We start from the raw sequence: 46,130 nt of genomic DNA, 5'->3' as shown, positions 1-46,130 counted from the left end.
TGGAACCGAGAAGCCTGGCAGGCCGTCACTTACACCGCACTGTACGAAACCTTTCCTCTGAATAGCGTCCAGCGTCGGACCTGCGACCGCTGCACTCCCCACTCCAAAAAAGGAAGTAACGGTTATTGCGACCACGGCGATTTTTGATACTTTCATTGGAATACCTCAAGTTTGTACATATTGTTTTTTTTATCAGATGCTTGAGTGACACCGACTATTGTCTGGCGTTCGGCGAATTAATACGTGCGGATTTATCCGAGCGTTATTTATTTGAAGAGCAATTATGGAAGTGCATCCAAAGAGAAACTTCAAGCCGCATACACTGATTCGAAATCAGTGAAACCTTTTATCTCGATAGGATTTCCGGCAGGGTCCATAAAAAACATAGTTGCTTGTTCACCAGGCTCGGCTGGAAAACGAATGTTCGGCGAGAGCACAAATTTGACTTCAGCGTTGATTAAACGGTCTTTCAAAACAATCCAGTCCGACATATTCAGTATCACTCCAAAATGGGGCATTGGCACCCTGTGCTCTCCTACCTTTCCCGTACGACTCACCGGAAATGGTTCGCCCAAATGCAATGACAACTGATGCCCGAAAAAATTGAAATCGACCCAGGTATCAGTGCTACGCCCTTCCTCACCGCCCAGTAAATCACCATAAAACTGGCGTGACGACTCCAGATCGCGGACGTGAAGGGCAAGATGAAAAATCGACTGCATAGGTGGCTCCTGAAGATCGCCGGAGGATGGAAACGAGTGAACGAGTTGAAGCTTGTGCGGTTTTCACCGAAAGAGATAGCATGTAATTTCTGTGCTACCGAAAGTATTTCTTATGGACACACGCTATTTGAAAAGCCTTATCACAGTCGTGGAATGTGGCTCCATAGCACATGCCGCGCGCGTGGAAGGGTTGACGGCAGCAGCGGTCAGTCAGCGAATTCTCGCGCTCGAACGGCAACTCGGCTTCGAACTGCTTTCTCGCGTCGGACACGCAGCCAAGCCGAGTCAAGCCTGTCTTGCATTACTGCCCAGGGCTAAACGCATCGTTCGCGAGATCGCATTACTGGCGGGAGACGCCGACGTGGGGGGGCTTACGGGACAGTTGAGAATAGGCGCCATTTCAACCGTTCTGACGGGTCTTCTACCCGAAGCATTGCGAGCACTCACCGAGTTGGCGCCGGGGATCACGCCGGTGATAGTGCCCGGAACATCGCGTTCGTTGTATGAAGCGCTTCTCTCAGGGGAAGTGGACGCTGCCGTGTTGGTCGTTCCTCCGTTTGAATTGCCAAAAGCCTTGCAGGTGGTTTCACTTCGCAAGGAACCTCTGGTTTTTCTGTCGAAGGAAAAGTCCTCGGACAGCATCCCTGCTCAACTGATTAGCCGACCCTACATCCGGTACGATCCTGACTCGTGGGGCGGGCGGCATGCTGAGGATTATCTGGCGGACCATGAATTGGTGCCGACGCCGTTGGTCGATCTTGATGCACTGGAGACAATTGCCATGCTGGTGACTGAAGGTCTTGGCGTGAGCCTTGTGCCCTATTGGTCTGGCTTTGAACACTGGGGCCATAAATGCGCTGTGAACCGGGTCGGCAACAATCGGTATGACAGAGAGATTGCGCTGATCAGCCATGTTCAGACTGACCGGCCCAACATGATGAGCGCCTTGTGCAAAGTACTTCAGCAAAAGCCTGACCAGGTTTACTCCGGCCTGGATTCGGAATGATCTTTTTCAGGGCCGTCGGATTTCGGCGGCCCACTCTCACTGCGAATCTGCGCATGGCTGATCAGCGCGAAGATGAAGCTGCCGCCGATGATGTTCCCCGCCAGCGTCGGCCCGGCGAACACCAGCCAGAAATCCTTCCACGGCAACTCGCCGGCGAACACCAGATACGAGACCTCGGCGGAACCGACCACGATGTGGGTGAAATCCCCCAGCGCCATGAGGTACGTGATGAGGATGATGATCCACATCTTGGCGCTCTCCATGGACGGAATCATCCAGACCATGGTGGCGATCATCCAGCCCGACACAATGCCTTTGGCGAACATCTGGCTGGCACTGTTCTCCATGATCTTGCGCCCGATATCGAGGAAGGCCAGGTCGGTCTTGCTGTCGAAAATCGGCAGATGCAGCATCACATACGCCACCAGCAACGTGCCGCAAAGGTTGCCCACCAGCACCACCGACCACAGACGTAGCAACCGACCGAAATTGTTCAGTGTGGGTTTGGTCATAATCGGCAGCACAGCCGTCAAAGTGTTCTCGGTGAACAATTGCTGACGGGCGAGAATAACCGCAAGAAACCCTGCGCAGTAACCAAAACTGGCGATCACCTTGAAGCCTTCGCCGTCCGGCAGACGGGAGTTGAGCAGCCCCATGGCCATCAGCGACAGGCCCATGGTCAGGCCGGCCGCCAGCGCCGACCACCACAAGGCGGCGACGCTGCGCTCAAGCTCCTGATCGCCCTGGGTGCGGATGATTTCGTGCAGCACCGCCGCCCGTGGCGGCTGGCTCTTGTCGACGTCATGCTGCTCTTCAGGCGAGAGGTTCGGGGTCTTGCCGTCTTTTTGCGTGTGCATATAGCTTCGGAACCAGTGGGGTGTCATGTAGGTACGACACGCGCGGTTCGGAGCTGTTCACTGACCACCGAAACGATACCGGTTCTGTAGGAGCGAGCGGTGCGGCGTTCCGACTTGCCCGCGAAGGGTTCGCCTCGGTTTTGGCGGTGACGCAAATGACGCCTTCGCCAGCAAGCTCGGCTCCTACAGGGCTCGCATTACTCGCTGATGCCATCATCCTTGAACTGGTCTTTGACGTACAAGATCTCGGTCCGGCCGTGCGGTGCAGGCAAGCCGTCTTCACCCAGATTGACGAAGACAATCTTCTCTACCGTCAGGATGCTTTTGCGGGTGATCTTGTTACGCACTTCGCACTTCAGGGTGATTGAGGTGCGACCGAACTCGGTGGCGGTGATGCCCAGTTCGATGATGTCGCCCTGGCGCGAGGCGCTGACGAAGTTGATCTCTGAAATGTACTTGGTCACCACACGCTGATTGCCCAACTGGACGATGGCGTAGATCGCCGCTTCTTCGTCGAGCCAGCGCAACAGGCTGCCGCCGAACAGCGTGCCGTTGGGGTTGAGGTCTTCGGGTTTTACCCATTTGCGGGTGTGGAAATTCATATTCACTCCTGAGCGTCTTGCCGAATGATGACGGGCATCATGGCAGAGCCCGACCCAGGGCTCTATCAAGCATCGACTATGGTCTCGATTACCGTTCAGACATTGACCAACAGAAACGCTTTGGAAGTATCGCTCACACGGCTATAATCGCCACCGTTTCAAAACGGTAACGTTCCATTGCTACCGTTTTCCCGCCACCTGTCCGAGGGGCGCTGCAGCAGGTTCGACCTGTCAGGCTCGGATGGGGCGTTGCTTGACCGTTATCGGTCAGACACTAAACGCACAACGGCGCCCATTCGCATACATTACGAATGGAGGCTCATCATGAGCGCTGTTATCACGCCTGCAGATTTTAACGATTACAAAGTGGCCGACATGTCCCTGGCTGCCTGGGGCCGTCGCGAAACCATCATCGCCGAATCCGAAATGCCAGCCCTGATGGGGCTGCGCCGCAAGTACGCCGGTGAGCTGCCACTCAAAGGCGCCAAGATCCTCGGCTGCATCCACATGACCATTCAGACCGCTGTGCTGATCGAAACCCTGGTTGCCCTGGGTGCCGAAGTGCGTTGGTCGTCCTGCAACATTTTCTCGACTCAGGACCAGGCCGCTGCCGCTATCGCCGCTGCCGGCATCGCGGTTTACGCCTGGAAAGGCGAGACCGAAGAAGAGTACGAGTGGTGCCTTGAGCAAACCATCCTCAAAGATGGCGCGCCTTGGGATGCCAACATGATCCTCGACGACGGCGGCGACCTGACCGAGCTGCTGCACAAGAAATACCCGGCGATCCTGGACCGCGTCCACGGCGTCACCGAAGAAACCACCACTGGCGTTCACCGCCTGCTGGACATGCTGGCCAAGGGCGAGCTGAAAATCCCGGCCATCAACGTCAACGACTCGGTGACCAAGAGCAAGAACGACAACAAATACGGCTGCCGTCACAGCCTGAACGACGCCATCAAGCGCGGCACCGACCACTTGCTGTCCGGCAAGCAAGCGCTGGTCATCGGTTACGGTGACGTGGGCAAGGGTTCGGCCCAGTCCCTGCGACAGGAAGGCATGATCGTTAAAGTCTCCGAAGTCGACCCGATCTGCGCCATGCAAGCCTGCATGGACGGTTACGAGCTGGTTTCGCCGTTCATCGACGGTATCAACAACGGTACTGAAGCAAGCATCGACAAAGCGCTGCTGGGCAAGATCGACCTGATCGTGACCACCACCGGCAACGTCAATGTTTGCGACGCGAACATGCTCAAAGCTCTGAAAAAGCGCGCTGTTGTCTGCAACATCGGCCACTTCGACAACGAAATCGACACTGCTTTCATGCGCAAGAACTGGGCATGGGAAGAAGTGAAGCCACAGGTTCACAAGATTCACCGTACCGGTCCTGGCACATTTGACGCTCAGAACGACGACTACCTGATCCTGCTGGCCGAAGGCCGTCTGGTTAACCTGGGTAACGCCACTGGCCACCCAAGCCGCATCATGGACGGTTCGTTCGCCAACCAGGTTCTGGCGCAAATCTTCCTGTTCGGCCAGAAGTACGCCGACCTGTCGCCAGCCCAGAAAGCCGAGCGTCTGACCGTTGAAGTACTGCCGAAAAAACTCGACGAAGAAGTGGCCCTGGAAATGGTCCGCGGTTTCGGCGGCGTAGTGACTCAACTGACCAAGACTCAGGCCGACTACATCGGCGTGACCGTCGAAGGTCCGTTCAAGCCACACGCTTACCGCTACTGATTGGACCTGCTGTCCGCTTCCCATGGGAGCGGACTTGTGCAGAATCCACGCTCTCCTGTAGGAGCGAAGCTTGCTCGCGAACGCATCACCGCGCTGCTCCTGAAGCACCGCGTCGTTGCTTTCGCGAGCAAGCTTCGCTCCTACAGTAAGCGCGGCGACTGCAAGGCTTACGTGCTTCCAAGGATATGACCATGTCCCAAGACCGTCGCTACAGCTTTGAGTTCTTCCCTACGAAGACCGATGCTGGGCATGAAAAACTGCTCGCCACTGCCCGTCAGCTGGCCACGTACAACCCCGATTTCTTCTCCTGCACCTATGGCGCTGGCGGTTCGACGCGTGATCGCACCCTCACCACCGTGTTGCAGCTTGAAAGCGAAGTCAAAGTCCCTGCCGCACCGCATTTGTCTTGCGTTGGCGACAGCAAGGACGACTTGCGTGGCCTGCTGACCCAATACAGGGCCGCCGGCATCACGCGTATCGTTGCCCTGCGTGGTGACCTGCCTTCGGGCATGGGCATGGCCAGTGGCGAAATGCGCCACGCCAATGACCTGGTTGAATTCATTCGTGAAGAAACCGGCGATCACTTCCACATCGAAGTCGCCGCTTACCCGGAAATGCATCCGCAAGCGCGCAATTTCGAAGACGATCTGGCCAACTTCGTGCGCAAGGCCAACGCAGGCGCCGACAGTGCGATCACCCAGTACTTCTTTAACGCCGACAGCTACTTCTACTTCGTCGAGCGTGTACGGGCGATGGGGGTGAACATCCCGATCGTTCCTGGGATCATGCCGATCACCAACTACAGCAAGCTGGCGCGCTTCTCCGATGCCTGCGGTGCGGAAATCCCGCGCTGGATCCGCAAGCAGCTGGAAGCCTACGGCGATGACACCCAGAGCATTCAAGGCTTTGGTGAGCAAGTCATCACCCAGATGTGCGAACGCTTGCTGCAGGGTGGCGCTCCAGGGCTGCACTTCTACACGCTGAACCAGGCCGAACCGAGCCTGGCGGTGTGGAGCAATCTGAAGTTGCCACGCTAATAGTCGTTACCAGCAAGATCAAAAGATCGCAGCCTTCGGCAGCGCCTACGTTGGGTATGTTTACTCTCTGTAGGAACTGCCGAAGCCTGCGATTTTTTGCTTTTTACACCCGAACCAGAGCTTCTGGATCCCGTTTCTGGCTCTTTCCGGTTTCTCGTCGTAATCTCAAGCCATGCCTTTGATCACGCAGTTACTGACCGTGTTTCTTTTTACTTGCCTGAGCTTCGCCGCTCGGGGCGAGAAGCTGCGCATTGTCACCGAGCCGTGGGCGCCTTACGTGTATGAGGAGGACGGCAAATCCCTGGGACTGGACTACGAAACCACTGCGATTGTCTTCAAGCGCTTGGAGATCGAGGTCGAGTGGCAGTTTCTGCCGTGGAAACGCTGCCTGTCGATGCTCGAAACAGGCCAGGCGGATGGCGCGCTGGATATTTTTCACAGCGCCGAACGCGACGCGGCCCTGCTCTACCCGACCGAACCGCTCTCGGAAGTCGAATTCGTGATGTTTTACGCCAATGAGCGCCCGCATCCGTTTCACACTCTGGACGATCTGAAAGGCCTGACCATTGGCACCTCACCGGGCTATCTGTACAGCCCGGACTTCCGCGAATCGACGCTGTTCACCCGTGAGCCGGCACCGACCCATGAAGCCAACTTCGGCAAACTGGTGCGCGGGCGGATCGACCTGCTGATCACGGACCGCCGGGTGGGTCAGCACTTGCTCGACAAATTGGGCATCCGCGACAAGATTACCGAGAACCCGACCGTCATCAGCCACCAGAGCCAGTTCCTGGCGGTGCGCCGCAACGCGGGCATGGACTTGTTGGTGCAGCGCTTCGGCGCCGAGCTCAAACGCTTCAAGCGCGAGCCTGCGTACGCAGAATTGAGCGCCCGTTATGGTGCCAATCGGGCAGCCGAGGTAAAAACCACCCGAGCCACCGCCGCCAGCGGAAAAACCGTTGAGCAGCAGGAAAGCGGCGCGCAGTGATTGCTCTGTTATACTCCGGCCTTCCCGCCAGGCTCACGCCCGGACGCTCGGACTTGTTCAAGGCATCTCGACACCGCTACAGCGCAGCTTTTCAGCCCGCGCGAGCACTCCAGACGAGCTTTCAAGGCCCAGCAGGACCGGACGGGATTGCGTTCTTCTTAAACGCCATTCGCGCCAGGCAAGACTCCCATTGGGCCAAGCCCTAACTAAAACAGGATTACTCATGTCCTTTGCTTCCCTCGGTCTCTCCGAGGCTTTAGTCCGCGCCATCGAGGCAGCGGGCTATACCGAGCCTACTCCGGTGCAACAGCGGGCCATTCCCGCCGTGTTGCAAGGTCGCGACCTGATGGTCGCGGCTCAGACAGGTACTGGTAAAACCGGCGGCTTCGCCCTTCCGATTCTGGAGCGGTTGTTCCCCAACGGTCACCCGGACAAATCCCAGCGTCACGGCCCGCGCCAACCGCGCGTACTGGTCCTGACCCCTACTCGCGAACTCGCGGCTCAAGTACACGAGAGCTTCAAGGTTTATGCCCGTGACCTGAAGTTCGTCAGCGCTTGCATTTTCGGCGGCGTCGGCATGAACCCGCAGGTTCAGGCCATGTCCCGCGGGGTTGACGTGCTGGTGGCCTGCCCTGGCCGCCTGCTTGACCTCGCTGGCCAAGGCAGCGTCGATTTGTCCCACGTGGAAATCCTCGTGCTGGACGAAGCCGACCGCATGCTCGACATGGGCTTCGTCCATGACGTGAAAAAGGTCCTCGCCCGTCTGCCGAGCAAACGCCAGAACCTGCTGTTCTCGGCCACCTTCTCCAAAGACATCACCGACCTCGCCGGCAAGCTGCTGCACAACCCGGAACGCATCGAAGTCACGCCGCCGAACACCACGGTCGAGCGCATCGAACAGCGCGTATTCCGCCTGGCCGCCAGCCACAAGCGCTCGTTGCTCGCGCACTTGATCACCGCTGGCGCCTGGGAACAGGTTCTGGTGTTCACCCGCACCAAGCACGGCGCCAACCGTCTGGCCGAGTACCTGGACAAACACGGCCTGAGCGCCGTCGCGATCCACGGTAACAAGAGCCAGAACGCTCGCACCAAAGCCCTGGCCGACTTCAAGGCCGGCGAAGTGCGCATCCTGGTCGCCACCGACATCGCCGCTCGCGGCCTCGACATCGATCAGTTGCCACACGTGGTCAACTTCGAACTGCCGAACGTCGATGAAGACTACGTGCACCGTATCGGCCGTACTGGCCGTGCCGGTCGTTCGGGCGAGGCGATCTCGCTGGTGGCTCCGGACGAAGAAAAGCTGCTGAAAAGCATCGAGCGCATGACCAGGCAGAAAATTGCCGACGGCAATCTGATGGGCTTCGATTCCAGCGCTGTAGAAGCCGAGAAACCAGAAGTTCGCGAGCGTCCGGATGTGCGTAACCCGCGCAACCCACGTGGCCCGCGCGGCGACGGTCCGAACGGCACTGGTGGTGGCGGCGGTCGTAAAGACAAAGGCAAGGACAAGGGCGGCAAGGAAAAACCTGCTGCCACTGGCCGTGGTGATCGCCCGGCGCGTGAACACAAGCCACGCGAAGGCACCCCGGCTCGCGAGCAACAGCGCCCGGCACCTCGCGCCGCCGCTGATCGTGCACCGGACGAGTTCCTCGACGACGATGTCGATAACTTCGGTAACCGCGCCGACTACGTGCCGCAGGCCAAGCCTGCTCAAGGCCGTGGTCGCCGTCCGAGTGCTCCGGCACAAGGCTCGGCCGCAGGCGCAGGCGCAGGCGCTCCGCGCACCGGCGGCAAGCCTCAGGGTCGCCAAAGCGGCCCGCGCAGCAGCGACGGCGCCACCACTGGCACGCCGCCGGCCAAGCGCAGCGGCCCACGCAACGGTGCTCCACGTGACGGTCAGGCCCGTCGCGAAGAGTCCCGCGACCGCCGCCCGGCTGGCACCGACGATCAGCCACGTGCGGAACCGGCCGTGCAAAACCCGCGCGGTCCGGCACCGAAGATCATCCATAAAGAGTCGAAAACCGATCGGTTCCCGACTCCTGAGCAACTGGATCAACTGCCAGGCCGTCCTCGCGGTGAGAAACCAGCCTTGCTGACCCGCAATCGCTGATTTAACGCCGCCATAAAAAATGCCCCTGATCGCGAGATCAGGGGCATTTTTGTTTTAGCGGCGAAAATTACTTCGCTTTGACACCTTCAAACGAAACATACAACTCTACCGCGTCTGACTGTGGGCCCAGGTCTTTCTGCTTGCCGAAATCAGAGCGCTTGATGCTGGTGGTGCCTTCGAAGCCGGCACGGTAGCCACCCCATGGATCCTTGCCCTCGCCCAGGAACGTGGCCTTGACCACGATTGGCTTGGTCACGCCCAACAGGGTCAGGTCGCCGGTTACATCGGCAGTGTCTTTGCCAGCGGCGTTTTTGCCGGTGGATTTGACGCGGGTGGAAACGAACTTGGCGTCCGCGAATTTGCCCACGTTCAGGAAGTCACCGCTGGCGATGTGCTTGTCACGTTCAGCGTGGTTGGTGAACACGCTGGCGGTTTTGACATTGAACTCGATCTTGCTGTCTTCAGGCTTGGCAGCGTCGAAGCTGAACTTGCCGTCGATATCCTTGAAGGTACCGGTGATGAAGCTATAGCCCAGGTGGCTGATCTTGAAGTCAACGAAGGCGTGCTGTCCTTCCTTGTCGACGACGTAGTCAGCTGCCATCACGTTAGCGGACAGCAGAGCAGAACCGATGGCCAGAGCAGCGAGGGTCTTTTTCAACATGCTTTCTATTCCTTGGGAGTCGAGGTTGAACTTCATGCTTTGCGGCCCAGCATTCGCGTCAGGGTCGCATCACGATCGATAAAGTGGTGTTTCAGTGCTGCCAACGCATGGAGGCCAGAAAAAATTACCAGCGCCCACGCCAGATATAGATGAATCACACCAGCGGTGTCTGCCTGGTCCGGTAGTCCGGAAACCAATGCAGGGACTTCAAACAGGCCAAACACCGGAATCCCGGCACCTTCTGCGGTGGAAATCAGGTAACCGGCAATCATCACAGCGAACAGACTGAGATACAAAAACGAGTGACCGAACTTGGCGCCAAGGCGCGTCATGCGGCTATAGCTTTGCAGTGCTGGTGGTGGCGGGCTGATCAAGCGCCACAAAACCCGTAGAGCCATGACAGCTAACAGCACCAGACCAATACTTTTGTGCAAGTCCGGCGCGTCTTTGCGCCAGCTGCTGTAGTAATCGAGACCGACCATCCACAAGCCCAACGCAAACAAACCGAAAACTGCCAGCGTCACACCCCAGTGCACAAAGATGCTGACCCAACCGTAGCGGGAAGAAGAGTTACGTAGCTGCATTGCCCAATTCCTGTGAAAACTGCGAACCAAGACTATCGAGTTATCTATCGATTTAAAGCGGAAAATTTTGCTTTGAAATATCGAGAAATACGATCAAGAGTCTGAAATGGATGAGTTAAGGAAAGATTAAAGACCCCTGTGTAAAAAAACGAAGTCCAACTAAAGAACACCTCCGCCATAGGGTTTATTTGAATCTTGATATTGGTTTTCTTCAGGCAAAAAAACGCGGCATTTCTGCCGCGTTTCTTTAATCCCAAAGCTTACTGCGCTTTGGTATCTGTTGCCGGGGTCGCAGCGGGCTTGGCCGCAGGCTTCTTAGCCGGTTCGGCTTTCTTCGCCGGAGCTTTTGCCGGAGCCTTTTTGGCCTCGGTTTTGGCTGCAGGCTTTTTCGCCGGGGCTTTTTTCGCCGGCTCGGCTTTCACCGGTGCCGCTGGTTTCGGTGCTTCGACCGGAGCTGGCGCAGGGGTCGGGGCTGGCGTTGGAGCCGGTGCAGGAGCAACCGGAGCCACTGGCTCTGGCACCTTGACCGGTTCCGGTTTGTCGTCAGAACCACCAAACAGGTTGGTGAAGAAGTTACCTTTCTTCGCCGCCGCTGCGCCAGCCACCGCTGCGGTCGCTGCTGGAACAATCTTCACAGGTTCAAACGACTTGCCAGCCGCCAGGTCTTCTACCTGACTGGCTGCACGCTGACCGGTGCGAAGTGCGCCTTCCAGCGTGCCTGGGTACAACGTATCAGTGTGTTCGCCGGCAAAGGCTACACGCTGAATCGGACGTTCCCACAGCCGCCAGTACTTGCTGATCTGGCCAGGACCGAAGGCCAGGTAAGCGCCGCCCATGGATGGGTCGGTGCTGTAGCGGCGGATTTCATAACCGGTGAACGAACCGCGAGCCTGTGGATAAAAGGCGTGCAGACGGATCAGCACCTGATCGACCATCTGCTTGTCGCCGAAGGCCTGCATCACGCGCGCGTTGTCGCCGGACAGGTTGATCACCACATTGGCGCCGCCCTTCAAAGCCGGCTCAACCCACAACATGCCCAGACCGGTGTTGCTGTAAATCTCACCGGTCATGCGCGCCTTGCTTTCCCATACCGGAGTCTTGAACTTCAGCATGATCTGGTCGCGCCAACCGTAGTTGGTGCCCTTGATCGCGCCCATGTGCTGGGCATCCAGCGACGGGGTCATCTGAATCTTGTTCAGTGCGCGCAACGGCACGGCCACGACGACGTAGTCCGCCTGATAGCCAACGCTGCCGACTTTGACGGTGACGCCGTCCTTGTCCTGCGTGATAGCCGAGACCGGGGAGCTGGTCTTGATGGTTTTCAGCTGTTTGACGAAGGCCTGGGCCAACACCGGGCTACCACCAAGCAGACGCGAAGCGCGCAGGTCACGGTCGGCAACGCCACGATAAACGCGGCTTTGCTGTGCGAAGTACAGCAGCGACAGGCGCGAAGGTTCGTCATAACGGGTACGAATCTGCTGATTCACCAACTGACGTGCCGTGGCCGGCAGGTTCAGACGGTCGAGCCAGTTGGCCACGTTGATCTGGTCCAGCGCGAACAGCGTGCTGTTGGCGGCCGGGTTCTGCGGGTCTTCGATCGAACGCGCCAGATCATCCAGGGTCTTTTCGTAGCGCTTGAGCGCCTCGCTGGTGGCCGGTTGCTTGGTTGCCAGATCGGCGGCAGTGAAATACTCACCGTCAATCAGATAGCCCGGGGTCCGCACGAACTCAGGGGCCGGCGTGGTGCTCAGCTTGAAGGTCGAGACGTACTTGTTCAGAACCGGTTGGGTCTTATCGTTGCCGATCCACTCACTGGTGGCCATGCCGGAGCGACCGCCCATGCTCGGTTTGGCTTCCAGCAGGGTCACCTGCCAGCCTTTGTTTTGCAGTTCGTAAGCAGCGGTGAGGCCAGACAGCCCTCCCCCGATCACGATCGCCGTTTTATCCTTGGCCAGCGCAGACACGCTGAACAGCCCTAACATCACCAGCGCACAGGCGCGCAGCCAACCAGCAGACATTCAGCGAACTCCGGAAATACACGTAGGGAAAAGCGGTTTTGCGAGCCAGACGACTCAAAGAACCGCGAAGAATACGTCAGCCATCAAAAGGCCGCCAGCGACGTCGACCGACCTATACAAAGTAGCTCAATCCACGCAATGGGTTGTCCCCACGCCGCGCATTGCATAGGCTTGCGCGATTGTTTGCCCGCGCACCCAGCGAGCCGCCTCGAGGAGACTGAAAATGGGCCTGAATAATCAGTGGATGCAACGCGATCTCGCGGTGTTGTGGCATCCCTGCACCCAGATGAAAGACCACGAACAGCTGCCGCTGATCCCGATCAAGCGCGGTGAAGGCGTGTGGCTGGAAGACTTCGAAGGCAAACGCTACCTCGACGCCGTCAGCTCCTGGTGGGTCAATGTATTCGGCCACGCCAACCCGCGGATCAACCAGCGCATCAAGGACCAGGTCGATCAACTGGAACACGTGATTCTCGCTGGTTTCAGCCATCAGCCAGTGATCGAGTTGTCCGAGCGCCTGGTGAAAATGACGCCGGAAGGCCTGACCCGGTGTTTCTACGCCGATAACGGTTCGTCCTGCATCGAAGTCGCGCTGAAAATGAGCTTTCACTATTGGCTCAACCGCGGCCAGCCGAACAAGAAGCGTTTTGTCACCCTGACCAACAGCTACCACGGCGAGACCATGGCAGCGATGTCGGTGGGCGACGTGCCGCTGTTCACCGAAACCTACAAGGCCCTGCTGCTGGACACCATCAAGGTGCCGAGCCCCGATTGCTACCTGCGCCCGCAAGGCATGAGCTGGGAAGAACACTCGCGCAACCTGTTCGCCGCCATGGAACAGACCTTGGCCGAGCACCACGACACCGTGGCCGCGGTCATCGTCGAGCCGCTGATCCAGGGCGCAGGCGGCATGCGCATGTACCACCCGGTGTATCTCAAACTGCTGCGCGAAGCCTGCGACCGGTACGGCGTGCACTTGATCCACGACGAAATTGCCGTCGGCTTCGGCCGCACCGGGACGATGTTCGCCTGCGAACAGGCCGGCATCCGCCCGGACTTCCTCTGCCTGTCCAAGGCCTTGACCGGCGGTTACTTGCCGTTGGCGGCCTGTGTGACGACCGAAGATGTCTACAGCGCGTTCTACGACGACTACCCGACCCTGCGCGCCTTCCTGCATTCCCACAGCTACACCGGCAATCCTCTGGCGTGCGCGGCAGCCCTGGCGACGCTGGATATCTTCGAAGAAGACAACGTCATCGAGAACAACAAGGCCCTGGCCCAGCGCATGGCCAGCGCCACCGCACACCTGGCCGATCACCCGAACGTTTCGGAAGTGCGTCAGACCGGCATGGTGCTCGCCATCGAGATGGTCAAGGACAAGGCCAGCAAAGAAGCTTATCCGTGGCAAGAACGTCGCGGCTTGAAAGTGTTCCAGCATGCGTTGGAGCGTGGTGCTTTACTTCGACCGCTGGGCAGCGTGGTGTACTTCCTGCCGCCGTACGTGATCACGCCTGAGCAGATCGACTTTCTGGCCGAAGTGGCCAGCGAAGGCATCGACATCGCGACTCGCGATAGCGTCAGCGTATCGGTGCCAAAAGACTTTCATCCGGGCTTCCGCGATCCGGGCTGATTGAACGACGCTCGTTCCCACGCTCTGCGTGGGAATGCAGCCAGGGACGCTCTGCGTCCCAAAAAGCGGACGCGGAGCGTCCGGTGAGGCATTCCCACGCAGAGCGTGGGAACGATCAAATTAAAGAGAATCCGCATGAGACTGTCCCGCTTCTTTATCGACGCCCCCTTGAGCACTGGCGAACACGAGTTGCCCGAGGCCCAGGCCCATTACATCAGCCGCGTGCTGCGCATGGCCGAGGGCGATGCGCTGCAACTGTTCGACGGTTCGGGCCATGAGTTTCGCGCCACGCTGGTGGAGGTCGGCAAGAAGCGTGTGGTCGTGCAGATCGATGAAAGCTTCGCCGGGCAGGTCGAGTCGCCCTTGCAGATCCATCTCGGCCAAGGCTTGTCCCGTGGCGAGCGGATGGATTGGGCGATTCAGAAAGCCACCGAACTGGGCGTCACAGAAATCACCCCGATCTTCAGCGACCGCTGCGAAGTCCGGCTGAAGGACGAGCGCGCCGACAAACGCCTGATGCACTGGCGCCAAGTGGCGATCAGCGCTTGCGAGCAATGCGGGCGTTCACGGGTGCCGGTGATTCATCCACCGCTGCTGCTGGCGGACTGGTTGAAGCAGACTCAAGCAGAATTGAAGTTGGTGCTGCACCCGGTGGCCGAGCCACTGGTGAGCCATGCCAAGCCTGGGACCTTGGCTTTTTTGATCGGGCCGGAGGGTGGATTGTCGGAGGCTGAAGTGGATCAGGCCAAGGTCGGCGGTTTTCACGCCGCCCGCCTTGGGCCGCGCGTTTTGCGGACTGAAACCGCGCCGGTTGTTGCATTAGCGGTTGCCCAACAGCTTTGGGGTGACTTCTAGGGCCCTATCGCGAGCAAGCTCGCTCGCGATGGCCGCGCCTCGGTCTACAGCACATAAAACAGGATCGCCACGAAGTGCAGCAAACTCCCGGCGATCACGAACAGGTGCCAGATCCCGTGGGCATGGCGCAGTCGATGATCGAGGGCAAAAAAGACAATCCCCACGGTGTACAACACGCCGCCCGACGCCAGCCAGGCGAAACCTGTACGGCCCAACGCCGTCAGTAACGGTTTGACCGCCACCAGCACGATCCAGCCCATCACCGCGTAGATCACGATCGACAGAATCCGCGCTTCCGAACGCGGTTTGATCTCTTGCAGGATGCCGATCAGCGCCAATCCCCAGACAATCCCGAACAACGTCCAACCCCACGGCCCGCGTAGCGTCACCAGGCAGAACGGCGTGTAGCTGCCGGCAATCAGCAGGTAGATCGAAAAATGATCGACCTTCTGCATGATCGCTTTCTTGCGCCCACGCACGCTGTGGTAAACGGTCGAGGCGCTGTAGAGCACCATCAAGGTGAAACCATAAATCGCCACGCTGACGATCTTCCACGGGCTGCCGTCCAGGCTGGCAATCACCAGCATCCACACCACCCCGACACACGCCGCCACTGCCCCAACCAAATGCGTCCAGGCGTTCAATCTTTCCCCGTGATACATGTGTTGCTCACCTCGAAATCCAATACAACAATGCGCAAGGCTCAGGCTTGAAGGTTAAAAGTGCAATGTTCCCTAGGCAATCACCGGGCAAAAAGGTTGCTTAGCGGTTCAACAGCCACGTTGGGGGAAATGGATGAGCCCGGTATAACTCGCACATCTTGTGCCGGTCGCGGTTAAACCACTCATTCACCCACTGCTGGTATTGCTGCTGGATGCTGAGTTCATGCCAAGGCGTACTCCGCGCTTGAATCACCGCATGCGCGGCCATCATTCCTGACATCAACGCCTTCAACACGCCCTGTGATGCCGCCGGGTCCAGCACAAAAGCCGCATCCCCCGCGATAAAGAAGCCATCGCCGGCCGCCTGCTGACCTACACGCCAGGTCACATCGGCCCCGCGTACCGGGCCGGATGCCGCCAGGTGTTTGAACGTGGCAGGTGGAATGTCCTGCGCTTGGTTTTCAGGGAAAAAGCTCAGACGGGTCCAGTGGTAACGGCGTTCGCCGATCTTCGCAGTCCAATACCAGCCAAGCGGGTCAGCCTCAATCCCGCAAAAAACATTATCTTCAAGGCACACCCCGGCGGCATAACCATAGTGAGCGATCAGACGCGGCGAAAATTTTCGCCAGCGAAGTTGCAGCTGACGTGACAACCAGCTGCAGGCGCCACTGGCGTCGATCAAATGAGGGGCCGTGAAATCACCTTGTCGGGTTTGTACTCCGCATACCCGCTGCCGGTCCCTGATCACCCTAAGTACACGACAAGGTTGCAACACCTGCACACCCGACTCGGCGGCCCGACACAGCAGCAAGTTATCCAGCACATCGCGAGGAATCTGAAAGCCCCGGCACGGTCCCGTCGCACCTTGACCGAAGGCACTGAATTGGCGTGCGCTCCCCCATTGCACCCAATGGCCTGTATGACGTAAAAAACCTGCCGTTTGCACCGCGTCGGCCACGCCCAGTTGTTGCAGCAAAAGCTCAACAGCAGGCTGCAGAGTCTCACCAGGACGCTCGCGCGGGAAAACCGCCTGCTCCAACAGCGCCACCCGCAATCCTCGTTGAGCACACAAAATGGCCGCTGCGGTGCCCGCAGGCCCGGCGCCGATGATGACCACATCGTGATCAGTCACGAGGGCGGGCCTGCCAGCCCATCTTGTCTCTGTTGATCAAAAGGTGTTTACCCCCGATAAAAAGCTCGACCATTTCGAGTATTTCAACGTGACGCCGAGTGAAATCAGCGGGTGTCGATAGGGCGCCGTATCGGTAAATCCTGAAGAAGTGCACATCGCCCTCCAGCTGCACCTTTGCATCAGACTCTGCCTGATCCAAGACCAAATCAGGACGTAAGACATCAACAAAGGACAGCACTGACCACTCCCCTTGCCGCGTGCGAGTGGTCGCACCTACGGCGATGTAAGCCGAATGCATGGCGAGAATCCGTTGCTGATATTCCTCGCGTGAAGTCTGCCCGGTGACCGACAGCGACAACTGCCCGGCCAGTGCTCTATTCGTGTAATCGCTGTACGTATAAGCGGTGCATTCGACCACTTGGCGCCCATCTGCCATAACCAGACGTGGCCCGGTTTCGCCATCCCAGGATGCCCCGCCGGTCTGACCATTTTCAGAATCCGTCAGCGGTATGACTGTCGGTTTTGTAGGCCATGGCTCAAATGTCCTCGCACTGTCAGGTGTCACGGCGGGCCAATAGCCGCCCGCGGCCGAACAGATTCTCACGTCTTCTGTAAACGGGCTGCCCAAGTTGTAGCCGCAGAGAAATGTCGGCCTAAAGCCCCCATTTGTGGAAATTTCCCATCCCGGGCTAAAGGTGCCCGCAGCCTGATCGGGCAGCCAGGACGGACGCTTGGTACTTGCAGAAGGCCCCGTCGTTGCGGCGCCCATACCCGGCAATCGCTGAGAGACCAGCGCGGTGATACCTTTGTCCTGTTCTACGAAATGCCCCCCTGCCAGTTCCGGGTTACCTGCCAGCCTCTGTGCAGATAAAGCATTCAAAGTGACGTACCAGATGGGCTCGGGAAACGCCTGTTGTTCTGCCCACTCAATCAACTCCGCTTGTCCACAGCCCGGGTAAAAATCAGGTGCGGATAGAATTGAGTAGGCGGCTACATTCAAGGGAATGTGTGCACTCAGCGCCGGACAATTGGCCTTGACCCAGCCTTCAGCAGTGAAGTCTATAAAGTGCAATGCCCGGTAGTTCCCGGCGCTGACAATCGCGTCCATGTCTTGATCTTTGTTCAAGTCACAGATCAAGCCACTGTCCAGTAACTTGTGGCGTTTATTGATGATATAACCACCAAAATTCGCGCCGGGCGGGACCCTGAAAGAGACTAATTGATTGTTAAACAAGGCGGGCTCAACCAGCCTTGGCCGGGTTACCGGTACATTCAAGCCGGCCCCGAATACCGGACTGGCACCCCATTCGGCAAGGCCATTAGTAAGCACAAATGGCGCTTTCGAAATGTCGGGTTCAGACCAGTCCGCATCAGCCCCTCTCCTGATGTGGAACTGCCGCAACTTGTCATTGACGTGATATGCCTCGAGATCCAGCTCCACATCGAGCCCGGCAATGCATTCGGGGCCATTGAACACCTTGTGCAGCGGAAACCAGAAATCCAGTTCTTCATCACCTGCTGCCCCCGTATCGCTTACCCCACCTTTTTGCTGCACGGCTATGTATGCACTGAAGCGCGCCGGCACGACCCGCATGGCATGAGGCTTATTCTGCACAAAAGGGCTGAAGCCACGCAGGCGAGCGTCGTACAGCACGGCATCGGTGCCGACCCGTGCGATACCGGTGCGGGAGAAACAAAGGTCGGCATGCTTGCGATGCGTCGTGCCTGGTCCAAGCCGGTATTCAAGCGCAAACACCGCCAGCCCCAAGGTCGCATCTGCACCCGCCAGTGCCTGAAGTTGCGCCAGTGTCGGAGGGGAAACGCCGTACACATAGTTGAGCAGTGTCTCTAACTCTGCCCCAGTCGCGAAATCAGCGAGCGGGGTTGCCCCTGCGCCTTCTGTCACACTGGGCGATGCCAAGGCGTGGTACAGCAGACTGCGCGCCGGATGGCCGGCCTCAACCCCGCATGTGCCTTGCAACGAAAAGTCTTCAAAGCCCTTGATTGTGCGGTCAATCGACAGCGCTTTATTCAACTCGTCGGCCAGCGGCCGGGCCTGGATATCCAGCCCATGAAGCATCAGCAGATCGCGCCAGCCAGCGGACGCCAATCGCTCGCAGACGCTTTGAACCTCATCAATCAGGGGCATACAGACTCCTGGAACAGAACCCAAAGTGTCAGTCAGAATGCAACAGTTACGAGGCAGCCGCACCTGACAGAACTACCAGTTTTCTGTCACGAGACTAACGCTGGCTGTAGGGAGGGGTGATCGCGGATTATTTCTGGTGCTGACTTCTGTCAGGCGTGATCTTTGAGAATTGGCGCCTGACCCGCGAAGCCGCCGGTTTCTCCGCCGAGCGCTTCAAGCTGGGCTCGCTGTATTCGCTGACGGTGAAGACAATGAAGACGGTGCCGCAGCTGATCATGGGCCTGAAGATCCGCCGCAGCGAGCTCAATATCGACCTGATCCTCGGCTCGAACTTCGACCTGCTGTACAAGCTCAAGAACATGGAAGTCGACGCGATCCTGGTGTCGCTGGACGAGAGCGTCAACAACCCGGACTGCGAGCAGATCCCGTTGTTTTCCGACGACATCTTTCTCGCCACACCGGCGGATTCAAAGTTTGCCCAACGGACCGAAGTTGATCTCGCCGAAGTGCGCGACGAGACTTTCATTACGCTGACCCAGCGAGCTTGCTCCGGGCGGCGTTCCGACGATGGGGCCAGTCAAGTCAACCCGGCATTCACCAGTAATTCCTCAAGCGCCAACAAGTCCGGCACCTTCGCCACTTGCTCCCCCACCTGCACCGCCGCCTGTTCCAGCGAACACAACGGCACATCCACATAGCTCAACTGACTATCAAGCTTGTAAGACCGCGGAATCCCCTGCACCAGCAGTGCAATAAATTTCAAATCAGGCCGCCCGCCGAGAGCATTGAGGATGACAATCCGCGCCCGTTCACCGATCACGATTTTCTGCCCACACGCCGACTCAAAACTCAGCAACGGAATCTGCCGGTTCCGCCACGTTACCCGCCCGAGGTACCACGGCGGGGTGTCGAGGTCGAAGGCACTGGGTTGGTAATCAATGAGCTCCGCAACAGCAACGTTGGGCAGAATCAGGTTGCGGTCGGCCAGGGGCAGCAGCAGGCCGGTGAGGTTGCTGGTGCGGTGCTCAAGCATGGGTTTTGCTCCACAGGGCGATGCTTTCGAGCAGCACCGATTCCTGGTACGGCTTGCCGAGGTAGTCGTTGACGCCGATGGCCATGGCACGGTCGCGGTGCTTCTGCCCGGTGCGGGAGGTGATCATGATGATTGGCAGGTGCTGCAGACGTTCGTCGGCGCGTACCTGGGTCGCCACCTCGAAGCCGTCCATGCGCGGCATTTCGATGTCCAGCAACATCAGGTCAGGCCTGTGTTCTTCAAGCAGCAGCATGGCGTCGACACCGTCCTTGGCGGTCAGCACGTTCATGCCGTGGCGTTCCAGCAAACGGCTGGTGACCTTGCGCACGGTCACCGAATCGTCGACCACCAGCACCAGCAGCGGTTTATGCGGCTCGACCTCCGCCTCCTGAGTCACTGACTGTTGCGGCACACGGGCCTGCATGGCGCGGATCGGCGCCAGCAAATCGAGAATCAGCACCACCCGTCCGTCGCCGAGAATCGTTGCTCCGGACAACCCCTGCACCGCCGCAAATTGCGGGCCGAGGCTTTTGACCACGATCTCGCGAGTGCCGGCCATGGAGTCGACTTGCACGGCGATGTGCCGCTCGTTGCACTGCACCAGCAATACCGGCAGCGGCAGGCTCTGGCCCAGCAGTTTCGGGCGGTGGCTGGTTTTCAGCAGTTCGCCGAGGTAGCACAGTTCATAGTGTTGCCCGGCGTATTTGTAGGTCGGCGGATCGAGCCGGTAGTGCCCTTCAAGTTCGTTGGGCAGCACGCGAACGATGCCGTCGATGGTGTTCAGCGGGATCGCGTACTGATCATCAAAGCATTGCACCATCAGCGCCCGGTTGACCGACACGGTGAACGGCAGGCGAATCCGGAAGTGCACGCCCTGCCCTGGCACAGAGTCGATGCTCATGCTGCCGCCGAGTTGCCGGACCTCTTCGTGAACCACGTCCATGCCGACGCCGCGCCCGGAAATCTGGGTGATTTTCTCGGCGGTGGAGAACCCCGGTTGCAGGATAAATTGCAGCACATCGCGGTCGCTGATGTCGCTGTCCGGGGCCAATAACCCGCGCTTGATCGCCTTGCGCCGCACCGCGTCCAGCGGCACGCCGGCACCGTCGTCGCGGATGTCGAAAATGATGTCGCCGCCCTCTCGCGACAGGTCCAAAGTGATTCGACCCTGAGCCGGTTTACCCGCGGCGATACGCACCTCGGCCGATTCCAGCCCATGATCCACCGCGTTGCGCAGCATGTGTTCCAACGGCGCGGCCATGCGTTCCAGGACGTTGCGGTCCATCTCGCCTTCGGCATTGCCGACGATGAACTCCACGTCCTTGCCCAGTTCGCTGGAGACCTGACGGACGATGCGCTTCAAACGCGGCAGCATCCGCTCGAACGGCACCATGCGCGTGCGCATCAGGCCTTCTTGCAATTCGGTGTTGATGCGGCCCTGCTGTTGCAGCAGGTTTTCCGCGTCTTGATTGCGTCGGTCGAGGGTTTCCTTGAGGTCGAGCAAGTCGGAGGCCGATTCGAACAGCGCGCGCGACAGTTGCTGCAATTGTGAGTGGCGGTCCATTTCCAGCGGATCGAATTCTTCGTAGCCCAGGCGTTCGGCGTCGACTTGCTGGCGGCTGAGAATCCGCCCCTGGGTTTCAGTGTCGAGACGACGCAACTGGTCGCGCATGCGCTCGATGGTGGTTTCCATCTCGCTCAGGGTCACGCGCGCATCATTGACCTGTTGTTCGATCCGGCCACGGAAGATCGACGTTTCGCCGGCCAGGTTCACCAGGTCATCGAGCAACTCAGCCGAGACCTTGACCATGTCCCCGCCGGCATCGGGTTGCGGTGCGGGCGTCTCGGCTTTCGGCGTTGCGGACACTACGACCGGTGCCGGTGTGTCGGTCACTGCCGGATGACTGAAATTCTTGATCGCGTCGATCAATCGATCGGCCGGCGGCAAAGGATGACCGGCACGGGCCGCATCGAGCATCTGCGCCAGTCGATCGTGGCTGCTTTGCAACAAGTCGAACAACGCGGCGGTGGGTTGCAGCACGCCAGCCGAGAGGCCTTCGTAGAGGAATTCCAGCTCATGGGCGAGGTCGCCAATCGGTGCGATTTCCACCATCCGCGCGCCCCCCTTGAGGGTGTGCAGGTCACGCAGCAGGGTTTCCACTTCCTGACGATTCGAAGGCTCGGCCTGCCAGCGCACCAGCGCCGCGCCGGAGTTTTCGATGATGTCGAAACCTTCCTCGAGGAAGATATCCAGAAGCTCCGGATCATGGCCCGGTGAATCTTCGGCCCGGGCAGGTTCGACCGTTTCAACAGCGCTGACAATGCCCTGGCGAAACGCGCGAATGGCCACGATCAGCTCGTCTGGATCGCCCAATGGCTGCTGGTTCTGCAACTGATCAAGCAGCTGTGCGAGCCGTTCATGGCTTTGTTGCAGCAGTTGCGCCAACGCTTCGCTGTAGGTGTAGCGGCGGTCCACCAGACCTTCGTAAAGGCTTTCCAGTTCATGCGCCAGATCACCGACCGGCTCGACCTCGGCCATCCGCGCGCCACCCTTGAGGGTGTGTAGATCACGCTGTAACGACAACAATGGCGCGGCGTTGTCCGGGTCGCTCACCCAGCGCTGCAAGGCCTGGCCAGCACTTTCGAGGATATCCACCGCTTCTTCGAGGAAGATCGAAACGATCTCATCGTCCATTTCAACCTGGGTCGCGTTCTGCGCCAGTTCGGCCGTGGCGCTGCCCAGTTCCCGAATGCTCAAGGTACGGCTGCCGTCACTGCGAATCAGCCCCATCGCCGACGGATCGAGACTCGCATCCAGCAAACCGCGCAAGGCCCGGACCCGCTCCGGTTGCGGGCTGACTTCCTGGCCCGCGGCCAGTTCGTCGAGCATGTTGATCAGCGCTTCGTGGGCACTTTGCGCCTCGTGGAAAAACGCCTCGCTGACCGCCAGGCTGCTTTCTTCCACGGCACCGTAGAGATCGAGCAACGCTTCGCAAAGCTCATCCACCGGATGCAGGTCAGCCAGGTGGGCGCCCTCGCCCAGGGTGGTCAATTCATCCAGCAGCGCGCTGAGTTCCTGACGCTCGCCGGGGTGTTGCTGCCAGCGCTGCAACAGGCTTTCGGCGTCCAGCAGGATGTCCATACCTTGCGCGAGGAAGTTATTGATCAGTTGCGGATCACGCTTGATGCGCAACCCGGTATTCGGTGCACTCAGGAGGGTTTCCAGACGCTCGGCCAGCAATGCCTGGGTTCGCTCGATCAACGAGCGGGCGCCGGGAATCTCCGCCAGTGGATCAGTCTTGAGCTGTCGCAGCCCAAGACGGAACAGTCCTTCGGCTTCCAGCAACAGTTCGACTTCATCCAGGTCCAGGGCGATCAGGTGCGCCTTGTACTCCCGGGCCAGATGATCCAGTGGCGTCGCCAGCTCGGCAATCGGTAATACGCCGGCCATGGAGGCGCTGCCCTTGAGGGTGTGCAGCGCTCGCTGCAACTCGTCGCTAGCCTGCAACGGCACGTGCTCGGCGGCTTGATCGAGGAAGCGGTTGAGGCTGCCCAAGTGGGTTTCGGCTTCGTTGCGGAAGATCTCAAGCAGCAACGGATCGAGGGCTGCGACGTCCTGTGCGTCTTCATCGAGTATCGATTCATCGCCCTTGGCCAAGGCATGGGCGCGTGCGGCCAATTGGTCGACATCGTTGCGCTGGCGCTGGGCATTGGCCGCAAACTCGGCCACCAGTTCCGGTAGCAGATTCAGCGCGTCGCCCAGCAGTTGCTGCACCGCCGCCCCCGGTGGAACGCTGTGTTCCAGTACGCGGTTGAGCAGATTTTCCATCGCCCAGGCCAGTTCGCCCAGCACCAAAGCGCGGACCATCCGGCCACTGCCTTTCAACGTATGGAAGGCCCGGCGCAGTTCACTCAAGGCCGATTGACTGTCGGGATTGGACGACCAGCGCGGCAGGTATTCCCGGAGAATTTCGAGGACTTCATCGGTTTCTTCGAGGAAGACTTCCCGCAACTCATCGTCCACCGGCTCTTCACCGGCGGGTGGCGGCAACAGGCTTCCCGGAGTGGTCAGGGCGGGCGGGTTGACGCAAGACACGGGGCTGGCCAAGACATCGGCCAGAGACTGGACGGTGTCAGGGTCGTCCAGTTCCTGCAGATCTTGCATGACCTGCGCTTCGCTTGGGCTGAGCACATCTTCAAGCACCGGCACCTGCTGCTCGCGGGGGAAAAAGCCGAGTGATGCCAGGCTTTTTTCCGCGACGTCGAGCAACTGTTCACCCGACGCTTCGGGGTCGTCGCTGAGGCGCTCCAGGTAATACTCGATGCTGGTGACGACGTCGGCCAGGCTGTCCAGTTCCTGCCAGCCGGGGTGATCTGGATCCAGCAACAAGTGCTCGCGGATGAAGTGGTTGCACGTTTCGATCAGGCTCGCCGCACGGCTCAACGGAATCATCGCCAGCGCACCGCGCAACTGGGTCAGCAAGGCCGGCAGTGGCTGCAAGTGCTGTCGGTCCCAGTCGGCGTCGATGTAGTCAACGATCATGTCCTTGGCCTGCTGCAGGCAGATGCGCGCTTCCTTGATCACGATCTGATGGATCTGTGTCAGGTCGATGGTCGGCAGGCGGCTTTCTTCCTGGCTTTCCGGTTCGACGGTGCCGACCATGCCGGCGAGGGTCGCCTCGACATAGAGCAAAGCACCGGCGACGTCCATGAGGGTCGCGTCATTGGGCTCACGCTGGCCCTGGACGAGGCTCAGCACCACCGCCAGTTGATCAATGATGACCTTGCGTGGCTGGCCGAAACCGAGCACCGCCAGGGTGTCGGCGATTTGCCGCAGTGGCGCCAGCAGGCTTTCGAGGTCCGAAGTGTGTTGGCGGTCACTGCGCACGAACAGGTCCAGGCGCTCCTTGACCCGCACCAGCTCTTCGCACAGCGCGGCCAGCACCGAACGCATGGCGTCGCGGTCGGGACCGGCCAGCCGTGCTCGTTCTTCGTCGACCATCGCGCTGTCAGGCAGCGCGTCGTCCAATCCGTAGCGATCTTTCATGGTCAGCATCTGCCCGGTGGGATGTTCGGCCTTGGCAATGTAGAACAGCAAACTCTTGAGCAACTCTAGCGGCGCCGGCTGATTGATTCCGGGCATGCCCTGCTCGAGCAGGCGCTTCAGCTCTTTGTCGGCGTCTTTGAACAGGCGGCGCAACGCCGGACTGTTGGCGATCGAGCCGCTGCGCATACCTTCTACCAGCGCCGAGGCGACTTGCCACAACGGGCTCAGCGGTGCGTTGCCGCTCAGTCCTTCGAGATGGGTAAAAACCCTGGTCAGATAATCGAGGTTGGTTTCGCCGTCCTGCTCACGCAGCAATCCGACCAGGGCCATCTGCAACATTTGCCGCAACTTGCGCAGCACGTTCGGTAAATCGGCCGGCTCCAGCAGCGCCAGCGACGCTTCGTCCAGCGGTGGCAGGTCCGGCAATTGCGGGCTGAACAGGCTGGTTTCCGACAACAGGCTTTCGCCACGGGCGCTGCGCAGATCGTTGATCAGCGGCAGCACCACCAGCGGCAGGTCGCGACGGGCGCCTTGCACCCGGTCGAGGTAAATCGGCAGCTGCCCAAGCGCTTGCAGCAATAGATGGATCGCCTCATCACGATGACCGACGCGGTTCTGCTGCAAGGCGGTGGTCAGCTGTTCCATCTCTTCGGCGAGCAGCGCCGCGCCGTAAAACTCGACCATCTGCAAACTGCCGTGAACCTGATGGACGCAGGCCAGGCATTCACTGAGGGCGTGCGTCGCCTGCGGGTCATCAAGCAGGGTTTCGATGGCCTGATGAGCCACTTTCAGCGTTTCGGCAATCTCGCCTTTGACCCACTCGAGGGCCACATAGTCGTGCCGATCACCCATAACCACTCCGTTCACTGCTCCAGTCAAAGAAAGCAAACGCCCATAGGCGCTTCACACTTTATCCGCGGCCTGGGGCTTGGCGGCCGGCAAGGTGAACCCGGACACGGAACGCCGCAGCTGGCTGGCCATTTTCGCCAGGTTGCCAATGCTCTCGGCGGTGGCAGTGGAGCCGGACGATGTCTGCGTGGTGATCTGCTGGATCACGTTCATCGTCAGGGAAATCTGACCGGCCGAAGACGTTTGTTGCTGCGCTGCGTTGGAAATACTCTGGATCAGCGCTGCGAGGGTCTTCGACACGCCTTCGATTTCTTCCAGGGCCACTCCGGCATCCTGCGCCAGACGCGCGCCGCGCACCACTTCGGTGGTGGTCTGCTCCATGGAAATAACGGCTTCGTTGGTGTCGGTCTGAATCGCTCGCACCAGGGTTTCGATCTGCCGGGTGGCGGCAGACGAGCGCTCGGCCAGCCGCTGGACTTCATCGGCAACCACCGCAAAACCGCGCCCGGCATCACCGGCCATGGAGGCCTGGATCGCCGCGTTGAGCGCAAGGATGTTGGTCTGGTCGGCAATGTCATCGATCAGGCTGACAATGTCGCCGATTTCTTGAGAAGACTCGCCGAGACGCTTGATGCGCTTGGCGGTGTCCTGAATCTGCTCGCGAATATTGTCCATGCCGTGGATGGTGTTGTGCACCACCTCATTGCCCTTGTTGGCGATTTCCACCGAGCGCTCGGCCACCGCTGAGGATTCGGCGGCGTTGGCCGAGACCTGGTCGATAGACTGGGCCATGTCGTTGATCGCGGTGGAGGCTTCGGCAATCTGCTGCGCCTGATGCTCCGAAGCCTGCGCCAGGTGCATGGCGGTGGCCTGGGTTTCCTGCACGGCGGCAGCGACCTGGCCAGCGGTGAGGTTGATGGTTGCCACCAGATCGCGCAGTTGGTCCACGGAATAGTTGATCGAGTCAGCGATGGTCCCGGTGAAGTCTTCGGTCACCGAGGCGGTCACGGTCAGGTCGCCGTCCGCCAGGTCTTCGATCTCGTCGAGCAGGCGCATGATCGCGTTCTGGTTGCGTTCATTCTTCTCGGCGGTTTCGCGCAACTGACGATTGGTTTCGCGAACCATCACCAGGCCAATGAGGATGATCGACATCAGTGCCAGCAGGCCCAGCACATACCCGCCAATGGTGTCGGTGCTGCGCCCGCCCGCCAGGTTTTCGAAACCGCCGGCCAGGTGTGAGGCTTCGTCGAGCAGGGTCTGCGACAGGGTGAAAATGTTGGTGGCCGATTCGCGGACCTTAAACAGTTCCGGCGAGGTTTCGAGGATTTCATCCACCGAGCCCGAAACGAATTCGAACAGCTCGGAAATCTCGATCAACCGCGCGCGCGCGTCACGGTCTTCAACCTGACTGACCTTAAACGCCGGATTGCCCTGGAGCATGCCGGTGAGTACCTGGCCGAATCGCGCAGCATCGCGCCCGAAGGCGTCGGCGGCCTGCTGCGAATTTTCATCGCCGGACAACACGGTGTTCACCGCACCGAGAATCCGTTCAGCCAACAACGATTGTCGCTGGGCCATGGCGACCTGTGCGGCCGGGGCACCGCGCTGGAGGAGAATTTCGACGACTTTTTCGTACTCGACCTGCAACTGCGGCACCGTTTCGGCCAGGGTCGCGGCGACTTGATGCAGCGACAGCACGGTCTGTTCGCTGGAGAGGATCGCGTCGGTGTTTTTCAGCAGGCGTTCCCAGTCCAGTTGCACGGCGCGCATTTCCGGGCGCACGGTGGAAGGTGCCGGCGGCAGGCCGGTGGAGGGATCGCCTTTCTTCAAATAGCCCCAGCGTTGGGCAAAGTCATTGCGCGCATCGCTCAGCAGTTTGAACGCCGCTGCCTTGCCGGCAGCGGCTTCGGTGGCGTTCTTGGCAATGCGCTGAGACAGCACGCGCAGCTCGCCGGCGTGGCCGATGTACTGTTTATCGTACGTGGCCTGGGTATTGAGGTAAGCGAAGTTAGCGAACAGCAGCATGATGAAGACGATCAGCGCGATGAACAGCGCGATGATCTGTGACCGGCTGCGCGACCCTTCTGGCTTGCCTGTTTTTGCTTTTATCATCGGTCCTCGCCTGAACAGCTGAATTCTCTGTGACCGCCAATCCTCGACACCTACGCGATCCCTTGCAGCAGCTGGCAAAGCCTGCGTCCGACTGCGAAGCGGTCGTCAACTCTGGCGCTACGGTGCATCTGAAAAAAACACGCCGCCTGATTTTGCGAGGGCTTCGCCCTCGAACGCAGCCTTCGGCAGCTGCTACATAAGGCAATGCGTTCGCGTTTACAGCGCTACGTGCATAAAGCTTTGTGACTGCGCCAATGCAAACGGGCTGAACACCTGCCAGCTCTGCTCACGCTGGAACCGGCCTTTGATGAACGGTGCAATCGGGCCACTCAAGGTCTCTACCGGTTCCAGACTGTTCTGGGCAAAGTGCTGCAAGCCGAAAACCTCATCGACCATCAACCCGGCAAACACCTCGTTGTGTTCCACGACCAACACCCGCCGCTGCCTACGCACCGCCGACAACTCATGGCCAAGCTCATAACCAGAAAAGAAGCCGCACAGTTCGATGATCGGTAATAGACGCCCGCGCAGGTTGGCAACGCCCTTGACCCAAGGTTTGACCCCCGGCAATTGCGTGAACCGCGGCTCATGCAAGACTTCGCTGACTTCGCCCATGGGCGCGACGTACCAGTGCTCGCCCAGCCGAAAGCCGATGCCGCTCCAACTGTCTTGTCGGGTCGGCTGGGACGGCAAGTCCGCCGCCAGCACACGGCAACGCTGGTCGATCTGCAGCAGCAGTTCGAAGGCAGTCAGCGACTCGGTCATGGCCGGACGGTCAACCGGCCAGCACGTTGTTCAGGGTCTTGATCAGGGTGTCTTCGTCGACCGGTTTGGTCAGGTAATCCTTCGCGCCCTGGCGCGTGCCCCAGACTTTGTCGGTTTCCTGATCCTTGGTGGTGATGATGATCACCGGGATGTGCCCGGTTTCCGGGTCTTTGGTCAGCTGGCGGGTCGCCTGGAAACCATTGAGGCCGGGCATGACGATGTCCATCAGCACCGCGTCGGGTTTTTCCTGACGGGCCAGGGCCACGCCGTCGGCACCGTTTTCGGCTTTCAACACTTCATGACCGTGCTTTTCCAGCATGCCGGTCAGTTTGTACATTTCAGTCGGCGAATCATCGACGATCAGAATACGTGCCATGGTCTTCCCCATTCTTGTCGACGCCGGGCCCGCTGGCCGAGCGTCACTGTGCGTGTCCTAGTGCGGCAAAACGGCGGCGAAGCCCGGTACATGGGCCTGGATCGCGTTCAGCAGTTCTTCCTTGCTGAAAGGCTTGGTCAAAAACTGGTCGGAGCCGACGATTCGCCCCTTGGCCTTGTCGAACAGCCCGTCCTTGGACGACAGCATAATCACTGGCGTGGACTTGAACGCACTGTTGTTCTTGATTAAAGCGCAGGTCTGATAGCCGTCCAGACGCGGCATCATGATGTCGACAAAGATGATGCCGGGGTGATTGTCGGCAATCTTGGCCAAGGCATCGAAACCATCGATGGCCGTGATCACTTCACACCCCACGTTCTTCAACAACGTTTCGGCGGTGCGGCGAATCGTCTTCGAATCGTCGATCACCATGACCTTCAAGGCGCTGGAATGCTGTTCCATAAATGCTCTGCCGTCGCCTTTGCGAATCAAATTGTCCATTTCCGATAACCGGAGGCTCGAAACCCTTGATGTTCAAGGTAGGGGGCGTTCTCAGTCAGTTTCCCCGCCGCGTTGTCGCCTTAAAGCGGGCCAGGCAAGGCGCAGGCCGCTGGGAATGGTTGTTCCCTTTCCAAGGCCTGCAACGCAGCCTGGCCCGCTTTAAGGCACAACCCGAAGGGCCGGGTCTGCTGTTGTGCAGGGCAGCGTTGCTCGAAGCTTATTTGGAATGACCAAACCACGCTTCTCGCGCCTTGCCCTGCACAACAGCAGACCCGGCGCGGTGGGGAAACTGATTGAGAACGCCCCCTGGCACGATATGGCAGCCTTTTTAGCACAGTCTCCAAATCCAATCTATCGGGCGACTGGCGCAGTGGTTTTTCCTTGACCGGGAACACACTCAGCGCCACTCTGACGCCACTTTTTCGTGTCCATTCGGACCACCCAATTCGAGGAAAAACCCATGAGCGTTCGCGTCGGGATTGTCATGGACCCAATCGCCAGCATTTCCTATAAAAAGGATAGCTCGCTGGCCATGCTGCTGGCCGCACAGAAGCGCGGCTGGGAACTGTTCTATATGGAACAGAGCGATTTGTACCAGGCCGAAGGTGAAGCGCGTGCGCGGATGCGTCCGCTGAAAGTCTTCGCCAACCCGCAAAAATGGTTCGAACTCGACGCCGAGACCGACGCGCTGTTGAGCGACCTGGACGTGATCCTGATGCGCAAGGATCCGCCGTTCGACATGGAGTTCGTCTACTCCACTTACCTGCTGGAGCAAGCCGAGCGTGCTGGCGTATTGGTGGTCAACAAGCCGCAAAGCCTGCGTGACTGCAACGAAAAACTGTTCGCCACGCTGTTCCCGCAGTGCACGCCGCCGACTATCGTCAGCCGTCGCCCGGACGTCCTGCGTGAATTCGCCGATCACCACGGCGACGTGATCCTCAAGCCGCTGGACGGCATGGGTGGCTCATCGATTTTCCGTCACACCGCTGGCCATCCGAACCTGTCGGTGATCCTCGAAACCCTGACCCTGCATGGCAAACAGCAAATCATGATCCAGGGTTACCTGCCGGCCATCGTCGATGGCGACAAGCGCATCCTGATGATCGACGGCGGACCGGTGGATTACTGCCTGGCGCGAATTCCTGCCGCCGGTGAAACCCGTGGCAACCTCGCCGCCGGCGGCCGTGGCGAAGCCCGACCGCTGACCGAGAAAGATCGCTGGATCGCCGCACAAGTCGGCCCGACCCTGCGCGAGAAAGGCCTGCTGTTCGTCGGCCTGGACGTTATTGGCGAACATCTGACGGAAATCAACGTCACCAGCCCGACCTGCATTCGCGAGATTGATAATGCGTTTGGCACCGACATCGGTGGCCTGTTGATGGATGCCATCGATCAGAAGCTCAAGGCTCGTTGAGATAGAACAGCCAAGAAACGACCCACATTGCGTTATCATCCGCGGCCTGTGAAAAACGCGATGTTGGTTTTTTTGTCATGACACTCCCGTCCGATCTGCCCGCTGAACTCGCCCACCGTGGCGTGCGCCCGGCCGATCGCCTCGGTTTTACCCTGTTTCTCGCGGCGCTGATTCACCTGGCCTTGCTGTTGGGCGTCGGGTTCACCATCGTCGAACCCAAGCAAATCAGCAAAACCCTGGAAATCACCCTCGCCACCTTCAAGAGCGAAAAGAAGCCTGAAAAAGCCGATTTCCTCGCCCAGGAGAATCAGCAAGGCAGCGGCACCCTGGATAAAAAGGCGATTCCCAAGACCACCGAGGTCGCGCCTTTCCAGGACAACAAGGTGCAGAAAGTCACCCCACCGCCGGCGGCCAAGCCCGAAGTGCGGGAAGCGGCGCCCAAGGCAGCTGTGACGACCGTCGCGCCGAAGCCGAAAAAAGCCGCGGCCAAAACCGAAGAACCGAAGCCGGTCACCAAACCCGCAGTGGCCGCGCCGACGTTCGACAGTGAACAGCTGTCCAGCGACATCGCCAGCCTGGAAGCGGAACTGGCCAATGAACAGCAACTGTACGCCAAGCGCCCGCGCATTCACCGCCTGAGCGCCGCATCGACCATGCGCGACAAGGGCGCCTGGTATAAGGACGAGTGGCGTAAGAAGGTCGAGCGCATCGGCAACCTGAATTACCCGGACGAAGCCCGACGCAAACAGATTTACGGCAATTTGCGCCTGATGGTTTCGATCAACCGCGACGGCTCGCTCTATGAAGTGCTGGTGCTGGAGTCATCCGGGCAACCGCTGCTGGATCAGGCCGCCCAGCGCATCGTGCGGCTGGCGGCACCGTTTTCGCCGTTTACCGGGGATTTGTCGGATATCGATCGTCTGGAAATTATTCGAACGTGGAAGTTTGCTCGCGGGGACAAGTTGTCCAGTAATTAAGGGACGGCACGCTCTCTGTAGCAGCTGGCGAAGCCTGCGTTCGAGGACGCAGTCCTCGCAAACCCACAAAACACGGTCCTCCTGAGTAAATGACGTATAGCTGTTTAGACTGCCACCGTGGCGCATTGACGCCTCGGCTTGGGCGAGTCCATCCAATTACAGGGGTGTGCGACAGCATTTCCCGTGCATCCCCAGCTTGTCAGTTCGCCCCTCCAACGCCACACTAGCGCTCATGAAGAACGTCAGCCCCAGCTACCTCAAGCATCACTTCCTGATCGCCATGCCTCACATGGTCGACCCGAACTTTGCGCACACCTTGACCTATATCGTCGAGCACACGGCCAATGGTGCCATGGGGCTGGTGGTCAATCGTCCGCAAGACCTCAATCTGGCCGATATCCTCGAGCAACTGCGCCCCGACATCGAACCGCCGTTGCTCTGTCAGCATGTGCCGATCTTCATCGGCGGCCCGGTGCAGACCGATCGCGGTTTTGTCCTGCACCCCTCGGGCAAGACGTTTCAGGCGACCGTTGATCTGGAGGGCGACCTTTCCCTGTCCACCTCCCAGGATGTGCTGTTCGCCATCGCTGACGGCGTCGGCCCGGCAAAAAGCGTGATCGCCCTCGGATACGCTGGCTGGGAAGCCGGGCAGCTTGAAGCCGAACTGGCCCAGAACGCCTGGCTGACCTGCCCGTTCGAAGCCGATATTTTGTTCAACACCAGCAGCGAACTGCGCCTGGAAGCAGCGGCCAAGCACCTGGGCGTCAATCTCAGCCTGCTGACCAGCCAGGCGGGGCACGCCTGATGGCCCTGCGCCTGATTTTGGGTTTCGACTACGGCACCAAACAGATCGGCGTTGCGGTCGGCCAGGTGATTACCGGCCAGGCCCGCGAGCTGTGCACCTTGAAGGCACAAAATGGTATTCCCGACTGGAATCAGGTCGAAGCCCTGATTAAAGAGTGGAAACCGGATGCTGTAGTCGTCGGCCTACCGCTGAACATGGATGGCACACCGAGCGACATGTGCCTGCGCGCGGAGAAATTCGCCCGCCGCCTCAACGGCCGCTACAACCTGCCCTTCTATACCCACGACGAACGCCTCACCACCTTCGAAGCCAAGGGCGAACGGCGTGATCGTGGCGGACAAAAGGGCAGCTACCGCGACAACCCGGTCGATGCCATCGCCGCCGCCCTGCTGCTGCAAGGCTGGCTCGACGAAAACAGCGCACTGTTCGAGTCCTGACTGCATCTAATTCTAAAGAGCCGCTGTAAGCGACTCTCTATAGCGAAAACCCGAGCCAAACCCCGCACGCACCGGCTCGGGCCCAAGAAGGAGCAACCATGAGCCTGCCCAATCCCGCCGAACTGATCAGCCAGATGGCGATCCGTCTCAAGGCACACTTGGAACACCGTGGCATCAGCGAACCGCGTTACATCGGCATTCGCACCGGCGGCGTCTGGGTCGCCCAGGCGTTGCTCGATGAACTGGGCAGCGACTCGCCCCTGGGTACCCTGGACGTGTCCTTCTACCGCGATGACTTCAGCCAGAACGGCCTGCACCCGCAAGTGCGCCCATCCGCGCTGCCGTTCGAGATCGAAGGCCAGGACCTGGTGCTGATCGACGACGTGCTGATGAGCGGCCGGACCATCCGCGCCGCCCTGAACGAACTGTTCGACTACGGTCGCCCGGCCAGCGTGACGCTGGTGTGCCTGCTGGACCTGGACGCCGGCGAGCTGCCGATCCGCCCGAATGTGGTCGGCGCGACCTTGTCGCTGGCGGCCCACGAGCGGGTGAAACTGTCCGGCCCGGAACTGAAGCTCGAACTGCAAGACCTCGCCCTTTAATTCGCCCTATTGAGAGTCCCCCTCGCGATGACGCCTCTAGAAACCAAGCGCCCGCTGCAGCTCAATGATCAGGGCCAGCTGCGCCACTTCCTCTCGCTCGACGGTTTGCGCCGCGAGCTGCTGACGGAAATCCTCGACACCGCCGACTCGTTCCTCGAAGTCGGCGCCCGGGCGGTGAAAAAAGTCCCGTTGCTGCGCGGCAAGACCGTGTGCAACGTGTTCTTCGAGAACTCCACCCGCACACGTACTACTTTTGAACTGGCGGCCCAGCGGTTGTCGGCAGACGTGATCACGCTGAACGTGTCCACCTCGTCGGCAAGCAAGGGTGAAACACTGCTCGACACCCTGCGCAACCTTGAAGCCATGGCCGCTGACATGTTCGTCGTGCGCCACGGTGATTCCGGCGCGGCGCACTTCATTGCCGAACATGTCTGCCCGCAAGTGGCGATCATTAACGGCGGCGACGGCCGTCACGCCCACCCGACCCAAGGCATGCTCGACATGCTCACCATCCGTCGGCACAAGGGCGGCTTCGAAAATCTTTCGGTGGCCATCGTCGGCGACATCCTGCACTCGCGGGTGGCGCGCTCGAACATGCTGGCCCTGAAAACCCTCGGTTGCCCGGACATCCGCGTGATCGCGCCGAAAACTCTGCTGCCTATTGGCGTCGAGCAATACGGCGTGAAGGTCTACACCGACATGACCGAAGGCCTGAAGGACGTCGACGTGGTGATCATGCTGCGCCTGCAGCGCGAACGCATGACCGGCGGCCTGCTGCCGAGCGAAGGCGAGTTCTACCGCCTGTTCGGCCTGACCACCGCGCGCCTGGCCGGGGCCAAGCCGGATTGCATCGTCATGCACCCGGGGCCGATCAACCGCGGTGTGGAGATTGAGTCGGCGGTGGCCGACGGCCCGCACTCGGTAATCCTCAACCAGGTCACCTACGGCATCGCGATTCGTATGGCCGTGTTGTCCATGGCCATGAGCGGGCAGACTGCCCAGCGCCAATTCGAGCAGGAGAACGCCCAGTGAAGCTCAGCATTCTCGGCGCCCGCGTCATCGATCCAAGCAGTGGCCTGGATCAAGTTACCGATATTCATGTTGAAGCCTGCAAGATCGTCGCCCTTGGCGCGGCACCGACCGGTTTTGTCCCAGTCGAGACCATCGACGCCAAAGGCCTGGTGGCCGCGCCTGGCTTGGTTGACCTGAACGTCGCCCTGCGCGAGCCGGGTTACAGCCGCAAAGGCTCGATTGCCAGCGAAACCCGCGCCGCTGCGGCCGGCGGTGTCACTAGCCTGTGCTGCCCGCCGAAAACCAAACCGGTGCTGGACACCTCGGCCGTGGCCGAACTGATCCTCGACCGCGCCCGCGAGGCCGGCAACACCAAAGTCTTCCCGATCGGCGCTCTGAGCAAAGGCCTGGACGGCGAACAGCTTGCAGAGCTCGTTGCCTTGCGTGATGCCGGCTGCGTAGCCTTCGGCAACGGCCTGGAGAGCTTTCGCAACACCCGCACGCTGTGCAGGGCGCTGGAATACGCCGCCACATTCGACCTGACGGTGATTTTCAACTCTCAGGACCATGACCTGGCCGAAGGTGGCCTGGCCCACGAAGGCCCGACCGCCAGTTTCCTCGGTTTGCCGGGCATTCCGGAAACCGCTGAAACCGTGGCTCTGGCCCGGGATCTGCTGCTGGTCGAGCAAAGTGGCGTGCGCGCGCACTTCAGCCAGCTCACCAGCGCTCGTGGCGTGGAGCTGATCGCTCAGGCCCAGGCTCGCGGGCTGCCGGTGACCGCCGATGTGGCCTTGTATCAGCTAATCCTGACTGACGAAGCGCTAATCGACTTCAGCAGCCTCTATCACGTCCAGCCGCCGCTGCGCACCCGCGCCGACCGCGACGGCCTGCGCGAAGCTGTGAAATCGGGTGTGGTGTCGGCGATCTCCAGTCATCACCAACCCCACGAACGTGACGCCAAACTGGCGCCGTTCGGTGCCACCGAGCCGGGCATCAGCAGCGTTGAACTGCTGCTGCCGTTGGCGATGACACTGGTGGAAGACGGTTTGCTGAACCTGCCAACGCTGTTGGCGCGCTTGAGCACCGGACCTGCCGAGGCGTTGCGCCTGCCGGCGGGCAAACTGGCGGTGGGTGGACCGGCGGATATCGTGCTGTTCGATCCGGCGGCTTCGACCGTGGCCGGTGAAACCTGGCTGTCCAAGGGCGAAAACTGCCCGTTCATTGGCCACAGCTTGCCGGGTGTGGTGCGTTACACCCTGGTGGATGGACGGATCAGCCACCAGGCGTAAGCGCGACCTGATCATTCCCACGCTCCGCGTGGGAACGATCATCAACGGTTCTGCGCATTACGAATCGACACCTGATCATTCAGCGTCCAGAAGTCATACAGCACCCCCAGAAAGAACAACCCGCCCGTCACCAGATACAGCAACCCGCTGATCCATTTGCCCTGATACATCCGATGTACGCCGAATACCCCAAGAAATGTCAGCAGAATCCACGCCACGTTGTACTCAATAGGTCCGGCGGTAAAACGCAGGTCTGCTTCGCGATCCATGGCCGGGATCAGAAACAAATCAATCAGCCAACCGATACCCAACAGACCGAAGGTGAAGAACCAGATCGTCCCGGTCACCGGCTTGCCGTAATAGAAGCGGTGAGCGCCGGTAAAACCCAAAATCCACAGCAGGTAACCAATCATTTTGCTGTGCGTGTCTTGCTGCGGAACGGGCTGTTGATAGGTGTTCATGAAGGACCTCGATTCACACGATAGATAAATATTCTTGAATTCTTTGTGACTTTTTTACAGGTGGCCGACATATGGCAGATGTTACCTTGTCTCCCGTCAAAGCCTTGTGCCACCTGACTTGTGTCCGACAATTGCGTCCATTTGCCGCTTATTTGGTTCCGTTGACCTCAAGTTGAATCGACCAACGGCCTCGGAAGGGGCAAAAAAGCTGTTATAAAGTTGCGCGCTAACTTATATGAGCCTTGCCTAATGCGTCCATTTTTCAAGACATGGCTAACCATTTGCCTTTTGATGCCACTGGCCGCCCACGCCACCAATCGTGAGCAACGTCTTCCTGACGTTAATGGTTATACCCAAAAATCCCATGTTTCTGCTCCTTCGAGCAAAAACAAACAGACCGTAAAACGCTCTCCCCAACTGAGCAGCAAAAGCAGCCTGGTTCCGCCGATGGCGACCAAGGAAAGCAGCAACGTGCTGAGCCGCGCAGTGAACGTCCTCGGTACTCCGTACCGTTGGGGTGGCAGCAGCCCAAGCAAAGGGTTCGACTGCAGTGGCCTGGTGAAATACGCGTTCAACGACGCCACGTTTGACCTGCCGCGCACCTCCAACGCCATGGCCAGCGGTCATGGGGAGAAAGTCGATCGCAAGGACCTGAAGCCTGGCGACCTGATCTTCTTCAACCTCAAGAGCCGTCGGGTCAATCACGTTGCCATCTACCTGGGCAACGACCGCTTCATCCACGCACCGCGTCGTGGCAAGTCGGTGAGCATCGACACCCTGAAAAAACCGTACTGGCAAAAACACTACGTGGTTGCCAAGCGGGTTATGCCGAAAGAGAAGAACACCTTACAGGTTGTTCAGCGCTAACTCGATCGTTCCCACGCAGAGCGTGGGAACGATCAACTTCTTTCAGAAGTTATCCGGCGTGCGCGCCTTCTCCCGCGCATGCTCGCGGCTGATCAAGCCCTTGGTCACCAGCTCCTTCAAGCACATATCCAGCGTCTGCATCCCCAGGTTTCCCCCGGTCTGAATCGACGAGTACATCTGCGCCACTTTGTCTTCGCGGATCAGGTTACGGATCGCTGACGTACCGAGCATGATTTCGTGGGCTGCAATCCGCCCACCGCCGATCTTCTTGACCAGCGTCTGCGACACCACCGCCAGTAACGACTCGGACAGCATCGAACGGACCATCGATTTCTCGTCCCCCGGAAACACGTCCACCACCCGGTCGATGGTTTTTGCCGCCGATGTCGTGTGCAGCGTGCCAAACACCAGGTGACCGGTTTCGGCGGCGGTCAACGCCAGGCGAATGGTCTCGAGATCCCGCATTTCACCGACCAGAATCACGTCCGGGTCCTCCCGCAGGGCCGAGCGTAGGGCCGTGGCAAAACTGCGAGTATCACGATGGACTTCACGCTGGTTAATCAAGCATTTGCGCGACTCGTGGACGAACTCGATCGGGTCTTCGATAGTGAGGATGTGCTGATGACGATGGGTGTTCAGGTGATCGATCATCGCCGCCAGGGTGGTGGACTTGCCGGAACCGGTCGGACCGGTCACCAGCACCAGCCCCCGCGGTGCTTCGGTAATCTTGCGAAACACTTCTCCCATTCCGAGATCGTCCATGCTCAGGACCTTGGACGGAATGGTCCGGAACACCGCGCCGGCACCACGATTCTGGTTGAACGCGTTAACCCGAAAGCGTGCCACGCCGGGCACGTCGAAGGAGAAGTCGGTTTCCAGGTGCTTTTCGAAGTCCACCCGCTGAGTGTCGTTCATGATGTCGTAGATCAGCGCCTGAACCTGCTTGTGGTCCAGGGCCGGCAAATTGATGCGCCGCACATCGCCATCGACGCGGATCATCGGCGGCAGGCCGGCGGACAGGTGCAGATCGGACGCTCCTTGTTTAGCGCTGAAGGCCAGCAGCTCAGTGATATCCATAGCGCTCCTCAATTCCAGTAGAATGCCGCCAACCTTCAGACCGCTGGCGCCTCTTGATGTCCACGATAGCAGACAACATTCTTCAGGTTAGTACACGCATCCACGCCGCTGCCGTCGCCGCAAAGCGCGACGAAGACAGCGTTCAGCTGCTGGCCGTGAGCAAGACCAAGCCAGCCGAGGCCGTGCGTGAAGCGCATGCCGCCGGGATCCACGACTTTGGCGAGAACTACCTGCAGGAAGCCCTGAGCAAACAGCTCGAATTGGCCGACCTGCCCTTGATCTGGCACTTCATCGGCCCCATTCAATCGAATAAGACTCGCGCTATCGCCGAGCATTTCGCTTGGGTGCATTCCGTGGATCGTTTGAAAATCGCACAACGCCTGTCCGAACAACGTCCTGCCGATTTGCCACCACTGAACATCTGTATCCAGGTCAACGTCAGCGGTGAAGCCAGCAAGTCCGGCTGCACCCCGGCCGACCTGCCAGCCTTGGCCAATGCCATCAGCGAACTGCCACGCATCAAGCTGCGCGGGTTGATGGCAATCCCCGAGCCGACTGAAGATCGCGCCGCCCAGGATGCCGCTTTTGCTGCCGTGCAGCGCCTGCAAGCCAGCCTGAACCTGCCCCTCGACACACTTTCCATGGGCATGAGCCACGACCTCGAGTCGGCCATCGCCCAAGGCACCACTTGGGTCCGCATCGGCACGGCCCTGTTTGGTGCTCGCGGCTCTCAACAAATGCATGGCCAGCCATAACGTGGCTGACTCCTCTCTTTATAAGGACCTGACATGAGCAAGACTCGTATTGCCTTTATCGGTGCCGGCAACATGGCCGCCAGCCTGATCGGTGGCCTGCGCGCCAAAGGTCTGGACGCCGCGCAGATCCGCGCCAGTGATCCGGGCGCCGAAACCCGCGCCAAAGTGAACGCTGAACACGGCGTTGAAGTACTCGCCGACAACAGCGACGCCATCAAGGGCGCCGACGTCGTCGTACTGGCGGTCAAACCCCAAGCGATGAAAGCCGTCTGCGAAGCGATTCGCCCAAGCCTGAAACCGAATCAACTGGTGGTCTCGATTGCTGCCGGCATCACCTGCGCCAGCCTGAACAACTGGCTCGGCGCCCAACCAATCGTGCGTTGCATGCCCAACACCCCGGCGCTGGTGCGTCAGGGCGTGAGCGGTTTGTTCGCCACGGCTCAAGTGACAACCGAACAACGCCAGCAAGCTGAAGAGCTGCTGTCGGCTGTCGGCATCGCCCTGTGGCTGAACGAAGAGCAGCAACTGGACGCGGTCACCGCTGTTTCCGGCTCGGGCCCGGCGTACTTCTTCCTGCTGATCGAAGCCATGACCGCCGCGGGCGTGAAACTTGGCCTGCCGCCGGAAACCGCTGCACAACTGACCCTGCAAACCGCTTTGGGCGCCGCTCACATGGCAGTGGCCAGTGACGTCGACGCTGCTGAACTGCGTCGCCGCGTGACGTCGCCTGCGGGCACGACGGAAGCGGCGATCAAGTCGTTCCAGGCCGGCGGCTTCGAAGCCCTGGTAGAAAAAGCACTCGGCGCCGCTGCGCACCGCTCGGCCGAGATGGCCGAACAATTGGGTCAATAAGGAGCCTTACATGATTGGATTGAACACTGCAGCGGTCTACGTGCTGCAAACCCTCGGCAGCCTGTACCTGCTGATCGTGCTGCTGCGCTTTGTGCTGCAACTGGTACGCGCGAACTTCTACAACCCGCTCTGCCAGTTCGCCGTGAAAGCCACTCAGCCGCTGCTCAAGCCACTGCGCCGGATTATCCCGAGCATGTTCGGCCTGGACATGTCCTCGCTGGTGCTGGCGATCCTCGTGCAACTGGCGCTGATGGCCCTGACCCTGCTGTTGACTTACGGCACTATCGGCAACCCGCTGCAATTGCTGATCTGGTCGCTGATCGGCGTGACCGCGCTGTTCCTGAAGATTTTCTTCTTTGCCCTGATCATCAGCGTGATCCTGTCGTGGGTCGCACCGGGCAGCCATAACCCTGGCGCCGAGCTGGTGAACCAGATCTGCGAACCGGCCCTGGCGCCGTTCCGCAAGGTCGTGCCGAACCTTGGCGGACTGGATATCTCGCCAATCCTGGCGTTCATGGTGCTCAAGCTGATCGACATGCTGGTGATCAACAACCTCGCCGCCATGACGATGATGCCGGAAATCCTCCGTTTGCTGATCTGACCCTTGGCGCATGATCGTTCCCACGCGCAGCAAAGGAATGCAGCCCGGGACGCTCCGCGTCCCTGCCGAATCGGACGCAGAGCGTCCATTGAGGCATTACCACGCAGAGCGTGGGAACGATCATGGGTTGTCGCTTGCTGCTAAAGGCAGCGGTCTTTAGACTTACGCCTCATTTCAACGAGAGCAGGGTCGATGCCAGCTGCCTTCCCCACCGATTCTGTTGGTCTGGTGACGCCGCAAGTGGCGCACTTCAGCGAACCCCTGGCCTTGGCCTGCGGCCGTTCGCTCCCAGCTTATGACCTGATCTACGAAACCTACGGCACGCTGAACGCCACGGCGAGCAACGCCGTGCTGATCTGCCACGCCCTGTCCGGCCACCACCACGCTGCCGGTTTCCACAGCCCCGACGACCGCAAACCCGGTTGGTGGGACAGCTGCATCGGCCCCGGCAAACCAATCGACACCAGCAAGTTCTTCGTGGTCAGCCTGAACAACCTCGGCGGTTGCAATGGCTCCACCGGCCCGAGCAGCGTCAATCCGGACACCGGCAAGCCGTTTGGCGCCGACTTCCCGGTACTGACCGTAGAAGACTGGGTTCACAGTCAGGCGCGCCTGGCAGACCTGCTCGGCATCAGCCAATGGGCTGCCGTGATCGGCGGCAGTCTCGGTGGCATGCAGGCCATGCAGTGGAGCATCACTTACCCTGATCGCATTCGGCACTGCCTGGCCATCGCCTCGGCACCCAAGCTGTCGGCGCAGAACATTGCCTTCAACGAAGTGGCGCGCCAGGCGATCCTCACCGACCCCGAATTCCACGGCGGTTCGTTCCAGGAAGCGGGCGTGATCCCCAAGCGCGGTTTGATGCTGGCGCGGATGGTCGGACACATCACGTACCTGTCCGACGACTCCATGGGCGAGAAATTCGGCCGGGGCCTGAAGAGCGAAAAGCTCAACTACGACTTCCACAGCGTGGAGTTCCAGGTCGAAAGCTACCTGCGTTATCAGGGCGAAGAGTTCTCCGGGCGTTTCGACGCCAACACGTACCTGCTGATGACCAAGGCGCTGGACTACTTCGATCCGGCGGCGAACTTCGACGATGACCTGGCGAAAACCTTCGCCAACGTCCAGGCCAAGTTCTGCGTGATGTCCTTCACCACCGACTGGCGCTTCTCCCCTGCCCGTTCGCGGGAACTGGTGGACGCGCTGATGGCGGCCAAAAAAGACGTCTGTTACCTGGAGATCGACGCTCCGCAAGGCCACGATGCCTTCTTGATTCCGATCCCGCGCTACCTGCAGGCGTTTAGCAATTACATGAACCGTGTTTCGCTTTGAGGAAGACATGAGAGCCGATCTGGAAATCATCCAGGAATGGATCCCCGCCGGCAGCCGCGTGCTCGACCTCGGTTGCGGTGATGGCGAATTGCTGACCTGGCTGCGTGAAAACAAGCAAGTCACCGGCTATGGCCTGGAAAACGACCCGGACAACATTGCCGAGTGTGTGGCCAAGGGCATCAACGTCATCGAGCAGGACCTGGACAAGGGTCTGGGCAACTTTGCCAGCAACAGCTTCGACGTCGTGGTCATGACCCAGGCACTGCAAGCCGTGCACTACCCGGACAAGATCCTCGACGAAATGCTACGCGTCGGTCGCCAGTGCATCATCACCTTCCCCAACTTCGGTCACTGGCGCTGCCGCTGGTACCTGGCGAGCAAGGGCCGGATGCCGGTGTCCGATTTTCTGCCGTACACCTGGTACAACACGCCGAACATCCACTTTTGCACCTTCGAAGACTTTGAAGCGTTGTGTCGCGAACGTGAAGCAAAGGTCATTGATCGGCTTGCCGTGGATCAACAGCACCGTCACGGGTGGGCCAGTAAGCTATGGCCTAATCTATTAGGTGAAATCGGTATTTACCGCGTCAGCAGCCCCGGGCTGCAAGACCACAAGGTCGCGGTCTGAGTCACGACACTTCGAGGAGAACGATCATGGGTCGTCTAGCGCTGTTTGTACTTACTGCCTGCCTGAGCATTACCACCATGGCCGCCGATGTTATCAAGGGCGAGCGCAAGCAAACCTTTGGCGACGTGACGGTGCATTACAACACCTTCAATTCCACCTTCCTGACACCGGATATCGCCAAAGCGGCCGAGCTGACCCGCAGCAAGAATCAGGGCGTGATCAACGTCTCGGTACTCAAGGAAGGGAAACCACAGACGGCTCAGGTCAGCGGCGCGGTCAAAGACCTGACCAGCCAAAGCATCCCGCTGAAGTTCAAACAAATCACTGAAACAGGCGCGGTGTACTACATCGCCCAGTTCCCGGTGGATCAGCAGGAAATTCGCACCTTTGACATCAAGGTGCAGACGGGCGACAAAACCAACACCATCAGTTTCCAACAAGAGCTTTTCCCCGGCCAATGATCAATTTCACGCAACTCGTACTGGCCAGCCATAACGCCGGCAAACTCAAGGAACTTCAGGCCATGCTCGGCGAATCGGTGCAACTGCGCTCGATCGGCGAGTTCAGCAGCGTCGAGCCTGAAGAAACCGGCTTGTCGTTCGTCGAAAACGCCATCCTCAAGGCCCGCAATGCTGCGCGCATCTCCGGCCTGCCAGCGCTGGCCGACGATTCCGGGCTGGCCGTGGATTTCCTCGGCGGTGCGCCGGGAATCTACTCGGCTCGTTATGCCGACGGTCAGGGCGATGCGGCGAATAACGCCAAACTGCTCGATGTGTTGAAAGACGTGCCGGAAGCCGAGCGCGGCGCGCAATTCGTCTGTGTGCTGGCGCTGGTGCGTCATGCCGACGATCCGTTGCCGATCCTCTGCGAAGGTCTGTGGCACGGGCGCATCCTTACCCAGGCCAGTGGCGAACATGGGTTTGGCTACGACCCGCTGTTCTGGGTGCCGTCGCGCGATTGCTCCAGCGCCGAGCTAAGCCCGAACGAAAAGAACCTCATCAGCCACCGCGCCCGTGCAATGGATCTGCTGCGCCAGCGTCTAGGCCTGATATGACCCATGAATCATCCGCGTCGCCGCTGATTTTCGGTGGCGCCGCACAATCGCCTCGGGCCGCCCTGCCTGTGCTGCCGCCGCTGGCGCTGTACATCCACATCCCGTGGTGTGTGCGCAAATGCCCTTATTGCGACTTCAATTCCCACACCGCCAGCCCGGTGCTGCCGGAAGAAGACTATGTGGACGCGCTGCTCGCCGACCTCGATCAGGACCTGCATACGGTCTATGGCCGTGAGCTGAGTTCGATCTTCTTTGGTGGCGGCACGCCGAGCCTGTTCAGCGCCGAAGCCTTGGGCCGCTTGCTCAAAGGTGTCGAGCAACGCATTCCGTTTGCCCGCGACATCGAGATCACTCTGGAAGCCAATCCGGGAACGTTCGAGCAAGAGAAGTTCGTCGCCTACCGGGCGCTGGGCATCAATCGCCTGTCGATCGGCATCCAGAGCTTTCAGGAAGAGAAACTCAAGGCCTTGGGGCGGATTCACAACGGTGACGAAGCGGTACGTGCCGCCGGCATGGCCCGTCAGGCCGGGTTCGACAACTTCAATCTGGACCTGATGCACGGTTTACCCGATCAGTCCCTGGACGACGCCCTCGGCGACCTGCGCCAAGCCATTGCCCTGAAGCCGACCCACTTGTCCTGGTATCAGCTGACCCTGGAACCGAACACGGTGTTCTGGAACCAGCCGCCGACGCTGCCGGAAGACGACACCCTGTGGGACATTCAGGAAGCCGGCCAGGCGCTGTTAGCCGAACAGGGTTACGCGCAATACGAAGTCTCGGCTTACGCACAGGCCGATCGTGCGGCGCGGCATAACCTCAATTACTGGAGTTTCGGCGACTTCATCGGCATCGGTGCCGGCGCCCACGGCAAACTCAGCCACCCGGACGGACGCATCGTCCGTACCTGGAAGACGCGCCTGCCCAAGGACTACCTCAACCCGGCCAAAAGCTTCAAGGCCGGCGAGAAAGCCCTGACCAATGAAGAGCTGCCGTTCGAGTTCCTGATGAACGCCTTGCGCCTGACGGCAGGCGTTGAATCGCGGTTGTACCCTGAGCGCACCGGGCTGAGCCTGGAAAGCCTCGCCGAAGGCCGCAGCGAAGCCGAACAAAGTGGCTTGTTGCAGGTCGAACCGTCACGTCTGGCGGCCACCGAGCGCGGACAACTCTTTCTCAATGACTTGCTGCAGACATTTCTGAGCTGATTTCAGCCTTAAGGGAAAACGAATGGATTTGATACTCGACCTGCTCGCCACCGCGTCCCGCTGGAGCCGTAGCAACCTGTCGGAAATCGCTCTGGCGCTGGTGGGCTGCCTGCTGGTGTTGTTTGGCGCCGATATCAAAGGCTGGGTCGACCAACGCCTGGGCAGCATCGCCGGCGCCTTGCGCGTCCCGCTGATGGCCCTGCTGTGCATGGTCGGCAGCGGCGTGGCGCTGATCTACGCCACGCCGTGGATCATCAAAGGCCTGAGCCAGTTCAACAACTACAGCCTGGCGCCGGTGTTGTTGGTGGTGCTGGTGTTGATTGGCGTTGTGGCCGACCGCCGCTGATTCCGAGTGCACACAAAACAACTGTGGGAGCGAGCTTGCTCCCACATTTTGTATTTAGGACTGACTCGCTTTCTATTACTTGCTGGATAACCCGGCTGCATTGCGCATCATGGCGCTTAGCCCGTGGAAGTCGTTGCAGCCCAGCGCTTCAGCTTCATCCAGATAGGCAATATTCTGGCTGTCAGGCCGGTCATTCTTGTTTACACGCGTCAGCGCCAGAATGTAGTTGGCCTCGGCCCGATATTGGTCTTCTGTCAGGACCAGCGCGACGGCGCGGGCCCGCATGGCCGCCAGCACACCCTGCTGCGGCAAGGGCGCCGCTTCGTCCATGAAACATAGGGAATGCTTGGCCGGTAACGGATAGGCGTCACCATGGGCGTCGGGCTTTTGCAGCAACTGCTCCAGCGACTGCAAGTACTTCAGGTGATCCGCGTTGTGCAGATCAAACCTCTCGTATGCCTTATCACACAAGTGGTAATAGCCAACCGCAGCCGCCAGCAAGCCTTGGTCCATGGCTTTTTGGTAAAGACCACACGTCTCTTTGCGCGTACGCTCGGAGAACATCGGGTTGTCCTGCAGGTTGGCCAAAAAGTACGTTGCTCCAGTGTGTCCGCCATCAGACGCTCGTTTCAGATTGTCTACGAGCGCTTCCAAATCACCTTCCGCATTGCGCAGCTGCTCTGGACTGTACTTGAAAGCAGATTCCCCGGCGGCTTCCAGCCTTAACCGTTCATCGGCGTCACGCTTGATTTTGTCGGCCACTCTCTGGGCGATTGCAAAGTATTCATCGGGCGTGACAACGCGTTCGCAAGCGGCAGAAAACAGCAGACTTAAAAATAGCGTGCAGGCGAAGATGACTTTCAAAACCCGTCTTCCTTTACAAGTGGGGACCTAGAGTTTTCGGCGGCCAAACGCCGATCTTGAACACCACACAAAACAAATAATGAAATGGCTACCCCCGCCGCCCCCTGTGATCGCCCACTAAGCTTTCAC

At 59.7% G+C, this 46,130-nt stretch carries 42 protein-coding genes, 2 pseudogenes and 1 riboswitch; of the genes and pseudogenes, 25 read left to right on the top strand and 19 right to left on the bottom strand.

Annotated features, from left to right (window positions below):
- Both QK293_RS24995 and QK293_RS24990 read right to left on the bottom strand, forming a co-directional pair.
- Positions 1–156, bottom strand: a pseudogene (locus QK293_RS24995) (amino acid ABC transporter substrate-binding protein); the annotation flags it as partial.
- A gap of 152 nt (positions 157–308) precedes the next feature.
- A complete protein-coding gene (locus tag QK293_RS24990; protein ID WP_282382368.1) occupies positions 309–722 on the bottom strand; it encodes a VOC family protein in 414 nt (137 codons plus the stop codon).
- 112 nt (positions 723–834) lie between these two features.
- On the opposite strand from QK293_RS24990, the gene QK293_RS24985 reads away from it, so the two are divergent.
- Positions 835–1,728, top strand: coding sequence for a LysR family transcriptional regulator (locus QK293_RS24985; protein ID WP_282382366.1), 894 nt, complete (start codon positions 835–837; stop codon positions 1,726–1,728).
- Here QK293_RS24985 and QK293_RS24980 read toward each other — a convergent pair.
- Both QK293_RS24980 and QK293_RS24975 read right to left on the bottom strand, forming a co-directional pair.
- Complete coding sequence (locus QK293_RS24980; RefSeq protein WP_282382364.1) at positions 1,704–2,585, bottom strand: formate/nitrite transporter family protein; 882 nt, start codon at positions 2,583–2,585, stop codon at positions 1,704–1,706. The two genes, QK293_RS24985 and QK293_RS24980, sit on opposite strands and share 25 nt — an antisense overlap.
- Before the next feature lie 197 nt (positions 2,586–2,782).
- Complete coding sequence (locus tag QK293_RS24975; RefSeq protein ID WP_282382363.1) at positions 2,783–3,187, bottom strand: hotdog domain-containing protein; 405 nt, start codon at positions 3,185–3,187, stop codon at positions 2,783–2,785.
- A gap of 198 nt (positions 3,188–3,385) precedes the next feature.
- Positions 3,386–3,488, top strand: a riboswitch (S-adenosyl-L-homocysteine riboswitch).
- A gap of 23 nt (positions 3,489–3,511) precedes the next feature.
- Here QK293_RS24975 and ahcY point away from each other — a divergent pair.
- The 4 genes from ahcY (at position 3,512) to QK293_RS24955 (ending at position 9,053) form a co-directional block, all read left to right on the top strand.
- The gene (ahcY, locus tag QK293_RS24970; protein WP_282382361.1) at positions 3,512–4,921 is read left to right on the top strand and encodes an adenosylhomocysteinase; all 1,410 of its coding nucleotides are present in this window, start codon (positions 3,512–3,514) and stop codon (positions 4,919–4,921) included.
- A 191-nt stretch (positions 4,922–5,112) separates the two neighbouring features.
- Positions 5,113–5,958, top strand: coding sequence for a methylenetetrahydrofolate reductase [NAD(P)H] (gene metF, locus QK293_RS24965; protein ID WP_282382359.1), 846 nt, complete (start codon positions 5,113–5,115; stop codon positions 5,956–5,958).
- 172 nt (positions 5,959–6,130) lie between these two features.
- Positions 6,131–6,946, top strand: coding sequence for a transporter substrate-binding domain-containing protein (locus QK293_RS24960; RefSeq protein ID WP_282382357.1), 816 nt, complete (start codon positions 6,131–6,133; stop codon positions 6,944–6,946).
- 223 nt (positions 6,947–7,169) lie between these two features.
- Positions 7,170–9,053, top strand: coding sequence for a DEAD/DEAH box helicase (locus QK293_RS24955; RefSeq protein ID WP_282382355.1), 1,884 nt, complete (start codon positions 7,170–7,172; stop codon positions 9,051–9,053).
- A gap of 67 nt (positions 9,054–9,120) precedes the next feature.
- On the opposite strand, the gene QK293_RS24950 is transcribed toward QK293_RS24955, so the two are convergent.
- From QK293_RS24950 to QK293_RS24940, 3 genes are all read right to left on the bottom strand, one after another.
- A complete protein-coding gene (locus QK293_RS24950) occupies positions 9,121–9,714 on the bottom strand; it encodes a YceI family protein (protein WP_282382353.1) in 594 nt (197 codons plus the stop codon).
- A 32-nt stretch (positions 9,715–9,746) separates the two neighbouring features.
- A complete protein-coding gene (locus QK293_RS24945; RefSeq protein WP_282382351.1) occupies positions 9,747–10,298 on the bottom strand; it encodes a cytochrome b in 552 nt (183 codons plus the stop codon).
- A gap of 260 nt (positions 10,299–10,558) precedes the next feature.
- The gene (locus QK293_RS24940) at positions 10,559–12,316 is read right to left on the bottom strand and encodes a flavin monoamine oxidase family protein (protein ID WP_282382350.1); all 1,758 of its coding nucleotides are present in this window, start codon (positions 12,314–12,316) and stop codon (positions 10,559–10,561) included.
- Between the two features lie 223 nt (positions 12,317–12,539).
- Here QK293_RS24940 and QK293_RS24935 point away from each other — a divergent pair, with 223 nt between their 5' ends.
- Together QK293_RS24935 and QK293_RS24930 are read left to right on the top strand one after the other, a co-directional pair.
- Positions 12,540–13,946: an adenosylmethionine--8-amino-7-oxononanoate transaminase gene (locus tag QK293_RS24935; protein WP_282382349.1), complete on the top strand. Its 1,407-nt coding sequence runs from the start codon at positions 12,540–12,542 to the stop codon at positions 13,944–13,946.
- Positions 13,947–14,081: 135 nt separating this feature from the next.
- The gene (locus tag QK293_RS24930; RefSeq protein ID WP_282382347.1) at positions 14,082–14,801 is read left to right on the top strand and encodes a 16S rRNA (uracil(1498)-N(3))-methyltransferase; all 720 of its coding nucleotides are present in this window, start codon (positions 14,082–14,084) and stop codon (positions 14,799–14,801) included.
- A gap of 44 nt (positions 14,802–14,845) precedes the next feature.
- Here the strand turns inward: QK293_RS24930 and QK293_RS24925 are convergent, their stop codons facing one another.
- From QK293_RS24925 to QK293_RS24915, 3 genes are all read right to left on the bottom strand, one after another.
- Complete coding sequence (locus QK293_RS24925; protein ID WP_282382345.1) at positions 14,846–15,463, bottom strand: hemolysin III family protein; 618 nt, start codon at positions 15,461–15,463, stop codon at positions 14,846–14,848.
- Positions 15,464–15,563: 100 nt separating this feature from the next.
- A complete protein-coding gene (locus tag QK293_RS24920) occupies positions 15,564–16,595 on the bottom strand; it encodes an FAD-dependent monooxygenase (RefSeq protein ID WP_282382342.1) in 1,032 nt (343 codons plus the stop codon).
- Positions 16,588–18,744, bottom strand: a complete 2,157-nt coding sequence (locus tag QK293_RS24915; RefSeq protein WP_282382341.1) for a hypothetical protein — start codon at positions 18,742–18,744, stop codon at positions 16,588–16,590. The genes QK293_RS24920 and QK293_RS24915 overlap by 8 nt, the downstream gene beginning before the upstream one ends.
- A 173-nt stretch (positions 18,745–18,917) precedes the next feature.
- On the opposite strand from QK293_RS24915, the pseudogene QK293_RS24910 reads away from it, so the two are divergent.
- Positions 18,918–19,304: pseudogene (locus QK293_RS24910) on the top strand (LysR substrate-binding domain-containing protein); the annotation flags it as partial.
- A 17-nt stretch (positions 19,305–19,321) separates the two neighbouring features.
- On the opposite strand, the gene QK293_RS24905 reads toward QK293_RS24910, so the two are convergent.
- From QK293_RS24905 to pilG, 6 genes are all read right to left on the bottom strand, one after another.
- Positions 19,322–19,777, bottom strand: a complete 456-nt coding sequence (locus tag QK293_RS24905; RefSeq protein ID WP_282382339.1) for a chemotaxis protein CheW — start codon at positions 19,775–19,777, stop codon at positions 19,322–19,324.
- Positions 19,770–25,676, bottom strand: coding sequence for an Hpt domain-containing protein (locus QK293_RS24900; protein WP_282382337.1), 5,907 nt, complete (start codon positions 25,674–25,676; stop codon positions 19,770–19,772). The genes QK293_RS24905 and QK293_RS24900 overlap by 8 nt, the downstream gene beginning before the upstream one ends.
- Positions 25,677–25,727: 51 nt before the next feature.
- Positions 25,728–27,785: a methyl-accepting chemotaxis protein gene (locus QK293_RS24895; RefSeq protein WP_282382333.1), complete on the bottom strand. Its 2,058-nt coding sequence runs from the start codon at positions 27,783–27,785 to the stop codon at positions 25,728–25,730.
- A 216-nt stretch (positions 27,786–28,001) separates the two neighbouring features.
- Positions 28,002–28,550: a chemotaxis protein CheW gene (locus QK293_RS24890; RefSeq protein ID WP_282382331.1), complete on the bottom strand. Its 549-nt coding sequence runs from the start codon at positions 28,548–28,550 to the stop codon at positions 28,002–28,004.
- 10 nt (positions 28,551–28,560) lie between these two features.
- On the bottom strand, positions 28,561–28,926 hold the full coding sequence (pilH, locus tag QK293_RS24885) for a twitching motility response regulator PilH (protein ID WP_007897961.1): 366 nt from the start codon (positions 28,924–28,926) through the stop codon (positions 28,561–28,563).
- A 57-nt stretch (positions 28,927–28,983) separates the two neighbouring features.
- Positions 28,984–29,388 (bottom strand): twitching motility response regulator PilG, encoded by a 405-nt coding sequence (pilG, locus tag QK293_RS24880; protein ID WP_282382370.1) that lies wholly within the window; start codon positions 29,386–29,388, stop codon positions 28,984–28,986.
- Between the two features lie 499 nt (positions 29,389–29,887).
- Here pilG and gshB point away from each other — a divergent pair, with 499 nt between their 5' ends.
- The 7 genes from gshB to QK293_RS24845 all read left to right on the top strand — a co-directional run bounded on the left by gshB (position 29,888) and on the right by QK293_RS24845 (position 35,962).
- Positions 29,888–30,841 (top strand): glutathione synthase, encoded by a 954-nt coding sequence (gene gshB, locus QK293_RS24875; RefSeq protein ID WP_282382328.1) that lies wholly within the window; start codon positions 29,888–29,890, stop codon positions 30,839–30,841.
- A 77-nt stretch (positions 30,842–30,918) separates the two neighbouring features.
- The gene (locus tag QK293_RS24870; protein ID WP_282382326.1) at positions 30,919–31,818 is read left to right on the top strand and encodes an energy transducer TonB; all 900 of its coding nucleotides are present in this window, start codon (positions 30,919–30,921) and stop codon (positions 31,816–31,818) included.
- Between the two features lie 232 nt (positions 31,819–32,050).
- A complete protein-coding gene (locus tag QK293_RS24865) occupies positions 32,051–32,623 on the top strand; it encodes a YqgE/AlgH family protein (protein ID WP_282382323.1) in 573 nt (190 codons plus the stop codon).
- The gene (gene ruvX / locus QK293_RS24860; RefSeq protein ID WP_090178626.1) at positions 32,623–33,060 is read left to right on the top strand and encodes a Holliday junction resolvase RuvX; all 438 of its coding nucleotides are present in this window, start codon (positions 32,623–32,625) and stop codon (positions 33,058–33,060) included. The genes QK293_RS24865 and ruvX overlap by 1 nt, the downstream gene beginning before the upstream one ends.
- Before the next feature lie 98 nt (positions 33,061–33,158).
- Entirely contained in the window at positions 33,159–33,662 is a 504-nt protein-coding gene (gene pyrR / locus QK293_RS24855) for a bifunctional pyr operon transcriptional regulator/uracil phosphoribosyltransferase PyrR (protein WP_282382315.1), read from the top strand.
- A gap of 27 nt (positions 33,663–33,689) precedes the next feature.
- Entirely contained in the window at positions 33,690–34,694 is a 1,005-nt protein-coding gene (locus tag QK293_RS24850; RefSeq protein ID WP_074871640.1) for an aspartate carbamoyltransferase catalytic subunit, read from the top strand.
- Positions 34,691–35,962, top strand: a complete 1,272-nt coding sequence (locus QK293_RS24845) for a dihydroorotase (protein ID WP_282382308.1) — start codon at positions 34,691–34,693, stop codon at positions 35,960–35,962. Before QK293_RS24850 ends, QK293_RS24845 begins: the two co-directional genes overlap by 4 nt.
- A gap of 41 nt (positions 35,963–36,003) precedes the next feature.
- Here QK293_RS24845 and QK293_RS24840 read toward each other — a convergent pair whose 3' ends face one another.
- Positions 36,004–36,423: a TM2 domain-containing protein gene (locus QK293_RS24840; RefSeq protein WP_282382306.1), complete on the bottom strand. Its 420-nt coding sequence runs from the start codon at positions 36,421–36,423 to the stop codon at positions 36,004–36,006.
- A 249-nt stretch (positions 36,424–36,672) separates the two neighbouring features.
- Between QK293_RS24840 and QK293_RS24835 the strand changes: the two genes are divergently transcribed.
- Positions 36,673–37,290, top strand: coding sequence for a C40 family peptidase (locus QK293_RS24835; protein ID WP_282382304.1), 618 nt, complete (start codon positions 36,673–36,675; stop codon positions 37,288–37,290).
- A gap of 42 nt (positions 37,291–37,332) precedes the next feature.
- Here QK293_RS24835 and QK293_RS24830 read toward each other — a convergent pair whose 3' ends face one another.
- The gene (locus QK293_RS24830) at positions 37,333–38,367 is read right to left on the bottom strand and encodes a type IV pilus twitching motility protein PilT (protein ID WP_282382302.1); all 1,035 of its coding nucleotides are present in this window, start codon (positions 38,365–38,367) and stop codon (positions 37,333–37,335) included.
- Between the two features lie 56 nt (positions 38,368–38,423).
- On the opposite strand from QK293_RS24830, the gene QK293_RS24825 reads away from it, so the two are divergent.
- From QK293_RS24825 to QK293_RS24785, 9 genes are all read left to right on the top strand, one after another.
- Positions 38,424–39,122 (top strand): YggS family pyridoxal phosphate-dependent enzyme, encoded by a 699-nt coding sequence (locus QK293_RS24825; protein WP_282382301.1) that lies wholly within the window; start codon positions 38,424–38,426, stop codon positions 39,120–39,122.
- 33 nt (positions 39,123–39,155) lie between these two features.
- Positions 39,156–39,974 carry a pyrroline-5-carboxylate reductase gene (gene proC, locus QK293_RS24820; RefSeq protein WP_282382300.1) on the top strand — a complete coding sequence of 273 codons (819 nt, stop codon included), beginning with the start codon at positions 39,156–39,158 and terminating at the stop codon, positions 39,972–39,974.
- Between the two features lie 10 nt (positions 39,975–39,984).
- Positions 39,985–40,575, top strand: coding sequence for a YggT family protein (locus tag QK293_RS24815; RefSeq protein ID WP_282382299.1), 591 nt, complete (start codon positions 39,985–39,987; stop codon positions 40,573–40,575).
- A 192-nt stretch (positions 40,576–40,767) separates the two neighbouring features.
- Positions 40,768–41,907, top strand: a complete 1,140-nt coding sequence (locus QK293_RS24810) for a homoserine O-acetyltransferase (RefSeq protein ID WP_282382297.1) — start codon at positions 40,768–40,770, stop codon at positions 41,905–41,907.
- 7 nt (positions 41,908–41,914) lie between these two features.
- Positions 41,915–42,535 carry a methionine biosynthesis protein MetW gene (gene metW, locus QK293_RS24805; protein WP_282382295.1) on the top strand — a complete coding sequence of 207 codons (621 nt, stop codon included), beginning with the start codon at positions 41,915–41,917 and terminating at the stop codon, positions 42,533–42,535.
- A 26-nt stretch (positions 42,536–42,561) separates the two neighbouring features.
- Complete coding sequence (locus QK293_RS24800; protein WP_282382293.1) at positions 42,562–42,996, top strand: DUF4426 domain-containing protein; 435 nt, start codon at positions 42,562–42,564, stop codon at positions 42,994–42,996.
- Positions 42,993–43,589, top strand: a complete 597-nt coding sequence (gene rdgB, locus QK293_RS24795; protein WP_282382291.1) for an RdgB/HAM1 family non-canonical purine NTP pyrophosphatase — start codon at positions 42,993–42,995, stop codon at positions 43,587–43,589. The genes QK293_RS24800 and rdgB overlap by 4 nt, the downstream gene beginning before the upstream one ends.
- Positions 43,586–44,791 carry a radical SAM family heme chaperone HemW gene (gene hemW / locus QK293_RS24790; protein WP_282382289.1) on the top strand — a complete coding sequence of 402 codons (1,206 nt, stop codon included), beginning with the start codon at positions 43,586–43,588 and terminating at the stop codon, positions 44,789–44,791. The genes rdgB and hemW overlap by 4 nt, the downstream gene beginning before the upstream one ends.
- A 22-nt stretch (positions 44,792–44,813) precedes the next feature.
- A complete protein-coding gene (locus QK293_RS24785) occupies positions 44,814–45,137 on the top strand; it encodes a DUF3392 domain-containing protein (protein ID WP_090178584.1) in 324 nt (107 codons plus the stop codon).
- A 75-nt stretch (positions 45,138–45,212) separates the two neighbouring features.
- Here QK293_RS24785 and QK293_RS24780 read toward each other — a convergent pair whose 3' ends face one another.
- The gene (locus QK293_RS24780; protein ID WP_282382278.1) at positions 45,213–46,001 is read right to left on the bottom strand and encodes a hypothetical protein; all 789 of its coding nucleotides are present in this window, start codon (positions 45,999–46,001) and stop codon (positions 45,213–45,215) included.
- Positions 46,002–46,130: the final 129 nt, after the last annotated feature.

This window comes from Pseudomonas sp. AL03 (assembly GCF_029960815.1).
In the GTDB taxonomy this organism is placed as follows: Bacteria; Pseudomonadota; Gammaproteobacteria; order Pseudomonadales; family Pseudomonadaceae; genus Aquipseudomonas.
This window is presented reverse-complemented; position numbering and strand designations above follow the sequence as displayed.

Coding starts and splice junctions, on each gene's coding strand:
- ahcY (WP_282382361.1), top strand. CDS start 3,512: ATGAGCGCTGTTATCACGCCTGCAGATTTTAACGATTACAAAGTGGCC.
- QK293_RS24975 (WP_282382363.1), bottom strand. CDS start 3,187: ATGAATTTCCACACCCGCAAATGGGTAAAACCCGAAGACCTCAACCCC.
- ruvX (WP_090178626.1), top strand. CDS start 32,623: ATGGCCCTGCGCCTGATTTTGGGTTTCGACTACGGCACCAAACAGATC.
- gshB (WP_282382328.1), top strand. CDS start 29,888: ATGAGCGTTCGCGTCGGGATTGTCATGGACCCAATCGCCAGCATTTCC.
- QK293_RS24980 (WP_282382364.1), bottom strand. CDS start 2,585: ATGCACACGCAAAAAGACGGCAAGACCCCGAACCTCTCGCCTGAAGAG.
- QK293_RS24840 (WP_282382306.1), bottom strand. CDS start 36,423: ATGAACACCTATCAACAGCCCGTTCCGCAGCAAGACACGCACAGCAAA.
- QK293_RS24940 (WP_282382350.1), bottom strand. CDS start 12,316: ATGTCTGCTGGTTGGCTGCGCGCCTGTGCGCTGGTGATGTTAGGGCTG.
- QK293_RS24945 (WP_282382351.1), bottom strand. CDS start 10,298: ATGCAGCTACGTAACTCTTCTTCCCGCTACGGTTGGGTCAGCATCTTT.
- QK293_RS24990 (WP_282382368.1), bottom strand. CDS start 722: ATGCAGTCGATTTTTCATCTTGCCCTTCACGTCCGCGATCTGGAGTCG.
- QK293_RS24985 (WP_282382366.1), top strand. CDS start 835: ATGGACACACGCTATTTGAAAAGCCTTATCACAGTCGTGGAATGTGGC.
- QK293_RS24830 (WP_282382302.1), bottom strand. CDS start 38,367: ATGGATATCACTGAGCTGCTGGCCTTCAGCGCTAAACAAGGAGCGTCC.
- QK293_RS24815 (WP_282382299.1), top strand. CDS start 39,985: ATGATTGGATTGAACACTGCAGCGGTCTACGTGCTGCAAACCCTCGGC.
- QK293_RS24905 (WP_282382339.1), bottom strand. CDS start 19,777: ATGCTTGAGCACCGCACCAGCAACCTCACCGGCCTGCTGCTGCCCCTG.
- proC (WP_282382300.1), top strand. CDS start 39,156: ATGAGCAAGACTCGTATTGCCTTTATCGGTGCCGGCAACATGGCCGCC.
- QK293_RS24925 (WP_282382345.1), bottom strand. CDS start 15,463: ATGTATCACGGGGAAAGATTGAACGCCTGGACGCATTTGGTTGGGGCA.
- QK293_RS24870 (WP_282382326.1), top strand. CDS start 30,919: ATGACACTCCCGTCCGATCTGCCCGCTGAACTCGCCCACCGTGGCGTG.
- rdgB (WP_282382291.1), top strand. CDS start 42,993: ATGATCAATTTCACGCAACTCGTACTGGCCAGCCATAACGCCGGCAAA.
- hemW (WP_282382289.1), top strand. CDS start 43,586: ATGACCCATGAATCATCCGCGTCGCCGCTGATTTTCGGTGGCGCCGCA.
- QK293_RS24930 (WP_282382347.1), top strand. CDS start 14,082: ATGAGACTGTCCCGCTTCTTTATCGACGCCCCCTTGAGCACTGGCGAA.
- QK293_RS24850 (WP_074871640.1), top strand. CDS start 33,690: ATGACGCCTCTAGAAACCAAGCGCCCGCTGCAGCTCAATGATCAGGGC.
- QK293_RS24960 (WP_282382357.1), top strand. CDS start 6,131: ATGCCTTTGATCACGCAGTTACTGACCGTGTTTCTTTTTACTTGCCTG.
- QK293_RS24825 (WP_282382301.1), top strand. CDS start 38,424: ATGTCCACGATAGCAGACAACATTCTTCAGGTTAGTACACGCATCCAC.
- QK293_RS24865 (WP_282382323.1), top strand. CDS start 32,051: ATGAAGAACGTCAGCCCCAGCTACCTCAAGCATCACTTCCTGATCGCC.
- QK293_RS24895 (WP_282382333.1), bottom strand. CDS start 27,785: ATGATAAAAGCAAAAACAGGCAAGCCAGAAGGGTCGCGCAGCCGGTCA.
- QK293_RS24955 (WP_282382355.1), top strand. CDS start 7,170: ATGTCCTTTGCTTCCCTCGGTCTCTCCGAGGCTTTAGTCCGCGCCATC.
- QK293_RS24935 (WP_282382349.1), top strand. CDS start 12,540: ATGGGCCTGAATAATCAGTGGATGCAACGCGATCTCGCGGTGTTGTGG.
- QK293_RS24900 (WP_282382337.1), bottom strand. CDS start 25,676: ATGGGTGATCGGCACGACTATGTGGCCCTCGAGTGGGTCAAAGGCGAG.
- QK293_RS24890 (WP_282382331.1), bottom strand. CDS start 28,550: ATGACCGAGTCGCTGACTGCCTTCGAACTGCTGCTGCAGATCGACCAG.
- pilG (WP_282382370.1), bottom strand. CDS start 29,388: ATGGAACAGCATTCCAGCGCCTTGAAGGTCATGGTGATCGACGATTCG.
- QK293_RS24785 (WP_090178584.1), top strand. CDS start 44,814: ATGGATTTGATACTCGACCTGCTCGCCACCGCGTCCCGCTGGAGCCGT.
- metF (WP_282382359.1), top strand. CDS start 5,113: ATGTCCCAAGACCGTCGCTACAGCTTTGAGTTCTTCCCTACGAAGACC.
- QK293_RS24950 (WP_282382353.1), bottom strand. CDS start 9,714: ATGTTGAAAAAGACCCTCGCTGCTCTGGCCATCGGTTCTGCTCTGCTG.
- QK293_RS24835 (WP_282382304.1), top strand. CDS start 36,673: ATGCGTCCATTTTTCAAGACATGGCTAACCATTTGCCTTTTGATGCCA.
- pyrR (WP_282382315.1), top strand. CDS start 33,159: ATGAGCCTGCCCAATCCCGCCGAACTGATCAGCCAGATGGCGATCCGT.
- QK293_RS24915 (WP_282382341.1), bottom strand. CDS start 18,744: ATGCCCCTGATTGATGAGGTTCAAAGCGTCTGCGAGCGATTGGCGTCC.
- QK293_RS24810 (WP_282382297.1), top strand. CDS start 40,768: ATGCCAGCTGCCTTCCCCACCGATTCTGTTGGTCTGGTGACGCCGCAA.
- QK293_RS24800 (WP_282382293.1), top strand. CDS start 42,562: ATGGGTCGTCTAGCGCTGTTTGTACTTACTGCCTGCCTGAGCATTACC.
- metW (WP_282382295.1), top strand. CDS start 41,915: ATGAGAGCCGATCTGGAAATCATCCAGGAATGGATCCCCGCCGGCAGC.
- pilH (WP_007897961.1), bottom strand. CDS start 28,926: ATGGCACGTATTCTGATCGTCGATGATTCGCCGACTGAAATGTACAAA.